This window comes from Tenacibaculum litoreum (genome assembly GCF_964513915.1).
GTDB lineage: Bacteria > Bacteroidota > Bacteroidia > Flavobacteriales > Flavobacteriaceae > Polaribacter > Polaribacter litoreum.
Genome location: NZ_CAZEQS010000003.1, coordinates 634,385 through 687,500, shown reverse-complemented (window position 1 = coordinate 687,500; position 53,116 = coordinate 634,385). Strand labels below are relative to the sequence as shown.

Below are 53,116 nucleotides of genomic sequence, written 5' to 3'. Positions count from 1 at the left end.
AATGTTTCTCAGCAGTGAGGGCATGGGTGCTAAGGTCCATGTCCGAGAGGGAAAGAACCCAGACCATCAGCTAAGGTCCCCAAATATATGTTAAGTTGAAAAAACGAGGTTTGACTGCCCAGACAGCTAGGATGTTGGCTTGGAAGCAGCCATTCATTTAAAGAGTGCGTAACAGCTCACTAGTCGAGCGGTCGAGCATGGATAATAATCGGGCATAAACATATTACCGAAGCTATGGACTTATTAAAGTGGTAGGGGAGCATTCTATATGTGCTGAAGGTGTGCTGTGAGGCATGCTGGAACGTATAGAAAAGAAAATGTAGGCATAAGTAACGATAAAGGGGGCGAGAAACCCCCTCACCGAAAGACTAAGGTTTCCTCAGCGATGCTAATCAGCTGAGGGTTAGTCGGGACCTAAGGCGAATCCGAAGGGAGTAGTCGATGGACAACAGGTTAATATTCCTGTACTTCTTATAATTGCGATGGGGTGACGGAGTAGTGAAAGCACCGCGAACTGACGGAATAGTTCGTTGAAACATTTAGGTATTAGACTGGTAGGCAAATCCGCCGGTTTAGCTGAAGTGTGATAGTACCACAAGTCTTCGGATGCGTGGATAGTGTGCCTAAAAACTTCCAAGAAAAACCTCTAAGCTTCAGATTATAAGAACCCGTACCGTAAACCGACACAGGTAGTTGGGATGAGAATTCTAAGGTGCTCGAGAGATTCATGGCTAAGGAACTAGGCAAAATAGACTCGTAACTTCGGGAGAAGAGTCGCCCTACTCCGGTAGGGCCGCAGTGAAAAGATCCAGGCGACTGTTTATCAAAAACACAGGGCTTTGCTAAATTGAAAGATGATGTATAAGGCCTGACACCTGCCCGGTGCTGGAAGGTTAAGTGGAGTTGTTAGCTTCGGCGAAGCAATCAAATGAAGCCCCAGTAAACGGCGGCCGTAACTATAACGGTCCTAAGGTAGCGAAATTCCTTGTCGGGTAAGTTCCGACCTGCACGAATGGTGCAACGATCTGGATACTGTCTCAGCCATGAGCTCGGTGAAATTGTAGTATCGGTGAAGATGCCGATTACCCGCAGCGGGACGAAAAGACCCCGTGAACCTTTACTATAGCTTCGTATTGACTTTGGATAAGTAATGTGTAGGATAGGTGGGAGACTTTGAAGCAGCGTCGCTAGGCGTTGTGGAGTCATCCTTGAAATACCACCCTTTGCTTATCTAGAGCCTAACTCAGCAATGAGAACAGTGCGTGGTGGGTAGTTTGACTGGGGTGGTCGCCTCCAAAAGAGTAACGGAGGCTTCTAAAGGTTCCCTCAGCACGCTTGGTAACCGTGCGTAGAGTGCAATGGCATAAGGGAGCTTGACTGAGAGACATACAGGTCGATCAGGTACGAAAGTAGAGCATAGTGATCCGGTGGTTCCGCATGGAAGGGCCATCGCTCAAAGGATAAAAGGTACTCCGGGGATAACAGGCTGATCTCCCCCAAGAGCTCACATCGACGGGGGGGTTTGGCACCTCGATGTCGGCTCGTCACATCCTGGGGCTGGAGAAGGTCCCAAGGGTTGGGCTGTTCGCCCATTAAAGTGGCACGCGAGCTGGGTTCAGAACGTCGTGAGACAGTTCGGTCTCTATCTGCTGTGGGCGTTAGAAATTTGAGTGGATCTGACTTTAGTACGAGAGGACCGAGTTGGACTGACCTCTAGTGTATCTGTTGTCTCGCCAGGGGCACTGCAGAGTAGCTACGTCGGGAAGGGATAAGCGCTGAAAGCATATAAGCGCGAAACCCACCACAAGATGAGATTTCTTTAAAGGGTCGTGGAAGATCACCACGTTGATAGGCTATAAGTGTAAGTGCAGTAATGTATGTAGCTGAGTAGTACTAATAACCCATAGGCTTATGTACGTATCCCGGTCCTAGTGGCCGGGAGCAAACTCTTTGATAATTTATGATATGATTTTACTAATATGTTAACTTATACAGTTGAAATATACTGAAACGATTTAAGGTGATTATCGCAATGGGGCTCACCTCTTACCATTCCGAACAGAGAAGTTAAGCCCATTAGCGCCGATGGTACTGCCACTGGTGGGAGAGTAGGTCGTTGCCTTTCTTTTAAACCTCAATCTTTTATTAGATTGAGGTTTTTTTTATACCTAATTTTTTAACCTCCTAAATTCTTACAGAGGAGGTAGATTATATTCTATAAAGCCTTAAGAAAGTAAATAAAAGAGGAATAAACTATTTTAAAACTCTTTATAGGGTAACATGATTTATATCTTTTAATAGTTGTTGTATGAGTCTTAAATAACTAAATAATTTAAGAAGTTTTAGGGTAAAGAAGATTTGTACATTGAATGAAAGAAGTAAATAAAAGAGGTGTTATCGATTTATAATCTAAAATATTATTATAAAGCTAGTTTTAATAGGAGGAGAAGAAATCTTATTAGCATTTTATATATTTTGTTTTAAAACTTTTATATACCTAGTAATCTTATTTAAAGGTAGATTTATTGATGGCATATATAACTGTAAATAAAAAAGACTAGCATACTTTATGCTAGTCTTTTTCTATTATATCTGAAATGATTTTATTTTTTATATTTCAATTTACCTGTTTCGATACCAATAGCTGTTTTAGCTAAAATGGTGAAAATAAGCGCTCCTAAAGCCCAAATACCTAAAGTAACTCCTATTTCTATACCTGTAGGGGTATATTCAGCAATTTTACCATAAGGACCAGGTATAAAACCAGGAACTATTAACCCGAAGCCTTTTTCAATCCATATTGCTATAAATAATATGAAACAAGCAAAGTATAAAACTTTTAAGTTGTTACGAAGCTTATGGAATGTTAAAATAACTGTTGCTAAAACATTTAGAGATATAGCAGTCCATATCCAAGGTAATAAAGCTGTTTTTCCGTCTAAACCGAAGAATAAATAATAAGCACTCTCACTATGGTGTGTTGGAGCGTAAAATTCCTTAAACAATTCAGAGACTAGCATTATAATATTTATTTGAGCGGCGACAGTAACTACCATTGCTATTTTCTTAATAGTCTTATCTTCAATTTTAAATGCTGTAAAGGTTCTAATGATTGCTAAAACTAAAATAATTAAAGCTGGACCAGCTGCGAATGCAGAGGCTAAAAACCGAGGTCCCAATAAAGCATTGTTCCAAAAAGGACGTGCTTGTAAACCTTGATAAAGAAATGCTGTAACTAAGTGAATACCTACCGCCCAAAAAACAGACAATATAGCTCCTGGTACATACACACTAGCCTTTGCTTCTTTTCCTTGATAATGTCTGAATAAGATATAAAACGGAATGGTGATGTTTAGAAACAAGTATCCGTTTAATACAATTACATCCCAGGTAAGCATAGAATTAGGAAAGTTAAAAACACCAAAACCGGGAATCATGTGCCATAATACAGAGGGCCCTCCCATATCGGCAACAACAAAAGCTAAACACATAATCAGTGCTGCAACTGCTAAACCTTCACCAATTAAAACGGCTTGTTTAAAGTCAATATCTTTTAATACATAGGTAGGCATTACTAACATAACGGCAGCGGCTGCAACTCCCACTAAAAAGGTGAAGTTAGATATATATAATCCCCAGCTTACTCTATCCGTCATTCCTGTAACGCTTAATCCATGTTCTAACTGAATTGAATAGCAGTACATTCCTATGAGGATGACTAGGGTTAAAAAAGCCATCCAAAGGTGATATTTTTTTGAACCTTTAGTAATAATATCTAAACTGTCTTTAACTAAACTTGTAAAAACTTTAAGTCTTCTCATTGTATATTTTTTAATCCATGAAGTACCAAAACTTTGGTTCGGTGCCTAAATCTTCTTTTAATCTGAATACTTTTTTGTTTTCTAATACCCATCGAATGGTACTATTAGGGTCGAGCAAGTTTCCGAAAATACGAGCTCCAGTAGGGCAAGCTTCCACACATGCAGGGTTTTTACCTGCTCTAGAGCGTTGAACACAAAAAGTACACTTTTCCATGACTCCCTTTTTTCGCATTCGATTTCCTAAATAATGTTGATTATGGTTAATTTCCTCTTCAGGTACTTCTGGTTTACTCCAGTTGAATCGACGACCATCGTAAGGGCATGCAGCCATACAATAACGACAACCTACACACCAATCGTAGTCAACAACTACTAATCCGTCTTTTTCTCGCCAAGTAGCTTGTACAGGACAAACTTCTACGCAGGGAGGGTTATCGCAATGAAAGCATTGGGTTCCCATATAAAAATGTCCTTCCGCAGGTACTTCGTGATAATAATTATCATCAGCCTCATTAAAATTAAACCCTTTACCATCTTTCATCTCATGAATTCGAATGTACTGCATTTGTGAATTTCTGTCTTGGTTGTTTTCTTCAACACAGGCACTCACGCAATCCATATATCCCTGACACTTTGAGATATTAAAAGCATAACCAAACAATACATCTTCTTCAGCATTTTTCGAAGACATATTAATTGTTTTTCCTGTACGCAACTGATAGGAACGAACCAATCTATTTACAGTAGCTTCTTTTTCCTCATCCGTCATTAATTTGTAGTTTCCTTTAAATTGTTCTTCCCAGTCTATCTGCGCTTTTTCTTTAGATTCGTCACTAGAAGTAATACTGGTACAAGAAGACATTGCTCCAGCTCCAATTAATAAACTAGCGGTTAGTTTTTTAAATGCAGATCTACGATCCATTTTTACATCAAAGACTTGATCGAAACCGTCTTTGTGTCTTTCTTCTCCTATTGAAGCATTTACTGCTTTTTCAAAAAAAGCTTTTTCACTTAACTCATCGTTTGTAGCATGTGAATTGCATCCTTCGGATGTTTTTCCACAACCACAAGAACTATTTTGCTGTTTATGCCTACTATTTAGGTTTAGCGTAAACCATTTTTTGTTATTGTTGCTCATGCCTAAATTTATTTACGTTCTTTTATTTTTTGAGTATTAAATCGTGCGGGCCATTTGGTATCGAAACTAGGAGAATGTGGATTATGACAGTTAACACAGGTCATAGAAGCTCTAGGAGACACCCAACTTTCAATTCGCTTTCCATGCGCACCACCTGTCCAATCTTTGTATTGTTTTTGATGACATTGGCTGCATAGCTTGTAACTCGTATTTAAATCTATTGAATGCCCTGTTATGCTTTTTAAATTATCCATATTATTACCATCATGACAGGTAATACAGTTCATGGTATTTAATGAAGCATGTTCTAATTTAACATTCCAATGAGCCTTTTTGATATCTTTAGTTTGCATTTTAGCTAAAGGTTGTGTGTGGCACTCAGTACATTTGTACGATTTGATTTTATCTTTTCTAGTAGGAATTAAAAATGTGATTTCATTTTCTGTCACTTCCATCATTTCCATTCCTTCTAAATACTTTTTAGAAGAGATAGAAACACCTTTATAGTTTTTACTTTCAGCTTCTATTTTATCTGTAATACTATGGTATTCATGTTCTTTATGTTTACAAGAAACAGTTATAATCACGAACAAAACAGCATAACAAACTAACTTTATATACGTATGATTTCTCATTTAGTTTTCAATTTTTCTGATAAAATTACCAATATCTTCAGTTACTTTATTATTAGGAACATGGCATTGTCTACAATTTACTCTTTCAGGATGTGTAACTCTAATCTCTTTAGGAGCACTTGGTCCTGCATGACAAGCCAAACAGTTTTCTCTTAGTTGTAATTGATGCGGAATTACAGGAGGACTTCCTGCTAAAGCATTATTTGTACCCACTACAGGAATAGTTCCTCTTTTAAAGTTTGTTTCCTTAAACAGTGATTGTGTTTTTTGAGGAACATGACACTGACGACAGTTAATTTTTTCTGGATGAGGAGTAACAGGCGTATATGCTTTGAACTTTTCTACATACCCACCATTTTCATGACACTTCAAACAATTATTTTCTCCCATGCTACGTTCGCCACTACTTACTTCATGAGGTATACTAGGAGGTGCTCCATGAAAAGCTCTATTATCATAATAGTTCTTCATAGTTCGTTGATGTATTTCGTCAACTGGCATTTTCGTATAATCTAAAGCATATTTTGATCTTTCAAAAACTCCAGCTTCAGAAGGAATTATAGGTGTTGGTTGGTTGTTTTCAATGGGTATATAAGCCTCTTCTTGACCTTGATAATAACTATAATTCCACACAGTAATAAAGGCGATGAATAGAATAATAAAAAGCGATATGATACCTAAACGTTTTTTCATAATATTAAGCTTTTTCTACGTTAACGGCACATTTTTTATAATCTGGCTCTTTTGATATTGGACAAAAAGAATCTAGTGTTATTTCGTTAATTAACATGTTTTCATCAAAGAAAGGAACAAACACTTGCATAGGTGCAGGTACACCGCGCTCATTAACAGAAGCTGGTAACTTTATTTGTCCACGACGAGTGGTTAGCTTTACCATATCTCCTGTTTTAATTTGCATCCGCTTAGCATCGTCTGGATTTAATTCAACATATGAATGTGGCATTGCTCTATGTAATACAGGAATACGTCTTGTCATAGAACCTGTATGCCAATGTTCAACAACACGACCTGTGTTTAACCAGTATGGATATTCAGCATCTGGTTCCTCAGCAGCGGGTTCGTAAGGACGTTGCCAAATGACCGCTTTACCATCTGGTTTTCCGTAAAAATGAAAATCTTCTCCATTGCTACAAGCAGGGTCATATTTAGCATTGAAACGCCATTTAGTCGGTTTTCCTTCAACATAAGGCCATTGCATTCCTGGGTTTTCTCTTAAAACTTCTAAAGGAGCCATGTTATGCTTTTTATTATCGTGGTGTTTACGATATTCAGCATAAATTTCTTCGATATGAGAATCTTCTTTATAATAGAATTGTTTTTCGTATCCTAACCTTTTTGCAACCTCCACTAATTGCCAAGTATCACTCATGGCTTCTCCTGGAGGTTGTACCATTTGCTCAAAGTATTGTGTTCTACGTTCAGAATTACCATACATACCTTCACGTTCTACCCACATGGCAGATGGTAAAATTACATCGGCAATATCTGTGGTTGGTGTAGGGTATATGTCAGATACCACAATGAAGCGACCTTCTTTTTCAGCACCATCTCTATAACGTTTTAACTTAGGCATGGTAACCATTGGGTTGGTTACCTGAATCCACATGAAACGAATATCTCCTCTGTCCAGGGCTCTAAACATTTCTACAGTATGATAGGTTGGTTTTGGGTCAATATTTTCTACTGGAACGTCCCAAATTTTAGCGGCAAATTCACGGTGTTTTTTGTTCATTACCACACCATGAGGCAGTTTATGGGTTAAGGTTCCAACTTCTCTAACAGTACCACAAGCAGATGGTTGTCCTGTTAATGAAAAAGGACTATTACCTGGAGTAGAAATTTTTCCTGTGAGTAAATGAATATTATAAATTAAGTTATTCATCCAAGTACCTCTACTGTGTTGGTTAGGTCCCATACACCAAAGCGACATTACCTTTTTGTTAGGATCACCGTAATAGGCAGCCATATATTTAATGTCTTTAGCAGATACTCCTGATATTTTCTCTACTTTTTCGGGAGTATAGTCTTCTAAAAACTTTTTGTATTCTTTAAAACTAATTTTTTCTGGTTTGTCTTTGAACTTATAGTTATCCTCTAAACCATAGCCCATATTAGTTAAGCCCTTATTAAAATTACAGTGCTTTTCAACGAAAGATGTATTTACCCAACCATTGTTTATAATTTCATAACAAATAGCGTTGGCAACTGCTAAATCAGTTTGAGGTAAAAACAGAATAGATTTATCTGCCGCCATACTGGTACGAGTTGTACGAGTTGCAAAGTCGATAATTTTTACACCTCTTTTTAAACGTTGATCTAGTAATCTTGAAAATAATACAGGATGCATTTCTGCCATATTATTTCCCCATAAAACAAAAACATCAGCATGATCAATATCTTCATAGCACCCCATTGGTTCATCAATTCCGAAAGAAGTTAAAAAACCAGTAACAGCACTCGCCATACATAAACGTGCATTGGCCTCAACATTATTAGTTCCTATACATCCTTTGAAAAGTTTTGAAGCTACATATCCGTCAGGAATGGTCCACTGACCTGAACCATAAATAGATACAGCATCTTTACCATAATCTTTAATGGTTTCTTTCATTTTTGAAGCAATTAAATCTAAAGCTTCTTTCATTGAGGTTTCTACATATCTACCATTCTTTTTAACTAGAGGTTTTGTCAAACGGTCTTTACCGTACATTGCCATTACTGAATGGTATCCCTTTACACAGCATAGACCTTTATTAACTGGAGATTTAGGATCACCTTTTACAGCAACAGCTTTACCGTTTTCAACACCTACCATTACGCCACACCCTACACCACAAAATCGGCAAGGTGCTTTTTTCCAATCTAAATTTCCTCCTTTAGGTAATTGTTCTTCTTGTTCGCCAGCAAACATAATTCCTGGAAACATAGTAGCTGCAGCTGTCATGGCAGATAATACTGCCATCTTTTTTATAAAACTTCGTCTGTTTGTTGTTGAAGTGTACATGGGCTAATTCTTTATGGGTGTATTAAATCCTGATACCATTGCTAATAATTTTAAACTGCTAATGGTTTCTAATTTTTGTTTTAAAATCTCTTCTTCTGCTTTGGTTTCTGTTTCGGTAACTACTACTAAAACATCTTTATTTTCAGCAGGTATTACTTCACATTCATTTAATGATGATAAAGCTTTGATAAGTTCTTCTTTTTTGCCATCGTGTGGATGGGCTAAATAACTTTTTATAGGCATAAAATAGTTGTTAATTTCCTTAACAAATTAATAAATATATGGATACGGAAAAAATGATATTTATCATAACTTGTAGTTTTTCAATACGTTATATTTTTAAAGTAATAACGAATAGCGCTGAAAGTGAAGTGATTAAAGACTTTGATGTCTTTTTTTTAAATAATGAAAGAACGTAATTTATAATTATTTTAAATAACTTATTGTTTATGATTAGCCTCATAACCTGTAAGTGAGTTAGCTTTTAATTTTGCAATCTAGTTGAAGTGAAATTTATGGTGTATAAAATTAAAAGTAGGATATGGATAGAAGTAGATAATACTACTTTTTTGGGTGAAGGAAGAGTTAGATTATTGAAATCTATCAAAGAAACAAAATCATTATCAAAATCGGCAAGAGAACTAGGTATATCTTATAAGAAAGCATGGAACTTAATTGATTCTGTTAATAAAAAAGCAGATAAACCTGTGGTCGTAAGAATATCTGGAGGTTCAGGAGGAGGTGGTACAACATTAACAGAACACGGTTTTGAACTTATTGAAATGTATGACACGATCAACACTAACTGCTGGAAGTATTTAGACAAACAGCTAAAGAAATACTCATTGGATTGATTATAAGTAAGAATACCTAGTGTTGGAAAGCATGATTAATATCATGTTTTAAATTTTACTGACCTACTACTTTCGCATCAAGAATTATTAATACATATGACATTAAAAGAAAAGATTACGCGTTTAAAGGCGAAAAAAAATGCAGTTATACTAGCTCATTATTATCAAGAAACAGCAATACAAGATGTAGCAGATTATGTAGGTGATAGTTTAGGGTTGTCGCAAAAAGCAGCTGAAACAGATGCAGACTTAATTGTATTTGCAGGAGTACACTTTATGGCAGAAACAGCTAAGATTTTGAATCCAACAAAAACTGTTGTTTTACCTGATTTAAATGCTGGTTGTTCTTTGGCAGAATCATGTCCACCTAGAGAGTTTGAAAAGTTTATAAAAAAACATCCGAATCATAAAGTAGTGACTTATGTAAATTGTAGTGCAGAAGTTAAAGCATTAACAGATATTGTATGTACTTCTTCAAATGCATTAAAAATAGTAGCATCTATACCTAAAGAAACTCCAATTATTTTTGCTCCTGATAGAAATCTAGGAAAGTATATTATCAAACAAACAGGAAGAGATATGTTACTGTGGGATGGAAGCTGTGTGGTACATGAAGCTTTTTCTATAGATAAGCTAATAGAATTACATAAAAAATATCCTGATTATAAAATAATAGCACATCCTGAATCTGAAGAACATATTTTAAAAACAGCAACGTATATTGGTTCTACTGCTGGAATGATTAAGTATGTAAAAGAACATTCCGATCAAAAGTTTATCGTAGCAACAGAAGCAGGAATTTTACATAAAATGCAGCAAGAAGTTCCAAACACAGAATTAATTCCTGCTCCAGCTAAAGAAGACAATACGTGTGCGTGTAGTGAATGTGCTTACATGAAAGTGAATACCATGCAAAAGTTATACGATTGTTTGTTAAATGAAAGCCCCAAAATTGAGGTGCCAAAAAATATTAGAGAAAAGGCATTAGTACCAATTCAACGTATGTTAGAACTTTCAAAATAAATGATAACAACCGATTATTTAGTGATAGGGTCTGGTGTGGCAGGACTTACTTTTGCGGTTAAGATGGGAGAAAAATTTCCTAATAAAACAGTAACCATCATAACTAAGGGAGATGAAGATGAATCAAATACCAAGTATGCACAAGGAGGTGTTGCAGTTGTTTTAAATAAAGAAGAAGATTCATTTCAAAAACATATTCAAGATACACTAATAGCTGGTGATGGTTTGTGTGATGAAGCTATTGTTAAAATGGTTGTTAATGAAGGACCGAAACGGTTTAATGAACTGATTACTTGGGGAGCTAATTTTGATACAAATACAACAGGTAGTTTTGATTTAGGTAAAGAAGGAGGTCATTCAGAATATCGTGTGGTACACCATAAAGATATTACAGGATATGAAATTGAAAGAGCTTTATTACAACGTATTCACCAATTAAAAAATACAAAACTCTTGCCGCATCATTTTTCTATCGATTTGATTACCGAACACCAGGTAACGTCAATTGAAATGAAGGAAACAAGATGTTATGGTGCTTACGTATTAGATGAGAAAACAGGAACAATTCTTACGGTTAGAGCGAATAATACGATTCTTGCTTCTGGAGGAATAGGAAAAGTGTACGGACATACCACAAACCCTATAATTGCCACTGGAGATGGTATAGCAATGGCATACAGAGCTAAAGCGCTAATAAAAGATATGGAGTTTGTTCAATTTCATCCAACAGTACTATATCATAATAAAGGTGGGGCTTCTTTTTTAATATCAGAAGCAGTTAGAGGTTTTGGAGCCTATTTAAGAGATAAAAAGGGGTATCGCTTTATGCTAGACTATGATACTAGAGCAGAATTGGCATCAAGAGATATCGTTTCTCAATCTATAGACAAAGAGCTGAAGAAATCAGGAGACTCTTGTGTGTTTTTAGATTGTACGCATCTAGATATGATAGCTTTTCAAAAACATTTTCCAACTATTTATGAAAAATGTAAGAGTTTAAGTATTGATGTCGCAAAAGATTGGATACCGGTAGTACCTGCTTCACATTATTTATGTGGAGGTATTGTGGTTGATACATATGGAAAAACAACCGTTCAAAATTTATTTTGTTGTGGAGAAACCTCAAGAACAGGGTTACATGGAGCTAATAGATTAGCTTCTAATTCTTTGTTAGAAGCATTGGTGTATGCTCATAATATTTTTAAATTTTTATCAGAGAATAATTCACCTTACTTACCTGTTGAGATACCAGAATGGAATGATGAGGGAGTGCTGATAAATAAAGAGACTGAAGTAATTGATAACTGCTTAAAAGAGTTACAAGCTTTAATGCGAGATTACGCAGGAATTGTTAGAAGTAATTCACGGTTAATCATAGCAAAAAACAAACTTGAAATACTTTATAATAAAGTAGAGAAGTTATATAAAGAATCTAAAGTAACGACTGCTTTGTGTGAGTTAAGAAATATGATTAATGTAGCATATTTAATTATTAATCAATCCATAGAAAGAAAGGAAAATAGAGGTGGTTTTTTTAATGTTGATAATGCTACTAATCAGGTTTGTAAATTAGTCTAATCTCATGACTTTTATCATTAATTAAACAGTACTTTCTTGTGATTTTTGTATAGATAAAATAATGAGTAAGATGTCAGAAAATTTAAAGATTGTAACTGCTGAAGAAGCAGTAGCTATTGTAAAATCAAATAATAAAATATTTTTCCAAGGAGCTGCAATGACTCCTAATTTATTGATAGATACTTTGTGTGAACGTTATCAAGATTTAACCGATGTGGAGATTATTCAAATTCACACCCATGGTAAAGCTAAGTATTTAGAAGAGCCTTACAGCGAATCGTTCAAACTGATAAGCTGTTTTGTTGGGGATAACGTAAGAAAAGGAGTAAATATGAATAACGGAGACTACATTCCTATTTTTTTAAGTGAAATACATTGGTTATTCCGTCGTAATATTTATCCATTAGATGTAGCATTTATTCAGGTTTCACCACCTGATAAACATGGGTACTGTTCTTTAGGAACTTCAATAGATATTACATTACCAGCTATTCAAACCGCTAAAACAGTAATAGCTCAAGTTAATCCTAACGTTCCAAGAACTCATGGAGATGGTATTATTCATATAAGCAACATCGATTATGCTGTAAAAGTCAACTCACCAATTCATGAATCTATTACAGGAACCCCTTCGGAAATAGAAACGAGAATAGGGGAAAACGTAGCAGGATTGATTGAAGATGGAGCGACTTTACAAATGGGAATTGGAAATATTCCTAATGCTGTGTTACATAACTTAACAAATCATCAACGTTTAGGAATACATACAGAAATGTTTTCAGACGGTGTATTGCCTTTAATAGAAAAAGGCGTGATTACCGGTGAAGAAAAAGAAATAAAAACAGGTAAAATTGTTACTTGTTTTGCTGTTGGTTCTCAAAAGTTGTATGATTTTATAGATGATAATCCGTTAGTGCATTTTAAAGAAGCAGGGTATACGAACGACACATCTATTATCAAACTCAATCCAAAAGTAACTGCCATAAATAGCGCTATTGAAATCGACTTAACGGGACAGGTTTGTGCTGATACTATCGGGAAATATCAATATTCAGGAGTAGGAGGGCAAATGGATTTTATTAGAGGAGCATCTTTATCAAAAGGAGGAAAAGCTATTATTGCAATGCCTTCGATAACAGCTAAAGGAGTTTCTAAAATTACTCCGTTTTTAAAAGAAGGAGCAGGGGTTACAACTACAAGAGCACATGTACATTACGTAGCAACCGAGTATGGAGTAGTTAATTTGTTTGGAAAAAGTTTGAAAGAACGAGCAAAAGCCTTAATCTCTATTGCACATCCTAATTTTAGAGAAGAACTAGAACGAGAAGCCTTTAATAGATTTATCAAGTTATAAAATAAAAAAGGAGTAGTTAATTAACTACTCCTTTTTTATTGATTAGGATATTTTCTTTTCTAGAATAATTGCTTTTGGATGCAAAATATTATTTTCGAGATGAATGTGTTTATGTAAATCTTGTTCAAACTCCTCTAACTTAGCATACAAAGCTCTAAAAGTATTGCAGGCTCCTTCTGGAGGAGTATAATTATTAGATAATCTTGATATTTCCTTAAAAATATTCCCAGCACTTTCATGTTCATGCTCCATCATTCGTATAGGGTTGTTTACAGTTCCAAAAGGAGGTGTTGTATTTTTTATTCCTTCTTTTTCTGCCTGTACTAATTGTTTTATGAAAGGAAATAGTACCTGTTCTTCTTTTTGCATATGTGATATAAGCTCATTAGCAACTTCATGAAATAACTGGTTTATTTCTACGACTTCAGCATAATAGTGTCCATGTACTTTAGCAACTTTATTAGCATACTGAGAAATGATAGGTAGGCTTTCTCTTACATAGGTATGATGTACATTTTCAATATAAATCATTAAAAAATCCAATTCCCATTTGTCATAATCTTCAATAACATCTTTAACCACATCCACTTCAGCCAATTCTTTTTCAAGAGTTGCTTGATCTACGTTGTTTTTAGCACAAGCTTTTTCAATTGTTATACCACCTCCACAGCAAAAGTCAATTCCGTATTTTTTAAATACATGCGCTGTTTTTATGTTTTCAGTTACATAATCAGCTACTGTTTTGTTATTTGATATTACCATGATTTTTATTTTTTAGATGTAAATAAAGTAGGCTTTATAGTTACCATAACCCATGCCCAATTATTTGTGTTGTTATCTGCATTACCTTTTAAAATTTCCATTCCTTCAGAAGGAAATAAATGAGAGTACCCAGCTTTAAAACTGATGTCTTTTGTAAACTTATATCCGTATACAAGATCCACTTCAGTTCCTAATTGATTAGAAACAGTATCATTAATATCTGCCGCAGCTGAAAAATTATGAACAAAAGCTGTTAAACCAGATTTAGAGTTCAATTTAAAATTAGCTTTCGCATATAAATCTAGTAAGCCAACACTGTTTATGTGATTACCCACATAGAAATAATCCATAAAACCGTTGAATTTATGGTTAGTTCCATAGAAAGGAGTAAAAGCATTGTTTTCATCAGCAGGAGTATTGTAGTCATTACCACTTTGTAACTCAACACCTAAACCAACTTTTGTTTTTTCTGAAGCTTTAAACATAGCCTCTAAACCAAGTAAATAAGCACTTAACTCTCTATCCAAAGCATCATTACCGAATTGATAATATAAATTAGCAGTAATATTAAATTTATCCTTTTTGGCAGTTAAATGAGTTCCTACAGTTTGACTGTATGTAAGCCCATTTGGAGATTGCATTCCATTATTTAAAAATAAGAAACTACCAGAAAAGTCATTCCAATCTTTATGCAACCACGCATATTGCATTGCTTTATACGTATTAGGGGTAGTTAAGTTTGTTCCTGTTAGGTTTTCTTTTGATTGATTAAAAGCCAAACCAATATCAAATTTAAAATCATCTTTTTGATATTTAAGCATAGCCATATCGTGACTACGAGCTTGTTGAGCCCAATCTACATTACCAAAAATCCTGCTATCATCGTATATAACTTCTTGACGCCCTAATTTTACAGAAAAATTAGAATCTAAAAATATTTCTCCCCATGCTTGATGAACACTTAAACCACTGTTGTCAGCATTATTAAGTTGCGGAACATCTCCCCAAACTCTTATATCTTGAAAGCTAACATAAAAGTTTAATTTTTCAGTCTTATAGGAAGTGTTCAATCGGGTTCTTTGCGAAACAAAAAGGGCTGGGTTAGTGTTATTAGGAAATAAAGTTTTAAATCCATGTCTATATTCAGCACGTGGACGAAGTTCAGCATCAATTTTTAATTGTGCAAAAATTGTAGTTGTAGCAAAAAAGAGTAATGCTATTATAATTTTTGATTTTTTCATGATTCATTTAAATTAACATTGTCCCAAATTTCTAGATAAATGCTAGGATAAAACATGATAAAAATCAGTTAGATAAAAAAAGGATGAAAATATCTTTTATAAATAGTAAAAATTAAAATGAGTATAGTTGATAATGAATTGTAGTTTTGTAAGTAAGATAGAAAAGAAACTACTAATAAGTTACATAAAAACGAACGTGTGAGATGAATGACAAAATTTTAACTTGGAAAGATGTAATCAATTTTGCGGTAAATGGTAATCCAACACCCGATAAAAGAGTAGAGAAAACAGCAGAAGAGTGGCAAAAACTTTTAACACCTGAACAATTTAAAGTTACCAGACAGAAAGGAACAGAAAGACCAAATTCAGGAGCATTGTGTAGTGTGTATGATGCTGGAAAATATAAATGTGTATGTTGTGGTACACCTTTGTTCGATTCAACGATTAAATTTAGTTCAGGTACTGGTTGGCCTAGTTTTACACAGCCTATAAAAGAAAATGCTATTCAATATGAAAAGGATACTACCTTTGGTATGGTTCGCGTAGAAGTTATGTGTAATACTTGCGACGCTCATTTAGGACATGTATTCCCTGATGGACCAGAACCTAGTGGACTACGTTATTGCATTAACTCGGCTTCAATGATTTTAGATACTGAATAAAGAAAGGAGAGAAATGACAAAAGATAAATTAGAAGTAATAACTGTTGGTGGCGGTTGCTTTTGGTGTGTAGAAGCTGTTTTAAATCAGATAAAAGGAGTAGAAGAAGTTGTATCAGGTTATATGGGAGGAACCGTACCTGGAACACCAACTTATAGAGAGATTTGTTCAGGTTTAACAGGTCATGCAGAAGTAGTACAAGCAAAATTTAATCCTGAAATAATAAGTTACGAAGAGTTGTTGGTTATGTTCATGACAAGTCACGACCCAACAACTTTAAATAGACAAGGAGCAGATGTAGGAACACAGTATCGTTCTGTTATTTTCTATCATAATGAAGAACAACAAATAATTGCAGAAAAAATAGTTGAAGAGTTAACACCTTACTATGAAAAAACTATTGTAACAGAAATAAGTCCAGCAACTACATTTCATAAAGCTGAAGTTAGTCATCAAAATTTTTATGAAAATAATAAAGATAAAATGTATTGTGTAGTAGTTATTTCGCCTAAATTGGCAAAATTGAAAAAACTGTACGCAAGTAAATTAAAAGAATAATAAAAGTGTTGAAATTCAATATACAAAATACCTTTACAAACGAATTACCGGCAGATCCAATTCAAGAGAATACTAGAAGACAGGTAACAGAAGCTTGTTTTTCGTATGTGGTTCCTAAAAAAACATCTAATCCAAAAATTTTGCATGTTTCAGAAGAAATGGCAAAAGAATTAGGACTTTCAAAAGAAGAAATAGCTTCAGAAGAATTTAAGAATGTTTTTACAGGTAATAAAGTATATCCGAATACACAACCGTATGCAATGTGTTATGGCGGACATCAGTTTGGACATTGGGCAGGACAATTAGGAGATGGTAGAGCCATTAATTTGTTTGAAACAGTTCATAATAATAAAAACTGGGCACTACAATTAAAAGGTGCTGGAGAAACACCGTATTCACGTACTGCAGATGGATTAGCTGTATTACGTTCATCTATTCGTGAGTATTTGTGTAGTGAAGCCATGTATCATTTGGGTGTGCCTACAACAAGAGCTTTGTCATTATCATTGTCGGGAGATGAAGTATTAAGAGATGTAATGTACGATGGAAATCCAGCGTATGAAAAAGGAGCAATTGTATGTAGAACTGCTGAATCTTTTTTACGTTTTGGTAGTTATCAAATATTTCCAGCTAGGGGAGATATAAAAACATTGAAAACACTAGTTGATTATACAATTAAGCATCATTATCCTCATTTAGGTGAACCTTCAAAAGAAACGTATGTTTCCTTTTTTAAAGAGGTGGCAGAGCGTAGTTTAGAAATGGTAATTCATTGGCAACGTGTTGGTTTTGTACATGGAGTAATGAACACCGATAATATGTCGGTTCTTGGTTTAACTATAGATTATGGTCCTTACGGATGGTTAGAAGGTTATGACCATGGGTGGACACCAAATACAACGGATAATACTCATAAACGTTACCGATATGGTTCGCAGCCAGAGGTTGTTTTATGGAATTTATACCAGCTAGCAAATGCTTTATATCCTTTAATTGAAGAAGCAGAACCTTTAGAAGCTGTTTTGGAAAATTATCAAGAAAAATTTCCTGAAAAATATATGCAAATGATGCGAGAAAAATTGGGGCTTTTTTCTTCACAAGAATCAGATGGAACATTAATTTCAGACCTTGAGGAAGTACTTCAAAGAACAGAAACAGATATGACCATTTTTTTCCGATTGTTGTCAAGTATTTCAAAAAATGATACCAAAGAGGAGGCAATCAAAAAAATAGAAAAAGCATTTTATGCGCCTTCAGAAGTTGTAGATGAAATAAAAAAATCTTGGGAAAACTGGTTTCAAAATTATTTGGAAAGATTACAAAACGAAACTGTTTTGGAAGAAGAGAGAAAGGACAAAATGAATGCTGTAAATCCGAAATATGTACTCAGAAACTATATGGCACAATTAGCCATTGATGATGCAAATAAAAATGATTTTGTATTGTTAAATGAGTTATATTTACTGCTCAAAAATCCCTACGATGAACAACCAAAACACGAAAAATGGTTTGTAAAACGACCAGAATGGGCTCGAAATAAAGTAGGATGCTCTATGTTATCTTGTAGTTCTTAAGATAAAAACAAATATAAACCTTTAGTTTAAGTTGATTTATATTATGTGTTGGTTTTTAGTGACTTGATTCTTTGTGTTGAAAATAATTCAAAACTCTTTTTTAAATAAAAATCAAAATAAATTTGGAAAATCCATTTTTATAATTGAATATTTGTGCTCGTAAAAGTTCAAACACTTATTGACGATGTTATCAAGAAAGGTGGAGGGATTAGACCCTATGAAACCTTAGCAACCCTTTGTGCAAACAAAGAAGGTGCTAAATTCTACCAGAGTGTAAAAACTCGTGGATAGATAACCCAAAGAAGTTTCTTTAATATCTACAAGAATCTTCTTATAATTTCTTAATAACATTTTTCTAGTAAGCAACATCTAAAAGTAGATGTGTTTTGGCTTTTGGTTTAATTTTTTATTAACTCAAAAACAAGAAAAATGAGTACACAAAAATTCGCAACAAACGCGTTGCACGCAGGACATGATGTAAAACAAAATGGAGGAACAAGAGCAGTTCCAATTTATCAAACTACGTCGTATGTTTTTAACGATGCAGAACATGCAGCAAATTTATTTTCGTTAAAAGAACTAGGATTTATTTACACCCGATTAAATAATCCCACCAATCAAATTTTGCAAGATCGCTTAGCTGCTTTAGAAGGTGGTATTGGAGCTGTAGTGTTTGCTTCGGGTACAGCAGCAATTTCAACAGGTTTATTAACCTTACTAAAAGCAGGAGATCATATCGTAGCTTCGAGTAGTTTGTACGGAGGAACCTACAATTTGTTAAACGTTACTTTACCAAGACTAGGAATTACGACTACGTTTGTAGATGCATCTAATCCAGATAGTTTTGCAGAAGCTGTACAAGAGAATACTAGAGCTTTCTTTGTAGAATCTTTAGGGAATCCAAAGTTAGATGTATTGGATTTAAAAGCCATATCTGCACATGCTAAAAAAGCAGAAGTGCCTTTTATTGTAGATAATACAGTGGCGACACCAGCATTATTAAACCCGATAGAACATGGAGCTAATATTGTAATTCACTCGTTAACAAAGTACATTGGTGGACAAGGAAATTCATTGGGAGGAGCCATTATTGATGCAGGAACCTTTAACTGGGCAAATGGGAAGTTTCCTGAATTTACAGAGCCTTCAGCAGGATATCACGGATTGGTATACCATGAAGCTTTAGGAGTAGCATCGTATACGTTTAAACTGATTTTAGAAGGATTGCGTGACTTTGGTGGTGCTTTAAGTCCAACAAATGCTTTTAACATTATTCAAGGATTAGAAACCTTAGAAGTACGAATTCAAAAGCATAGTGAAAATGCATTGAAACTAGCAAAGTGGTTGCAAAAGCAAGATGAAGTTGCTTGGGTAAATTATCCAGGTTTAGAAGGAAATACATACAAAACTTTAGCTGATGAATACTTACCAAAAGGTCAAAGCGGATTGGTAACTTTTGGAGTAAAAGGAGGCTATGAAGCAGCTAAAACTATTGCAGACAACACAAAACTCTTTTCATTATTAGCCAATATTGGAGATACCAAATCTTTAATTATTCATCCAGCGAGTACTACACACCAACAATTGAGTGATGAAGCTCAAGAAAGTACGGGGGTAACGAAAGACTTAATTCGTTTATCAGTTGGTTTGGAAAATATTGAAGATTTAAAAACCGATTTACAAGAAGCATTTGCTAAAATTTCTAAAGAAGTACTAGCATAATAAAACAAGCTACCAGTTCTGAATTTACTTCAGGATAACATTAAACAATATCGGTAATGAAAAGTGATTTACAGCATATACATATTCTTAGTTATACCACAATAAGCGGTACACAATTCGATACAATTCCGTTGAGTTACCAAGTTTTCGGAAAAGCATTGGGTACCGCTCCTGTGGTGCTTATTAATCATGCACTTACAGGAAATAGCAATGTTGCAGGAAGCCAAGGTTGGTGGCAAGATTTGGTAGGAGATAACAAGGTTATAGACACTAAAGAATATACCATTTTGTGCTTTAACATTCCTGGAAATGGTTATGATAATTTCTTAATAGATGATTACAAAAGTTTCGTAGCACGTGATATTGCAAACATTTTTCTACAAGGGCTAGAACAACTCAACATAACACAATTATTTGCGTTGATAGGAGGATCTTTAGGTGGTGGAATAGCATGGGAAATGGCTGTGTTGAATCCGAAAATTACCGAGCATTTAATTCCTGTGGCAACCGATTGGAAATCGACCGATTGGTTAATAGCGAATTGTCAAATACAAGAGCAATTTTTAATCAATTCTAGCAATCCTGTACACGATGCACGTATGCACGCAATGTTGTGTTATAGAACACCAGAGTCGTTTAAAAAACGTTTTCAGCGTTCAAAAAATGAAGAATCCACGCTTTTCAATGTAGAAAGCTGGTTGTTACATCATGGAAAAAAGTTACAAGAACGCTACCAATTAGCTTCTTACAAATTGATGAATCAGTTATTAAAAACTATTGATGTAACAAAAGGAAGAGAAGGACTGGATGTATTGGAAACCATCGAAGCAGACATCCATATTGTTGGCGTAGATTCTGATTTGTTTTTTACTGCGGAAGAAAACAGAGAAACACACAAACAACTGGCATCTGCTCATGCGAATGTAACCTATAATGAAATTAATTCAGATCATGGGCATGATGCTTTCTTAATAGAATACAAGCAATTAGAAAAAATTATTGAACCGATATTCAATCAAAAATCAACAAATAAAAGAATGAAAATTTTAAAGTTTGGCGGAAAATCTTTGTCGAATGAAGGGATACAAAATGTAGTATCTATCATAGAACAGAAAATTAATGAAGGAGAAAAGATAGCAGTGGTAGTATCTGCAAGAGGAAATGCTACAGATGAGTTGGAAGATCTTTTAGAAAGGGCTACTAAGAATGAAGCTTTTAAAGAACAATTAGAAGCGTTTCGATATGAACAAACAAAATTAACTCCGTTGGTAGATTTTTCTACAGAATTTAATCGCTTAGAAAAGTTGTTTGAAGGAGTGAGTTTGTTAGGTGACTATAGTCAAAAGATAAAGGATGAAATACTAGCACAAGGAGAGTTATTGTCTATAAAAACGGTGACCGATTTATTACAACAAAAAGGAATCAATGCACTAGCTACGGATTCAAGAGCGTTGTTAAAAACGGATGAAACAGCGGGAAAAGGACAGTCAATAGTTGAGGTATCTAAAGAAAATGTATTAAATCACTTTAGACAATACAACGGAACAACTGTGAATGTGGTAGCTGGATTTATAGCATCGAATTTAAAAAATGAAACTACTACTTTAGGTAGAAACGGAAGTAATTACACAGCCTCGTTGTTAGCGAACTATTTAGATGCTGAAGAGTTGCAAAACTACACGCATGTAGATGGAATCTTCACTGCCAATCCTGATTTGGTAGCAGACGCGAAGAAAATAGAGGAATTGTCATTTTCAGAGGCAAATGAATTGGCAAATTTCGGAGCGAATATCTTACATGCTAAAACCATTATTCCATTATTAGAGAAGAACATCAATCTTCGAATTTTAAATACGTTCAATCCTAATGATAATGGTACGTTGATTACAGCAAAATCAACTTTAAAAGGAATCAAATCCTTATCGGTTTTAGACAAGGTTGCTTTAATCAATTTTGAAGGAAGAGGCTTGTTAGGTAAAGTAGGAGTGGATGCACGTATCTTTAAAGCATTGAGCAATCACGGAATTAGTGTAAGTATCATTTCACAAGGTTCTTCTGAAAGAGGAATTGGTTTGGTGGTTGATAAATCGAATGCTACTGCAGCTGTAAAAGCCTTAGAACAAGAGTTTGAAAATGATATACAAACGAATGATGTCAATCAGATTTCGATTCAAGAAGAAGTATCGGTAATTTCAATTATAGGCCAAGATTTAAGTGAGTTTCATCACCCATACAATGCTTTAATTAAGAACCAAATAGTTCCATTATTGTTTAACAATACCATTACAGGTAAAAACGTGAGCTTGGTAGTGAAGAAAGAGCAACTACACAAGGCGTTGAATGTAATTCATGGTCAAGTATTTGGAGTCGCTAAAAAGATTAATATCGCTGTTTTTGGTAAAGGTTTGGTAGGAGGAACGTTAATAGAGCAGGTTTTAGAAAACACAAAATCAATTTTAGAAAGACGCAAAATTCAATTAAACATTTTTGCGATTGCTAATTCAAAAAAAGTGTTTTTAGAAAAAAATGGAGTTGGAACTAATTGGTCGAATGAGCTTGAAAAAGCAGTAGAAGATAAGCATACAGTTGATAGTGTAATTGACTATGCAAAAGAACATCATTTAGAAAATTTAATAGCAGTAGACAATACAGCTAGCTTAGATTTTATAGAGAATTACATTCCGTTGGTCGATGCTGGGTTTGACTTAGTCTCTTCTAACAAAATAGCCAATACAGTTTCGTATGACTTTTACAAAGAACTGCGCAAAACCTTAGATAAAAATAAGAAGAGTTATTTGTATGAAACTAACGTAGGAGCAGGATTGCCATTGATTGACACGATTAAATTATTACACGATTCAGGAGAGAATATCACAAGAATTAGAGGAGTTTTTTCAGGATCCTTAAGTTATTTGTTTAATAAGTTTTCTGCGGAAGATGTAGCATTTTCAACGGTGTTGCAAGAAGCAATTAACAGTGGGTTTACAGAACCAGATCCTCGTGAAGATTTATGTGGAAATGATGTTGCCAGAAAACTATTGATTTTAGCACGTGAGTTGGATTTAGAAAATGAATTTGAAGATATTCAGATAGAAAACTTGATTCCAGAGGAGTTTAGAGAAATATCTTCTGATGAGTTTTTAGGAAACTTAGAAAAACTAGACACTACATTTCAACAGCAAAAAGAAGCACAAGAAGAGAAACACGTACTAAGATATATTGGTGATTTGCATGGTGATTTACAACAATCGAAAGGAGAATTGGATGTAAAGTTAGTATCTGTACCAGAGAGTTCGCCTTTAGGAAGTTTAAAAGGTTCTGATGCTATTTTTGAAATTTATACAGAATCTTACGGAGAACAACCTATTGTGATTCAAGGAGCAGGAGCAGGATCAAAAGTTACTGCAAGAGGGGTATTTGGAGATATTTTACGATTAGCAAAGAACAATAACTAGAAAAGCGAACAAAGAAAATAGAGCAGAGCAAAAAGATACAAGAACTAAGACTCAAAAATCTTGATTCTTTTATCTAGAACGAAGCGGTCAAACATCTAAAAAAATAACATGAGCAAAAATTTTGAAACACAAGCCATACGAACGCAAACAGAACGTTCACAATTTTCAGAACATTCAACACCATTGTACTTAACATCAAGTTTTGTGTTTGATGATGCTGAAGATATGCGAGCATCTTTTGCGGAAGAAAAGGAGAAGAATTTATACAGTAGATTTTCAAATCCGAATACCACAGAATTTGTCAATAAAATAGTAACAATGGAAGGAGCAGAAGCAGGGTATGCTTTTGCAACAGGTATGGCAGCGGTGTTTTCAACTTTTGGAGCTTTGTTAAATGCGGGAGATCATATAGTTTCATGTCGTTCTGTTTTTGGATCAACTCATAGTTTATTTACGAAGTATCTACCAAAGTGGAATATAAAAACGAGCTACTTTAAAATTACAGAAGTAGATAAAATTGAAAGCCTAATTCAGTCAAATACCAAAATATTATATGCTGAAACACCAACCAACCCAGCAGTTGATATTTTAGATTTAGAGTTGTTAGGAAACATAGCAAAGAAGCATAATTTACTATTGGTGATAGATAATTGTTTTGCTACCCCATATTTACAGAATCCAATTAAATTTGGAGCAGATTTGGTAATTCACTCAGCAACAAAGCTAATAGATGGCCAAGGTCGCGTTTTAGGAGGAGTAGCGGTAGGGAAAGAGGACTTGATAAGAGAAATTTATCTGTTTTCAAGAAACACAGGTCCTGCAATGTCTCCATTTAATGCTTGGGTGTTGTCTAAGAGCTTAGAAACTTTATCAATACGTGTTGAGAAGCATTGCGAGAATGCACTAAAAGTAGCGCAGTTTTTAGAAGAGCATCCAAAAGTGAATTTAGTTAAATATCCATTTTTAAAATCACATCCACAGCATGAAATTGCTAAAAAGCAAATGCGATTAGGAGGAAACATTGTTGCTTTTGAAATAAAAGGAGGTATAGAAGCTGGACGTAATTTTTTAAACAATATAAAAATGTGCTCATTATCAGCAAATTTAGGAGATACTAGAACCATTGTAACACATCCAGCTTCTACAACTCACAGTAAATTAAGTGAAGACGACCGGTTAGAAGTAGGAATTACAGATGGCTTGGTACGATGTTCGGTAGGGTTAGAAAATGTAGCAGATGTAATTCACGATTTAAATCAAGCATTAAATAATTAAGAAGTAAAGCATATATTTGTAATATGCTTTCTAAGAAAACAAAATACGGAATTAAGGCGCTTACTTTTATTGCAAAACAAGAAAAGGGCACTATGGTACAAATAGCTACCATTTCAGAAAACGAAAATATTTCGCACAAGTTTTTAGAAAGCATATTACTTACCTTACGAAAATCAGGAATTTTAGGAGCCAAAAAAGGAAAGGGCGGAGGTTATTATTTGCTAAAACCAGCCAATGAAATTAAAATGACTGATGTTATTAGAACACTAGAAGGTCCCATTGCTATGGTATCCTGTGTTAGTTTGAATTATTATGAAAAGTGTGATGACTGTCCTGATGAAGAAGCATGTTCAGTACACAAATTAATGATTCAAGTAAGAGATAATACGCTACAAGTACTTCGTAATAATACACTTGCAGATTTAGTGTAGTATTAACAAATTGTAAAACTCAAATATTTTTTTGATTTCTCCTTGGAGAATTAAAAAGCATCTGTATATTTGTCAACTTAAAACCTAGTATTCCGATAGGGTAATGGTATTTTAAAAATGATTGTAGAACAAGTAGTAGAAAATAAAACAAATTACAAGGAAGATAAGCTTTCTGAAAAACCAATAAGAAGCATTGTAAAATCAATAAGTTGGAGAGTTGTTGGAACCATAGATACAATACTAATATCATGGATAATTACAGGGCAAGTAAAAACAGCTTTTTCAATTGGAGCTATAGAATTAGTAACAAAAATGCTATTGTATTTTTTTCACGAAAGAGTTTGGAACAGTATTAAATGGGGCAAAAAATGAGTATAGAAACAATGAATTTAGAAGTAGTAAACGCAGAGTTAAAAAACAAATCTCCAAAAGAGATTATTGTTTGGGCATTATTACAAGCTAATAAAGCTGTAGTAACAACAAACTTTCGTCCCTATGAAGGAGCAATTTTACATGCAGTATCATCAGTAAAAAACAGTATAGATGTTATTTGGTGTGATACAGGGTATAATACTCCACAAACCTATAAACATGCTGAAGAGTTAATTGAAAAATTACAGTTAAACATTCAGTTGTATGTTCCTAAACAAACGGTAGCACACAGAAATATCACTTTAGGGTTGCCAACAGTTGATGATCCTAAACATGCTGTATTTACTGAACAAGTGAAGTTAGAGCCTTTTAAAAGAGCAATGAATGAGTATAAGCCAGATGTTTGGTTTACCAATTTAAGAAAAGGACAAACAGCCTTTAGAGATAGTATTGATATAGTTTCAAAAAGTAAGGATGGAGTATTAAAAGTGAGTCCGTTTTACCATTGGTCAGATAAGGAATTAGATACTTATTTAGAAGAACATCAATTACCTAACGAGTTTAAGTACTTCGATCCCACAAAAGTAGAAAGCAACAGAGAATGTGGTTTACATATTTAAAGAACATGATTATGAATACAGAAACGATACAAGTAGGAGCTTTAGAAAGTGAAGCCATATATATATTAAGAGAAGTAGTCGCGCAATTTGAAAAACCAGTGTTACTGTTTTCGGGGGGCAAAGATAGCATAACGCTGGTGCGACTTGCTCAAAAAGCATTTTATCCAGCGAAAATTCCATTCCCTTTATTACATATTGATACAGGACATAATTTTCCTGAAACAATTGAATTCAGAGATAGATTAGTTAAAGAATTAGGAGTTGAGTTAATTGTTCGTCAAGTACAAGATAATATTGATGCTGGTAAAGTAAAAGAAGAAACAGGAAAGTACGCGAGCCGAAACATGTTACAAACCGAAACGTTATTAGATGCCATTGAAGAATTTGGTTTTGACGCATGTATCGGTGGAGCGCGTAGAGATGAAGAGAAAGCGAGAGCTAAAGAACGTATTTTTTCAGTACGAGATGATTTCGGTCAATGGGATGAAAAGAATCAGCGTCCAGAATTATTCGATATGCTGAATGGAAGAATCGATTTAGGTCAGAACGTACGTGTTTTCCCAATTTCTAACTGGACAGAGTTAGATGTATGGTCATATATACAACAAGAACAAATTGAAATTCCATCTATTTATTTTGCTCACAAAAGAGCCACTTTTATTAGAGATGGGTTAATCTGGTCTGCAAACGATGAAGTTGTGTATAGAGAAGATGAAGAAGAAGTACAAGAGCGTATGGTTCGTTTTAGAACAGTAGGAGACATGAGTTGTACGGCAGCAGTCTTGTCAGATGCGATAGATATTGATACCGTGGTGGATGAAATTAGAGAATCAACCATATCAGAAAGAGGAGCAAGAATAGACGATAAACGCTCTGAAGCAGCGATGGAAAAACGTAAACAACAAGGATATTTTTAAAAAGAAAACCTAGTATTTAGTATAGAGTAATGAGAGAAAAATACTCAAAGCTCAATACTAATCACTCAATACTAAAAGAACATGAACGTAGTAAAAATAGCAACAGCAGGAAGTGTAGATGATGGAAAGAGTACACTAATAGGGCGAATTTTATACGACACAAAATCATTAACCCAAGATAAATTAGAAGCGATAGAAGAAAAAAGTAAACAACGTGGGTTTGATTACTTAGACTTTTCTTTAGCCACCGACGGATTGGTAGCAGAACGTGAACAAGGAATTACTATTGATGTAGCTCATATTTATTTTTCAACACCAAAAACAAGTTTTATCATAGCTGATACCCCTGGTCATATTGAGTATACCAGAAATATGGTAACAGGAGCTTCGAATTCACAAGCTTCTATCATTTTGGTAGATGCTAGAAATGGAGTGGTAGAACAAACTTATCGTCATTTCTTTATCAATAATTTATTGAGAGTAAAAGATGTAATAGTAGCAGTAAATAAAATGGATTTGGTAGATTTTTCAGAAGAAAAATTCAATCAGATTAAAGGAGAAATAGAGTATCTAGCTAAGAAGAGTGACTATCAAAATCAAAATATCACATTCATACCTCTTTCAGCTTTAAAAGGAGATAATGTTGTGAAGTCTTCAGAAAACACCCCTTGGTATAAAGGAGAAACTTTACTGAATCACCTTGAAAACTTGGGGTCTGAAGATACGCAAGAAGTATCAAAAGCACGTTTCCCTGTGCAAACAGTTATTCGTCCAAAAACAGACGAATATCACGATTTCAGAGGATATGCAGGGAAATTGTATGGAGGTGATTTAGCAGTAGGAGATAGCGTAACGGTATTACCATCAGCAACAAAATCTACCATAAAAAGTATTCAGTTTTTTGATAAAGAATATGCAAGAGCAAAGAAAGGAAGCTCTGTAAACATCACCTTAGAAGATGATGTAAATGTAAGTAGAGGAGATATGTTGGTAAAAACAGGAGAAGAACCTTCTGTAGTAAAACAGTTAGAGGCTACTATTTGTTGGATGGATAAAACACCATTACAAGCTTCTCAAAAATATTACATCAAACATGGTGTAAATGATGTGCAAGCAAAAATAACAGAACTAACAGCGTTAATCCGTACCGATTTTTCTGGAAAAGAAGAAACTCCAACTCAATTATCACTAAACGAAATTGGAGAAGTGAGTTTAAAAGTAAGTAAACCATTGTTTGTTGATTCATATGAGGAAAATAAAGCAAACGGAGCGTTTATAATCATCAATCCTAAAACTAATACCACGTCAGGAGTTGGTTTTATCAAGTAAATAATAAAAAGTTATGGCAATAATCATTACAGATGAATGCATCAACTGTGGGGCTTGTGAACCAGAATGCCCAAATACAGCCATTTACGAAGGAGCAAGTGACTGGAAATATAGTGAAGGAACCTCATTACAAGGAAATGTAACCTTACTAGATGGGGCTTCGGTAAGTGCAGACGAAGACAATGAGCCAGTATCAGACGAGTACTATTTTATAGTGCCTGATAAATGTACTGAGTGTAAAGGATTTCATGAAGAACCACAATGTGCAGCAGTATGTCCAGTAGATTGTTGTGTACCAGATGATGCACATGTAGAAACAGAAGAACAATTGTTAGCAAAGCAAAAGTTCTTACATAACTAATAACAATGCTTTTACAAGCAAACAACTATTAAAAAACCACATGCAAAGTTTTAGATCAGAAATAGAAAACCCTTTGGTAGAAAAGGATATCCTAGAGTTAGAACGTAAAATACGTTTGTTTAACGAAGGAAAAATAGATGAAGAACGTTTTAGAAGCTTACGTTTAGCCAGAGGAATTTACGGGCAACGTCAGTTTGGGGTACAAATGATTCGTATAAAATTACCGTATGGTAAAGTTACAAGTGAACAATTACACAGAATAGCAGATGTTTCTGATGAATATTCAAGAGGGCGTTTACACATTACCACACGTCAAGATATTCAAATACACCACGTAAGTTTAGACAGAACCCCTGAGTTATGGGCACAGTTAGAGAAAGACGATATTACGTTGCGTGAAGCATGTGGTAATGCAGTACGTAATGTAACGGCCTCAGAAACTGCGGGAATCGATCCGAAAGAACCGTTTGATGTAACACCGTATGCACACGCCACTTTTCAGTTTTTCTTACGCAACCCAATCTGTCAGGAAATGGGAAGAAAGTTCAAAATGTCTTTCTCAGCTACAGAAGAAGATACTGCGTTGAGTTTTATTCACGATTTAGGGTTTATTGCTAAAACGAAAACAGTTGATGGTAAAGAAGTAAAAGGATTCAAGGTATTATTAGCTGGAGGATTGGGTTCACAACCGCGTCATGCCGATGTAATTTATGAGTTTTTAGAAGCAGAATTACTAATTCCTACTATTGAAGGTGTGTTACGTGTATTTGATCGTTATGGAGAACGTGCTAAAAGAGCCAAAGCTCGCTTAAAATTCTTAGTGAAAGATTTAGGTGTAGATGCTTTCTTAGAATTAGTAGCTGCAGAAAGGGCCGCATTAGCATATAAAACGTATCCGATAGATATTACCGATTTTGAACAAGACATTGTTTTTGAAACCAATGAGGTTCCGTCTGTAGTGATAGAAGATGAAGAGGCATATCAAAATTGGAAAGAAACTAATGTAATTCAGCAAAAGCAAAAAGGATTGTATGCGATAGGTATCAAAGTACATTTAGGAGATTTTTATACCGATAAAGCACGTTTGTTAGCAGATTTAATAAAAAAATATGGAGCGAATGAGTTACGTTTTACGCTACGTCAAAATATCTTGATTCGTCATGTAAGAGAAGAGTTTTTACCATTTTTCTATACAGAATTACAAAAATTAGGTTTTGCAGACGCAGGATATAATAGTTTGAATGATATCACTGCATGTCCGGGAACGGATACGTGTAACCTAGGTATTGCTAGTAGTACAGGAATTGCAGCAGAGTTAGAACGTATGTTAAAAGTAGAATATCCACAGTATGTAAATAACAAAGACATTACTATTAAAATTAGTGGATGTATGAATGCTTGTGGACAACACAACATGACACACATTGGTTTTCAAGGAATGTCAATAAAAGTAGGGAAGTTATTAGCACCTGCTTTACAAGTATTAGTTGGAGGAGGAGTTTTAGGTGGCGGAAATGGTCGTTTTGCAGATAAGTTGATTAAAATCCCAAGTAAAAGAGGACCAGAATCTTTACGAATTTTATTAAACGACTTCGAAAGCCATAAACAAGCAAATGAAGATTTCCTAAACTATTATGATAGACAAGGAAAAACATATTTCTATGAGCTGTTAAAAGAATTATCAGACACTACCAATTTAACAGAAGATGATTTTATTGATTGGGGACACGATAAAAACTATGTAAAAGCCATAGGAGTAGGAGAATGTGCAGGAGTGGTGATAGACTTAGTAGCAACCTTACTGTTTGAAAGTGAAGAAAAGCTAGAAAATGCTTCACAGGCCTTGAATAATCAACAATGGTCAGATAGTATTTACCACGCTTATGCAGCTATGGTAAACACAGCTAAAGCCTTGTTAACAGCAGAAGGAGCAAAAACCAATACACAAGCAGGAATCATTACCAATTTTGATGAATTGTTTGTAGCAAATAATAAAATAGAATTATCAAGTTCATTTGCAGAATTGATTTATCAGATTAATAAGAATGAACCTACGGAAGCTTTTGCAAAAAAGTATTTAGAAGAAGCAGCATCGTTTTATAAAACAATTGATGCTTACCGAAAAGTAGCCGTAGAAAGTTAAAAAAGGAGAGTCCAATGAAAAATCAACCGAAATTAACCGTAGTAGGTGCAGGACCAGGAGATGCTGATTTAATCACCTTAAAAGCCATTAAAGCATTAGAACAAGCCGATGTGGTATTGTACGATGCATTGGTGAATAACGAACTGTTAGGATATGTGAATCCGAATGCAGAATTAATTTTTGTAGGAAAAAGAAGAGGATGCTATCGATATCAACAAGAACAAATCAATGAGTTGATTGTTGCGAGAGGATTTTCTCACGGACATGTAGTGCGTTTAAAAGGAGGTGATCCATTCATTTTTGGTAGAGGAGCAGAAGAAATGGAATATGCCGCAAAACATGGATTAGAGGTTGCTGTAGTACCAGGGATTTCTTCATCGTTAGCGGTACCAGCTTATCAGAATATCCCGTTGACAAAAAGAGGAAGTTCAGAAAGTTTTTGGGTCATTACAGGAACTACAAAACAGCATCAATTATCAAATGATGTTGCCTTGGCAGCAAAATCAAGTGCAACGGTTGTTATTTTAATGGGAATGGGTAAGCTCTCTGAAATCATTCAGCTTTTTAAGGCAGAAGGGAAGAACGAATTACCGGTAGCTATTATTCAAAACGGAACAACTCCTGAAGAAAAAATAGGAATTGGTACCGTAGATACGATAGAAGAAGTAGTGACCAAAAATAACTTGAGTAATCCTGCTATTATTCTGTTAGGAGATGTGGTAAATCACAGACAGCAATTACTACAAGTACAACAAGAAGTAGCTTTAAAAGAGGTGGTATAATGGAAGAAAGAAATAACTTATATCCTATCTTTTTAAAAACAGCAAGCTTGGAAGTAATAATAGTTGGAGGAGGGTTTGTTGCAGAAGAAAAGCTACGATTTTTATTAAAATCGAGTCCAGACGCTAAGGTAACTATGGTAGCTCCTTTTTTTAGAGAAGAAACCATTGCGATTGCCCAAAAAGGCAATGTAGAAATGCTAACAGATAGCTATAATGATACCTATTTACAAGGAAAACATTTGGTGATTGCGACAACAGATGTTCCTGAGGTAAATATACAAGTGTATAAAGATTGTAGGAGCCAAAATAAATTGGTGAATGTAGCGGATAATCCACCATACTGTGATTTTTATATGGGGGGAATTGTTACTAAAGGAAATGTAAAAGTAGCCATTTCAACCAATGGGAAATCACCCACAACAGCTAAGAGGTTACGTCAGTTTTTTGAAGAAGTAATTCCAGAAGACATCAATCAATTAGTACAAAATTTAAATAGTTATAGAAAAACTATCAAAGGAAACTTTGAACAAAAAGTAGAAACATTAAATAAGCTAACTGAGAGTTTAGTAAAGTAACGTCATTGCGAATCTTTCGACTGTCGTTCAAGACAGGCTAAAATGAAGCAATCTGTTAGTCGATAAACAGATTACTTCGTATTCCATTTCATTGGAATTCTCGTAATGACAAAATAAAGAGAACATGATACAAACAGATATATTAATTATAGGAGCGGGTCCAACAGGACTATTCACTGTTTTTGAAGCAGGATTGTTAAAATTACGTTGTCATTTAATTGACGCCTTACCACAACCAGGAGGGCAGTGTTCAGAAATTTATCCAAAAAAACCTATTTACGATATTCCAGCATATCCAGAGATCTTAGCAGGAGATTTAACTAAGAACTTAATGGAACAAATCAAGCAGTTTGAACCAGGGTTTACCTTAGGTGAGCGTGCTGATACTATTGAAAAGCAAGATGACGGAACGTTTATCGTAACTACCAATAAAGGAACAAAACACCAAGCACCAGTTGTAGCTATTGCAGGAGGACTGGGAAGTTTTGAACCTCGTAAACCACCTATTCCAAATATTGCTGATTTTGAAGATAAGGGAGTAGAGTATATGATTAAAGAACCAGAATTGTATCGAGACAAAGATGTAGTAATTGCTGGAGGTGGAGATTCTGCTTTAGATTGGTCTATTTTCTTAACAGATGTAGCAAAATCGGTGACCTTAATTCATAGAAGAAACGAGTTTAGAGGAGCGTTAGACTCTGTAGAAAAAGTTCAAGAGTTAAAGAATTTAGGTAAGATTAATTTAATCACACCTGCTGAGGTTAAAGCAGTATTAGGAGAAAATCATGTAACAGGAGTTGTGGTAGAAGAAAAAGGGAAAGAACCTTATATGATAGATACCGATCATTTTATCCCATTATTTGGATTAGCGCCAAAGTTAGGTCCTATTGCAAACTGGGGATTAGAAATTGAGAAGAACGCTATTAAAGTAAACAATGCGCTAGATTACCAAACCAATGTTGAAGGTATCTATGCCATTGGAGATGTGAATACCTATCCAGGAAAGCTAAAATTGATTTTGTGTGGATTCCACGAAGCAACACTTATGTGTCAAAGTGCTTACCAACGTATACATCCAGATAAAAAATATGTAATGAAGTATACCACTGTAGGCGGTGTAGACGGTTTTGATGGAACAAGAAAAGAAGCACCAAAAGCGGTAGTAAAAGCAATTCAATAATTGGGGATTAGGATGAAAGTAGTTAGGAGTTGAGCGGATAAGTTTGTTGTAATTACAAGTTTTAAGTAAAAACTCCTTCACCAACCAAACTAAAATAGCCTACCTAACTACTGATTCCTTTAAGAAATTGTTACAAATGGATAATCAAGACATCAATATAAAAATAACAGACCGTGATGGTGTAATGCATGAGGTAGTTGCTCCGACAGATATGGCAATGAACTTAATGGAAGTAGTTCGATCATACGAATTAGCTCCTGAAGGAACTATTGGAATCTGTGGAGGAATGGCGATGTGTGCCTCTTGTCAATGTTATGTAAAATCGAACCATGAATTGCCAGAAATGAACGATGATGAAGATGCAATGTTAGCAGAAGCATTTCATGTAGAAGAAAATAGCCGATTAGGATGCCAGATTCAAATGACACCTGAATTAGAAGGACTTGAAGTTGAGTTAGCTCCTGAAAGTTAGTTATTTTTGTGAAAAATTAGTAAATGCAATTCAAACAATACGATTTATCATTAAAAGATGATGTAGAAAACTTTACAAAGCAATTATTTTATGCATTGTTTAATGATGTATGTCAAGAAAAAGCAAACCATTTAAAAGAAAAATTTGTAAAAATTTTAAATGGGTTAGCTATTGAAAATGCTTCGGAAGCATGGGCTGTATACCAACAAACATTTTGTGGAATACGAGAAAAGTTAGATTTAGATGCCAAAGCATTTGAAAAAACAGATCCAGCCTGTAAAAGCTTAGGAGAAGTGTATTTAGCGTATCCTGGGTTTCATGCGATTGCGGTATATCGTTTGAGTCATGAATTGTATAAAATGGAAATTCCGATTTTACCAAGAATGATGAGTGAATATGCACACGGATTAACGGGAACAGACATCCATCCAGGAGCAACCATTGGCGATTCGTTTTTTATAGATCATGCAACAGGAATTGTGATTGGAGAAACCACAATTATTAAAGAAAACGTAAAAATATATCAGGGAGTTACCTTAGGAGGAATTCAAGTAAAAAAAGAATTAGCTTCCACAAAAAGGCATCCAACCATTGAAAATAATGTAACCATTTATGCCAACGCAACTATCTTAGGAGGCGATGTAGTGATAGGAAGAGATAGTATAATTGGCGCTAATGTTTGCGTAACCACCTCTGTACCCGAAGGATCTATAGTAACCTATGAGTCAGAAAATAAAATAACCACTAGAAAATCCTATGTTAAATGATGTAGGTACGAAAATCAACCATGAAAACTAAAACAATTATAGATAGTATAGGGAATACGCCACTAATAGAAGTTTCAAACATTCTTCAAAAGGAAGGCGTAAAACTATTATTAAAACTAGAGGGAAATAACCCAGGCGGAAGTGTAAAAGATAGAGCAGCCTTTAATATGATTGCTGAAGCTATTAAAAGGAAAAATATCCGTCAAGGAGATTATTTAGTAGAAGCAACTAGTGGAAACACAGGAATTGCGTTAGCACTCATGGCAAAAATATTAGGAGTAAATATGGTATTGGTTATGCCAGAAAACTCTACAGAAGAACGTGTAAAAACAATGCGTGCTTACGGAGCTGAGGTTATTTTAACGGATGCAGAAAAAGGTATTGAAGGTTCTAGAGATGTCGCTTTAGAACTACGTTATAAAAAAGGGTATTTTATGCTAAATCAGTTTGAAAATACTGATAACTGGAAAGCACACTATAAAACTACAGGTCCAGAAATTTGGAACGATACAGAAGGAGCAATAACTCATTTTGTATCGGCGATGGGAACTACAGGAACCATTATGGGAGTTTCTACCTATTTAAAAGAACAAAACCCTGAAGTACAAATTATAGGAGCACAACCTAAAGATGGAGCTAGAATACCAGGAATTCGTAAGTGGTCGCCAGAATACCAACCAAAATTCTTTAATAAAAGTAAGGTGGATCAAGTGATAGAGCTAGATGAAAACGATGCTAAAAACATGACAAGAAAGTTAGCACAAGAAGAAGGTGTTTTTGCAGGAATGAGTAGCGGAGGAGCGGTACATGCAGCTTTGGAAATAGCCAAAACTATTGATAAAGGGGTTATTGTAGCTGTGATTTGTGATAGAGGAGATCGCTATTTGTCTTCAGATTTGTTTTAATAAATAGTTTATTTCATATAAAGAATATTCCCGCCTATGCGGGAATATTCAGTTAATTATAATCTTATTAGAAAACCTTTTTTATTCGGTATATATTCTTTTTTAAAACAAATACAAACCTTTTTGGTTAGCTATATTTCATAAACGGTGCTGTAGCCCGTTATTTCCATTTTCCTTTTCCCTTTCCTTTGCTTTTTCCTTTTCCTTTGTTTTTGCGTTTAGACTTATTCTTCTTGGAATTAGCATTATTCTTTAATTGGTGGAATTCCGCAGAACCAGGTTTTATTCCTGCTTGCTTTGCTATGTAACCCCAACCTTTATTTTTATCTCTTCTATAAATGGTAATTATATCATCTATCGGTCTTCTTGATAATTTAGATATCTCCAGAGCCAAATAGATTTCTCCTGCCTTCATACCTAAACTTACTCTCATGTATTTAATTTTCCTTTCTGAAACATTATAGGAAACGCTCAAACGATTCTTAAAAGTCCCAAAGTCTAGATTGGCATTGGTGTTAATGATATTCAAATCAGAATCTAATTGAGTATTTCCTGTGTTAAAGGAAATTTGAGCAGAGGCTGAATAAGTAAAAATTGATAGGAGGATAATAAATAAGTTTTTCATGTTTTGGGGTTTAATTAAACAAATCACTTGTGACAAAAAAAACATACCACTGTTTACATCTAGAACAACTGTAATACACCTTATTATAAAAGAACAAAAACTTCTTTTATCCGTGTGTTTAGATATAACAAATGGAATATTTTCGTAATACGTCGGCGAATATAAAGCAAAATAAAAACCGTACAAAATGTGTACGGTTATACTATTAATAAATGCGTAATTGTAACCGTAATTTGTGATAAAGGGGATTGTTATTTTTATAATAAAGATATTCCCGACTGAACGCGGGAATTTTAATAAATACTATTATCCTAAAAAAAACAACAGCAAAAAGTTTTACTTCTCTTCATCCCAATGGAATTTGTGTATAATTCGGTGAATGATAGGGCTTATTAATATTCCAAAAGAAGCTATAAATACTAATCCAGCGTAAAGCCCGTATATACCAGCAAAAATGTGTCCGTTATGAGAACTTGGCTTCTCAATAAGTCCTAAGCCCGATAACATGATTGATGAATGTAAAAAAGACTCACTTAAGGTTAAGTCTTCAAAAGTTGAAAACCCAAAAATTCCTATTAAAAGTGAAAAGACTATCAATACTAAAATACCTAAAAAGTGTTTTAATAGTCTGATATAAAACCTTTTTTTATTGATAGGTGCTTCTGTTCTTTTTTCGTACATGGTTTATTGTTTGGCACTACAAAGTACTATTTTTTATAGACAATATGCTTTTATAATTATTAATTAGTAGAGTCTAATTTAACAGTAGCATTTAACTTTTTGTATTCATTTGAAACTTTAATTGTAGCTAATGAAGTATTAGAATCTTTTATTTTTTCAAAAGAAATCGTATCAAAATTCTCTCCTTCTAAATCCAAATTGGTAATACCATTTAATTTTTTGCCCTTGAAGTCATTTAATTCAAATTCTATTACTGTTCCAAAGGGTATTTGACTAGATTCAGTGTGTACAATTCCTTTTAATTTTTTATTTAGAAAAGATAATTGACTGTAATAAATGATAATTAGTATAGAAGGTACGATGTAGAACATGTTAAAACTGAAACCTATTTTACCTATTGACATATAAATATCTGATGAGTAAGATATCAGAAAATTAATGTTTACGGTTTCACTGATAAAAGAAGCTGATAAGTACCAAATTAATATTAGTAAAATTAAGTTTTCTTTAGTGTATTTAGATATAATCGAAACTACGATACCAAATAAACTTAAACCAATACTTGTATAATTATAGTCATTACTAAGAGATGTGCTTAATAGTGTAATAATACAGGTTGCTATACAGTAATAGATAATAAAATTAAATAGTTTCATATGATTTTTTAGGTAATCGTAACAGTGTTTTACCACTGCATTGGTTATACTAGTCTAGTATAATGGTTAAGTTTACTTTGTTTTTCAGTTTAACACTTACGTTAGCAATTTCGAGTGAATTTTAAAGCAGTCGAATCCGCTGTAATTGCAATTATACATTGTAGTAAGTAGTTTTTATTCCTTTTTTATTAATACCCATTTTTCTCCTTTTTCATTTGTATATGATACAAGTCCAAATTCTTTATCCCATTCAAATTCGGTTAGTCCAAATTTCCCATTTAAATTAGAATAAGGGCAATTATCTTTGTCAAACGTGTAAATATTTTTCCATTCAGTTTTTAATTCAGATTGTTCTGTTTTCGGAAGAATATTATTAAAACTGCTAAATTCTAAATTTAATAAACGAATAACAGGGCTTGCATCTTTCTTTTTTTTATTTGCGTTGATTTGTATAAAATAGTCCTCAATTGTTTTCAGAGAGTCTTTTTTCATTTTGTAATCGATTCTTGCAAATTCTCTATCAAATCCTCCCGAAACAAAAGTTTTGCAATTTCTATTAGGTACTTTCAATACTTTATTAGTGATGAAAATAGTGTCCAAATCATTCTTTTGAGATTTAAAAATTAATTTGTCTCCAACATTGTAATTAGAGAACCAAGTTTTATCATTTTTGGTAAAATAAACATTCTCACAATCTTGGGCACAAGATTGTATTGATAAGCAAAAAAATATTATAATCAGGTATTTCATTCTTGGTTTGGGTCAAATTACTTACAACTCAGTATAAAAAAACTAAAACTTCTTTTATCCGTGTATATAAATGTGATAAGCTGGATTTTTAGCAATTTTATTCTTTTTTAAGCGCTAGCCAATATAAAACAAAATAAAAAACCGTACAAAAATGTACGGTTATACTATGGTGCTTAAAGTATGATAATTATTTATATTCTATAAAAAGACTCTCTATAGATTTTCTCACCTTGTGTGTGTTTTGAGAATGATCTTCGTCAGAGCGATAACCAACAGGAGCAACAACAGCAGCATTTAACCCTAATCTATCCAAGTCTAATATTTTGTTATAAGCTTCGGCGTCAAAACCCTCCATAGGACAAGCATCTATTTTAAGTTCTGAGCAAGCATTAAGCAAATTGCCCAAAGCAATGTAAACTTGGTTAGAAGTCCATTGGTTCTTTTCAACCAAAGTTCTGCTCGTAACGTCAGACTTAATAAAATCAGCATACCCTTTAAAATTAGAAATGTCTACCTGTTCAATTTCGGATTTTAAAGAGAAATAAGCATCTATATGGTCGTTGGTAACCTTTGAATAATTACAAAATACAAATAAGTGAGAAGCATCAGTAATTTGACTCTGTCCGTAAGAAACAGTTTTTAATTGTTCTTTTATCGCACTGTTTTCTATAATCAAAACGGTATACAATTGCAGACCATAAGAAGAAGGAGCTAATTGAATCGCTCTTTTTAAAAGTTCTATATGCTGTGCTGAAACTTTTTTAGAAGTATCAAATTTTTTAGTGGCGTATCGCCATTCAAGGTTGTCTATTAAAGTCATAACTAAAATTGTTTAAGAATACGACAAAAGTAGAAGGGGAGTAGCTACAACACCTTTACATATGTTGATTCAACAATTTTTAACGTACTTTTTCTTTCCTAAAGGAGTTTGGATTGAAAATCCAAGTAAAGGGAACCGTCAGCGAGCTTAGCTGGTCTTTCCTCAACGCAACGAAACCGTCAGCGAGCTTCGCTGGTCTTTCCTCAACGCAACGAAACCGTCAGCGAGCTTCGCTGGTCTTTCCTCAACGCAACGAAACCGTCAGCGAGCTTCGCTGGTCTTTCCTCAACGCAACGAAACCGTCAGCGAGCTTCGCTGGTCTTTCCTCAACGCAACGAAACCGTCAGCGAGCTTCGCTGGTCTTTCCTCAACGCAACGAAACCGTCAGCGAGCTTCGCTGGTCTTTCCTCAACGCAACGAAACCGTCAGCGAGCTTCGTTGGTCTTTCCTTAACACAACGAAACCATCAGCGAGCTTCGCTGTTCTTTCCTCAACACAACGGAACCATCAGCGTGCTACGCTGAACCTTCCTAAGAACAAATAAACTAAGTTTTGAATGTAAACAAACAATTTTCTATTAAAAAGTAAAAAACAATGTTCAAACTTTTAGTAAGAGACTCTTTATTAAATATTTAGTAACTTTAATGTAAGTTACTAAAAATGATTACATGAGAACTCTCTATACCTTAATTGGAGTAGCATATCTTCTGTTCGTAGTGGTGACGTCGTACATGATTTTAGTCGAGCCACTCATAAACGCATGTAAAAAAAGTAAGAAATAAAAATAATATGTTATTACAAGTGTTTTTTCTTTCATAGCAATTGCATCAAAAGGGTAACCATAGCAACAAATAAACAAAAGAACTATTATTTAGGTATTTAACATAAGGCTTTAAACGAGCAGAGAATGTGTTTGTACTCTAACACCATTTTCCATAGTTGTTAAAAGAATGGTAAATGATTTAATAATGAATACAAAAGTCTTAGTTAGATGAATCTTTGGCATACATATTGAAAAGCTCTAGGAAAATTATTTTATTATGAGAACAATTTCAGGGCAAATCACCAAATTATTTTTAATAACATTCTTAACTATTACTTCTATGGCAGTAGGACAAACATCTTTAAAAAAAGTAGATGCATCAATATATCCTAAACCGGAGAAAGGGTTTAAACAAATGGTTATAGAAGTTCCTCATTCAGCTAATGATAGTAACAAAAAAATAGAATTTGTTATTGGAAAATGGATGGAAGTAGATACTTGTAATAAACACGGACTTGTAGGAAATCTAGAGAAAAAGGATCTTAAAGGATGGGGATATTCGTATTATGATTTTACTACTGATGGTGGAGTTATATCTACTAGAAAGGCTTGTTTTGAAAGTAGTAAAGTCAGAAAGTTTGTTACCAGTCAACCAACAACAGTAAGATATAACGGGAAATTACCAATTGTAATTTATGTACCAGAAGTTTACGATGTTCAATTTAAGATATTTAAAGCAGAAGATGATGTATATCGTGCTAGTGAGGTAAAACAAAAATAAACTTAAAAGTACTGTGATTTATTACAGTTTTATATAAGAAAAGCAGCAAATACTATTTTGCTGCTTTTCTTTTTATAGAATTAATACACTACTTTTTTTCTTTAATAGGCACTGCATCAAAAGGATCTACCATAGCAACAAATAAAACACAAGGTCCATTATTTAAGCATTTAGCCCTATGTGGTTTCTTTGCAGGACCATAAGCATAAGAACCTGCTTTTAATACGGTAGCTTTTTCCCCTTCGTATTGTACTTCTAAATCCCCAGAAATTAAAATCATTCGTTCAGGAGAATTATGTGTATGATATATAACTTCAGTATTAGGTTCAATTCTAAAGAAAAAATCTAAATTAGGTTTAGATATATCACCGTGAAGTATTGTAAAAGAACAATTAGGAAAGAAATCAGGAGCAGGAAGCCATTTCAAACTCTTATCATTAACAGTTGTAGCAATAGAAGTTTCAGTATTTGAAACACCGTTGCTTTGAGCATTTAATCCGATAGCTAAAAAAGCTAGGATAAGGGTTAACAGGTTTAGTTTGTTTGTTTTCATCTTTTTGATTTTTAGGTACTTAATATAGTTAAAATAAACAGATTTTCAAATTATATTAACCTGTTTATTATGAGTATAATCACGTGGAATTTATTTACAGAAGTATTTTTTCCTTCTTTTAGGAAGTAGTTAAATAAATAAAAATAGAAACAAACAAAAATGTAGAAGTATAATCATTAGCGAGTTTTGCTAAGAATTAAGTTGATAGTTACTCTTTTGGCATTGGAATTTTATTTCTGAAATCAAAAGCTATTTCTGAAGCACCATTTTTTTGTAAATAATCTAATTTATCAACTGCTTCTTGTATTGTAGGATATTCACCTTCAGGTACCCACCACATTGCAGTATATACTTTTCCATACGAGTGAAACCATTCCTTTCTTCTTTTCAAGAAATCCGTATGAAAAGTTTTGTAAACAAATTTCTCTAAAGACTCAACAGTCTCCCAAACAGAAACATTAATAATTACCTGTTCGTCATTATAAGGATTGAAACTTGTTGCGTCATTATTCTCGTCTTTTAGCCTCCAAATAAAACCCTCACTGTTTTCAGCTAAATTGTTTACACGGTCTAAATTATCTACAAACTCTTTCATAATAGGATCTTCAATATTTACTCCTTTCATTCGAGCGACATTGATTTCTGCTATATGGTACTTTTTCATAGATGTGTTTTTTTTTATTTTGTCAACGTTTAGGCTATGGTTAGTACGGAAATTAAAAGTAGTAAACTTTTGATTAAGCACTTAGTCAAAACTTTTATTTTGTTTTAATTTTTCTTTTGATTAAAACCAAATCAAAAGATTTGGCGGACTTTAAAAAATACACTAAACTTTGGATTAAATACCAAAACCTGTATTAATTTTAGCCATTGTTAGGCAATGCGGTTTTATTTCCAAATATTTTATTTAAGATAGATTCAGTATTTTGAATTTGTTCTTTTTCTAATATCTCTTTTGTTTTCAAGTCAATTTTTTTCCAGCCATAAAAATAATCATAAATCCAAAAAGTGTTATTAGTAGAGTTTGTTTGTATGAAAACTTGAGCTGGTCTATCTTTAGAAGTGTGGAAACCATAAAATATAGAAACTCTAAACTCTAAATTAGGTTCAGGGTGTTCTGTTTTTTCAGGTAATTGAACCAAGTCAACTTGTTTCCAGTATTCTTTATAGCCTATAATTTGTTCTTCTAAATTTATGTCTTTACCATTTAGTTTTCTGTAATAACTTGTTAGAATAATAGCAGACATATCATCAGGGTGAAAGATTTCAATACTATTGAAGTATTTTGATAAGTCAGAACCTTTCCAAAGATTCCAATTATTTCTCATACCTATTCCAAGTCCAAAATGAGTTTCAGATATAAAATCACTTTCACTCTTTTTCTTAATTTCTAATTTGAGTGAATCAGAAACATAAAAATCAATTTGACTTAGAGCTTCTTCTAAATTTTTTGGTATATAATTTTCATCTAATATTCTATTAGACTTTGAAGTTTCAGAATCTTTGCAACCACTTAAAGTTATAATAATTAAGAGTAATATTAGAAATGTTATTTTTCTTTTCTTCTTCATTTTGCTTAACGTTGTTGTATAAGATTAGTTGCGTGTTTCAGCAACTAATTTAGCAAATAAATGTCCGCTAGGGTTATCGTAAGTAAGCTTGAACTAGCCATTAATTATACACGATGTTGTAGCACGTTTTTATATTTGTATTGTGACTCTATATTTATTTTTTTCAGAACATTCGGTTGTGCTGAAACTCTTTGATTTTCTTTTTTTATTAACACATTCTATAATTTCTGAAACTTTATTTTCAGTCAATTCAATTTTTGAGTCAATTTGATAAGTACATAATTCCTGTCCTAATCCAAGATTAATTTTAAATTCAGTTGTAATTTTTTTTTCAATTCTAAAATCAGTTTTAAATTGGTTAAATCCAACGTAATTTATTTCAATCTGATATTCTCCAGTTGGTAATTCCGTTTTAAAATTTCCGTCAAAGTCTGCTTGTATTTCTTTACTTAAAGTTTTGGTTTTAGATATGATTTTAATAGAAACTCCTGATATAGGATTATTAAGTTTGTCAAAAACCTGACCGCTTAATTCAGTTCTTTTTGAGTTCTTTTTTTTTGAAACCTTAAACTCGTTATTGTCATCTTCGTTTTGAAGTGAAAAAGTGTATTGAAATATGTATTCTTTGGTTTTGTCAACATTATTTAACTCCCATTTCTGGGAAAATGAACTAAACGAAATTGTAAAAAGGAATAGAATTATTATATATTTCATCGTTTTTCTCAAATGTGCTACAACTAGTTTATATACAGAATAAACTTAGCATTATACCTCTTTTTTAGTAGAATAAGCAGAGGTTTTTAGCAATTTTATTCTTCTTGTTTCAAGCATCCAATATAAAACAAAATTATGTTGCACCCTAGTAGCGAAAGCGGTCTTTTTCATTTAGTTATTTAATTATGAAAATAAAAATTGGGTAAATAAAAAATAATACTATAACTTTGCCCCGTTCATTAACGTATTGATGTTATCAAGAAAGGTGGAGGGAATAGACCCTTTGAAACCTTAGCAACCCTTTGTGCAAACAAAGAAGGTGCTACATTCTACTGCTTCGGCAGAGAGATAACGAAAAGAATTTTACTTCCTCTTTTCCTGATAACATTACACTAAATATCAGGAATGTCAAACATTTATCAAGAAATACAAAAACGAATCCTCGTGCTCGATGGCGCTATGGGAACCATGCTTCAGGAATATAAATTTACTGAAGAAGATTTTCGTGGAGAACGTTTTAAAGACTACCCAACTCCGTTACAAGGAAACAACGATTTGTTATCCATTACGCAACCCGAAGCTGTAAAAGAAGTACACAGAAAGTACTTTGCTGCAGGAGCAGACATTGTAGAAACCAATACTTTTTCAGGTACTACCATTGCCATGGCAGATTACCAAATGGAAGAGTTGGTATACGAGTTAAATTACCAATCTGCCAAAATTGCCAAAGAAGTAGCCGATGAATTCACTGAAAAAGAACCGCACAAACCTCGTTTTGTAGCAGGTTCTATCGGACCTACCAATCGTACGGCAAGCATGTCTCCAGACGTAAACGACCCAGGGTACAGAGCGGTAACTTTCGACGAGTTACGCACTGCTTATAAACAACAAGTAGAAGCTTTAATTGATGGCGGTTCAGATATTTTGTTGGTAGAAACCGTATTCGATACCTTAAATGCCAAAGCCGCTTTATTTGCCATTGAAGAGGTAAAAGCAGAACAAAATATAGAAATTCCTATCATGGTTTCAGGTACGATTACCGATGCTTCAGGTAGAACGTTGTCAGGACAAACAGCCGAGGCTTTTTTAATTTCTATCTCTCATATTCCGTTGCTATCAGTAGGATTCAACTGTGCTTTAGGTGCTAATTTATTACAACCTCACTTAGAAGCGATTGCTTCTAAAACTGAGTTTGCTATTTCTGCACATCCAAATGCAGGATTACCTAATGCCTTTGGAGAATATGACGAAACACCAGAAGAAACCGCTAATCAGATAGAAGAATATTTAAAGAAAAATTTAATCAACATTATAGGAGGGTGCTGTGGTACCACACCAAAACATATTTCAGCTATCGCAGCAATAGCAGCGAAGTACAAACCACGAAAAGCTGAATTTGTTGCAGCAGTACAAAATAGTTAGTAGATGAGTGAGGAAAGAAGATACATGAAATTATCGGGGTTAGAACCGTTAATTATAACACCCGAAAGTAATTTTATTAATGTAGGGGAGCGCACAAACGTAGCAGGATCGCGTAAATTTCTTCGATTGATTAAAGAAGAAAAGTTCGATGAAGCCTTGGCAATTGCACGTCATCAAGTAGATGGAGGAGCGCAAATCATCGATATTAATATGGATGATGGTTTAATTGAAGGAAAAGAAGCGATGGTACGCTTTTTAAACTTAATAGCTTCTGAGCCTGATATTGCCAGAGTTCCTATTATGATTGATAGTTCTAAATGGGAAATTATAGAAGCTGGATTACAGGTAGTACAAGGAAAATCGGTAGTAAATTCCATTTCTTTAAAAGAAGGAGAAGAAAAATTTATTTGGGAAGCTACGCAGATAAAACGATATGGAGCTGCTGTAATTATCATGGCTTTTGATGAAGTAGGACAAGCAGACACCTACGAACGTAGAATCGAAATTGCAGAACGTTCTTATAGGTTGTTGGTGGACACTGTAGGTTTCCCGCCAGAAGATATCATTTTCGATTTAAACATTTTTCCTGTAGCTACGGGAATGGAAGAGCACAGAAAAAATGCGTTGGATTTTATTGAAGCTACCCGATGGGTACGCGAAAACTTACCGCATGTAAGTGTGAGTGGTGGAGTAAGTAACGTGTCGTTTTCTTTTAGAGGAAATAATGTCGTACGTGAAGCGATGCATTCGGTATTCTTATATTATGCCATTAAAGCAGGAATGAACATGGGAATTGTGAATCCGACGATGTTAGAAGTCTACGATGATATTCCGAAGGATTTATTAGAACATATTGAAGATGTTGTTTTAGATAGGAGAGACGATGCTACTGAACGCTTATTAGAATTTGCCGAAACGGTAAAAGGAACTAAAAAAGAAAGCAGTGAGCAAGTTTTAGAATGGAGAAGTTTACCACTACAAGAACGTATTACACATTCTTTAGTAAAAGGAATAGACGCTTTTATAGAAGAAGACGCTGAAGAAGCTCGTTTGAGTGTTGCAAAACCACTACATGTAATTGAAGGACATTTAATGACGGGGATGAACGTAGTAGGAGACTTGTTTGGCGAAGGAAAAATGTTTTTACCGCAAGTTGTTAAATCTGCCCGAGTAATGAAGAAAGCCGTGGCGTATTTGAATCCGTTTATTGAAGCAGAGAAAAGTGAGGAACAAAAAGCCATCGGAAAAATATTAATGGCAACCGTAAAAGGAGATGTGCATGATATTGGTAAAAACATCGTATCTGTAGTGTTAGGTTGTAACAATTATGAAATTGTCGATTTAGGTGTGATGGTTCCACCAGAAAAAATCATAGAAACCGCTAAAAAGGAGAACGTAGATGCGATTGGTTTAAGTGGATTGATAACACCTTCTTTGGATGAAATGGTGTATTTAGCCAAAGAAATGGAACGTCAAAACTTGGAGATTCCTTTATTAATAGGAGGAGCAACAACTTCTAAGGCACATACTGCTGTAAAGATTGATACGCAGTATAAAAACGCAGTAGTACACGTAAACGATGCGTCAAGAGCAGTGACTGTAGTAGGAGATTTATTGAATAAAGAAACCTCAAACGAGTATGTTGCCAAGTTGAAGAAAGATTACGAAGAGTTTCGTGATAAGTTTTTAAAACGAGGAAAACAAAAGCACTACATACCAATTGAGGAAGCTAGAGAGCGAAAATTCAAAATAGATTGGGACACTACTAATATTATTAAACCAAAAGAATTAGGAGTACAAAAACTAGAACAAGTAAGTTTAAAAGACTTGGTACCTTATTTTGATTGGAGTCCGTTTTTCCGCTCATGGGATTTACATGGAAAGTTTCCTGATATTTTAGAAGATGAAGTAGTAGGAGTAGAGGCAACTAGTTTGTTTGCAGATGCACAAAAAATGTTGCAACAAATTATAGAAAAGCAAGCGTTAAAACCCAAAGCTATTTTTGGTTTGTTTGAGGCAAACTCTATTAACGACGATGATATTTCAGTTCAAAAGAAAGGAAAAGAAGTCGCAGTATTTAGAACCTTGCGTCAGCAATTAAAAAAGCGTGAAGGAAAACCAAGTTTTGCTTTGGCAGATTTTATTGCTCCAAAGGAAACTGAAAGAACGGATTATATGGGAGCTTTCTGTACCGCCATTTTTGGAGCTGATGAATTAGCACTACAATACAAAGAAAATCACGATGATTACAATGCTATTATGGCACAAGCTATTGCCGATCGTTTTGCAGAAGCTTTTGCTGAATACTTACACCACAGAGTAAGAACAAAACATTGGGGCTATGCTTCTGAAGAAAACTTAACGAATGATGAGTTGATAAAGGAAGCATACAAAGGTATTCGTCCTGCACCCGGGTATCCTGCATGTCCTGATCATCTAGAAAAAGAGACAATTTGGGAGCTTTTACAGGTAGAAGAAAACATAGGAGTAAGTTTAACAGAAAGTCTAGCTATGTGGCCAGCAGCAGCTGTTTCAGGGTACTATTTTGCCAATAGTGAAGCTAAGTATTTTGGTTTAGGTAAAATAACAGACGATCAAGTAAGAGATTTTGCAGAGCGAAAAAATATACCCTTAGAAAAAGCCAGAAAATGGTTGCATCCAAACATATCAGACAATTAATAATAACTTTAAAATAAATAAACAAAAGAGCGTATTTAATTAACAATAAGTTTTAAGTTAGGTAAACTAAAAGCTACAAAACAGTAGTAATATTGCCGTATAAAAAATCAATAAAATTAGACAAATGAAAAAGTATAATTTAGAGATTCGATTTGCAATACAGCTACTGGTAATGGCAGCAATATCGTTAATTGCAGCTTCATTGGTATAGTTAAATACGCCTTTATAAGATAGACTTATGAAGGTAATAGAACATTTAGAAAAAGCTAACGGAACATCGTTGTTTTCGTTTGAAATACTTCCGCCTTTAAAGGGAGATACAATAGAATCAATATTCAAAAATATTGATCCGTTAATGGAGTTCAATCCTCCGTTTATAGACGTAACCTACCATCGTGAGGAATATGTGTATAAAGAGTTAGGAGATGGACTATTAAAAAAACAGGTTGTAAAAAAACGCCCAGGTACTGTAGGTATTTGTGCGGCGATTCAAAATAAATACCAAGTAGATGCTATTCCGCATATTTTATGTGGAGGGTTTACGAAAGAAGACACTGAAAACTTCTTAATTGACCTCGATTTTTTAGGAATTGATAACGTTGTTGCATTACGTGGTGATGCAGTAAAAAGCGAAACTTATTTTAAGCCTGAAAATGATGGACATGCATACGCAAGCGAACTAGTCACCCAAATAGAGAACTTAAATAAAGGAAGGTATTTAGATGATGATTTACAGAACTCGTCAAAAACCGATTTCTGTATTGGAGTAGCTGGATATCCTGAAAAGCACATGGAAGCGCCAAGTTTAGATTCTGATATTCATTTTTTAAAGAAGAAAATTAAAAACGGTGCAAACTATGTGGTAACTCAAATGTTTTTCGACAATCAAAAGTATTTTGAGTTTGTAGAAAAATGTAGAGAAGAGGGAATTACGGTTCCTATTATTCCAGGATTAAAACCTATTTCAACCAAAAAGCAATTGAATTTAATTCCGCACCGTTTTAAAGTTGATTTACCAGATACTTTGGTAAAAGAGGTTGTAAACTGCAAGAGTAATGCAGAGGTACGACAAGTAGGAGTAGAGTGGTGTATTGCTCAAAGTAAGGAGTTACAACAAAAAGGAGTGCCTATTTTACATTATTACTCAATGGGAAGATCAACCAATATTCAACAAATAGCAGAAGAAGTTTTTTAATCGCAGGGCGATAGCCAAAGGTTTAATTCTTTGAGGAGGTTGATCACTAACCGTCATTTTGAACCGAGTGAAACGGAAGGAGAAATCTTAAACAAATGAGTAACTTAATTTAATAAGATTCCTCCTCAGTTGCTTTGCAACATACTTTCAATCAAAATATATCTTGATTTCAGTAGCGTTCGGAATGACGTAAGTAATATAAAAGCAAAATAACTTGTTCACGTCATTGCGAACAGAGTGAAGCAATCTGTAAATCGACAAACAGATTACTTCGTCGTATCCTCCTCGTAATGACTTCTTGTCATCCTGAACGGAAGAGAGGAATCTCATCTATCTAATAGAGCAAGAAATAATGAATCATTACCGTTAACACTAATTAACATAACTAGTTGATACAGCAAAGTTGAAAGTAATATATTTACATGTTAAATAAAGAAAACATGGAAGAAAAATTAGCTAAAGCAATAGCATTAAGAAGCGATAAAAAGTATTCTGAAGCTGAAATAATATTAAAAGAGTTAATTAAAGATTTCCCTAATGAAGCCCAGATTTACTATCATTACGCTTGGCTTTGTGATAATATGGAACGAGAAACCGAAGCTAGACCAAAATATGAAAAAGCACTTGAATTAGGGTTGGTAGGAGAAGATTTAGTTGGTTGTTATCTAGGGCTTGGAAGTACTTACAGATGTATAGGAGAATATGAAAAGTCAATAGCTCTTTTGGATAAAGCAATTAAAGAATATCCATCAAATAATGAGTATAAAGTTTTTAAAGCTATGGCTTTATATAATGTGAATGAGCATAAGGAAGCAATGAATTTATTATTGAATGTTATTGCTAGTACAAGTTCAGATAAAGGAGTTCAAGAATATAAAAAAGCGATTGAGTATTATTCTGATAAACTAGATAAAACTTTTATATAGAAATGAAATTACCATTATATCAAATAGATGCCTTTACAGATAAAGTATTTGGAGGAAATCCAGCCTGTGTTGTACCATTGCAAGATTGGTTGCCAGATGATGTTCTTTTAAAAATAGCAAAAGAAAATGCGGTGGCAGAAACAGCTTTTTTTGTTGATAAAGGAGAGAAAATTCATTTAAGATGGTTTACTCCAGAAATTGAAATGGATTTATGCGGGCATGCAACACTTGCCACAGCTCACTGTTTACACTCAATTTTAAACTATCCTCATAACAAAATAGTATTCGAAACGTTGAGTGGTGATTTAACTATTACGATTGAAAAGGACTTTTATTCGATGGATTTGCCCTCTCGAATGCCTGTTGCTTCTGAGTTACCTGAAATTATTCAGAGGTCTTTAAATATAGCGCCTAAAGAGGTTTTAAAGTCGAGAGATTATGTATTAGTTTATGATTCAGAAGAGGAAATAAAGAATGTGAAAGTAGACAGACAAACTTTTGATCAAATAAATCTAGATCCAGGAGGGGTAGTAGTTACTGCTATAGGAGATAACTGTGATTTTGTATCAAGATATTTCACTCCACAATCCTCTATTTTAGAAGACCCTGTTACTGGTTCTTCTCATTGTTCATTGGTGCCATTTTGGAGCTCTCGATTGGATAAAGATAATCTTGATGCAATACAAGTTTCTGAAAGAGTAGGAGTATTAAAGTGCCAAAATAAAAAGGATAGGGTCATAATTAGTGGTAAAGCCAAGACTTATTCAGAAGGAAGTTTGTGGATAGAATAACTAGTATTTAAGGAGTTGTCATTTCGAACGAGGTACGAGGAGGAATCTCATTAAGTTAAGTTACTCATTTACTTAAGATTTCTCACCCTTCGTTTCACTCGGTTCGAAATGACAATAAGCAATCTGTTTGTCGATTTACAGATTGCTTCACTCTGTTCGCAATGACGTGCTTATCTTCTTAGTAAGTAATTATTAATTGCTTTTAGCCTTTATAAAATCAGAAATTAAATAACTGATATACTTTCCTACTTGTCCGTTAGCTATTTCATCTTTAACAACTGCTGGAGCCCCCTCACAAATATGTAAATAAGAAGCATTTTGTAGTTTTCCAAAGTAATGTGTAAATCTACGTGCTTGTTGTGGGGTAAATCCGCTAGGTGTCATAGCACTACTTGGAAAGTGTTGCACACAATCCAAATCGATTTCAATTCCGAAAGGAGTGTTTTCTATAAAACTTTCAGCACGTTGTAATTCACCTTCAAAAGAAGTAGACTGATACACTTCTAATTCTTCAAAAGTATTGTACTCTAAGTTTAAACTATCGTGAATCATTTCAAAAATATACTGAGGTGTATAGTTCTCATGCAACCCGAACATAAAGTAATTTTGAATAAAACCTTCTTGTAAGGCGTACGAAAATCCGTTACCACTATGACGTTCTTCTAAACGACGTAAATCAGTATGCGCATCTAGGTTAATTACATTTACAGGTTGATTTTTCCCTTCAGAAAGTCCTTTAATATTTCCGTAAGCATTGTTGTGTCCACCACCGATGATAATAGGAATTTTATCACTTTCAACAATTGTTTTGATAAGCTTAGAAAGCTCTTTGTCTATTGCTTTTACTAATAAATCACCTTTTTCTCTATCAGAAGCATCAAAACTATATACATCATCCAAACAATCTAAATAGCCTAACACTAGGATATCGTTTCCATCAATAAATTGGTTTTGTTGGGTATTTAAAAACGATTTTAAAGCGGGAATAAAAGCAGTGTGTGCACCACCATTTCCTCCATTCATACGAACACCAATATCTTCTGGAACTCCTAGAATAACAAAAGTAGCAGTTGAGTTTTCAAGTGCTGATTGTAATTCTTTTTTGGAGTCGATTACAGCAACGCACTCTCCTAATTTTGTTTCTCCTTCACGAGGAGCTACAAATTCTTGTATGTCTTTTTCGTTGAATATTGTTAGCATATTAAACCTCTTTTCCGTTGATGAATACTGAATCAATTAAGTTACTTCCGAATGAATACGGTAAAAAACCATATGAAGGAATTTCTTTCGTTAGGATTAAATTCGCTTTTTTTCCTTTGGTAATACTTCCAACCTCATCAGATAAATTCATTGCATAGGCTCCGTTAATGGTTGCTGCATTAATCGCTTCTTCTGGGGTCATTTTCATTTTAATACAAGCCGTTGCTACTACAAAGTTCATGTTTCCTGATGGAGTAGACCCTGGATTGTAATCTGTAGCTAAGGCTAGCGGTAATCCTGCATTCATAATATCACGAGCAGGGGTGTACGGAATACTTAAAAAATATGAACAAGAAGGTAAGGCAACAGGCATGGTTTGTGTTCCTTTCAAGGCTTCAATGTCTTCTGTATTCATTACCTCTAAGTGATCTACCGACAAGGCATTGTGTTTTATACTTACTTGAACCCCACCAATAGTTGTAAACTGATTTACGTGTACTTTTGGCGTTAATCCGTATTGTTGCGCAGCAGTTAAAATTCTGTCAGTATCTTCTACCGAGAAATATCCCGTTTCACAGAAAGCATCTACGAAATCCGCTAGATTTTCTTCGGCTACTTTAGGTAACATTTCCTCAATAATTAAATTGATGTATCCTTCTTTGTTGTTTTTATATTCGGTAGGGAAGGCATGTGCTCCTAAAAAAGTAGCTTTGATAGGAATGTTATAATTCTCGCGTAGCTTTTTAATAACACGTAACATTTTTAACTCAGCGTCTACGGTTAAACCATATCCTGATTTTATTTCAACTGCTCCAGTACCTAAAGCTATCACTTCCTCTAATCGTTTTGCCGATTGTTGGTATAGCTCTTCTTCTGGAGTTTCTTGTAACTTCTTAGCCGAATTTACAATACCACCACCACGATTGGCAATTTCTTCATAACTCAATCCGTTAATTCTATCCACAAACTCTTGTTCACGATTGCCAGCATATACAATATGTGTATGCGAATCGCACCAAGTAGGTAACATCATTTTACCAGTACAATCCACAGTTTTATCAGCAGAAGCAGGGACTTTTTTCATGCTACCGTAGTCGGTAATAATACCGTTTTCAACCAATAAAAAAGCATTTTTTATAGTAGGTAAAATGTTCATCGAAGCTCCTGATACTTTTTGGGTACTTGTTTCTCTAATTTGGATTAATTCTTTGATGTTTATGAATAAAGTTGTCATGTTAAATACTTAAATTTGTTAGACAAACTTACGGTAAAAACTACAATTTATGGTACATTTTTTAGGAGTGATTTGTGTTTTAATTCTCTTTTTTATCTCGTTAATTCACGTTTATTGGGCTTTTGGAGGAACTTTATGGGTAAATGCTGTAATACCAACCAAAACAGCCAATGAAAAAGCAATGAATCCACCTAAATTACTAACGTTTGTAGTGGCTATGGTTATC

Annotated in this window: 49 protein-coding genes, 2 rRNA genes and 2 riboswitches (2 of these 53 cut by a window edge); of the genes, 32 read left to right on the top strand and 19 right to left on the bottom strand. The window is 34.1% G+C overall.

Features of this window, described 5'->3' with window-relative positions:
- Positions 1-1,917 (top strand): 23S ribosomal RNA (locus tag ACKTTR_RS09280); it begins 955 nt to the left of the window's first position.
- Positions 1,918-2,016: 99 nt separating this feature from the next.
- A 5S ribosomal RNA gene (gene rrf / locus ACKTTR_RS09275) occupies positions 2,017-2,125 on the top strand.
- A gap of 478 nt (positions 2,126-2,603) precedes the next feature.
- Here the strand turns inward: rrf and dsrP are convergent.
- The 6 genes from dsrP to ACKTTR_RS09245 are packed head-to-tail and all read right to left on the bottom strand — an operon-like array spanning position 2,604 to position 8,862.
- Positions 2,604-3,821 carry a sulfate reduction electron transfer complex DsrMKJOP subunit DsrP gene (dsrP, locus tag ACKTTR_RS09270; protein ID WP_408027577.1) on the bottom strand — a complete coding sequence of 406 codons (1,218 nt, stop codon included), beginning with the start codon at positions 3,819-3,821 and terminating at the stop codon, positions 2,604-2,606.
- Between the two features lie 10 nt (positions 3,822-3,831).
- Positions 3,832-4,959, bottom strand: coding sequence for a 4Fe-4S dicluster domain-containing protein (locus ACKTTR_RS09265; protein WP_408027576.1), 1,128 nt, complete (start codon positions 4,957-4,959; stop codon positions 3,832-3,834).
- An 8-nt stretch (positions 4,960-4,967) separates the two neighbouring features.
- A complete protein-coding gene (locus ACKTTR_RS09260; RefSeq protein ID WP_408027575.1) occupies positions 4,968-5,594 on the bottom strand; it encodes a multiheme c-type cytochrome in 627 nt (208 codons plus the stop codon).
- Positions 5,595-6,287, bottom strand: a complete 693-nt coding sequence (locus tag ACKTTR_RS09255; RefSeq protein WP_408027574.1) for a nitrate reductase cytochrome c-type subunit — start codon at positions 6,285-6,287, stop codon at positions 5,595-5,597.
- Between the two features lie 4 nt (positions 6,288-6,291).
- On the bottom strand, positions 6,292-8,577 hold the full coding sequence (locus ACKTTR_RS09250) for a molybdopterin-dependent oxidoreductase (protein WP_408027573.1): 2,286 nt from the start codon (positions 8,575-8,577) through the stop codon (positions 6,292-6,294).
- A gap of 45 nt (positions 8,578-8,622) precedes the next feature.
- Positions 8,623-8,862, bottom strand: coding sequence for a hypothetical protein (locus tag ACKTTR_RS09245; RefSeq protein ID WP_408027572.1), 240 nt, complete (start codon positions 8,860-8,862; stop codon positions 8,623-8,625).
- A 272-nt stretch (positions 8,863-9,134) separates the two neighbouring features.
- On the opposite strand from ACKTTR_RS09245, the gene ACKTTR_RS09240 reads away from it, so the two are divergent.
- From ACKTTR_RS09240 to ACKTTR_RS09225, 4 genes are all read left to right on the top strand, one after another.
- Positions 9,135-9,473 (top strand): winged helix-turn-helix domain-containing protein, encoded by a 339-nt coding sequence (locus ACKTTR_RS09240; RefSeq protein WP_408027571.1) that lies wholly within the window; start codon positions 9,135-9,137, stop codon positions 9,471-9,473.
- 96 nt (positions 9,474-9,569) lie between these two features.
- A complete protein-coding gene (gene nadA, locus ACKTTR_RS09235; RefSeq protein ID WP_408027570.1) occupies positions 9,570-10,496 on the top strand; it encodes a quinolinate synthase NadA in 927 nt (308 codons plus the stop codon).
- Positions 10,497-12,074 carry an L-aspartate oxidase gene (gene nadB / locus ACKTTR_RS09230; RefSeq protein WP_408027569.1) on the top strand — a complete coding sequence of 526 codons (1,578 nt, stop codon included), beginning with the start codon at positions 10,497-10,499 and terminating at the stop codon, positions 12,072-12,074. It begins immediately after the preceding gene.
- Between the two features lie 70 nt (positions 12,075-12,144).
- Positions 12,145-13,428, top strand: a complete 1,284-nt coding sequence (locus ACKTTR_RS09225; protein ID WP_408027568.1) for an acetyl-CoA hydrolase/transferase family protein — start codon at positions 12,145-12,147, stop codon at positions 13,426-13,428.
- Positions 13,429-13,470: 42 nt separating this feature from the next.
- Here the strand turns inward: ACKTTR_RS09225 and ric are convergent, their stop codons facing one another.
- Together ric and ACKTTR_RS09215 are read right to left on the bottom strand one after the other, a co-directional pair.
- On the bottom strand, positions 13,471-14,190 hold the full coding sequence (gene ric / locus ACKTTR_RS09220) for an iron-sulfur cluster repair di-iron protein (RefSeq protein WP_408027567.1): 720 nt from the start codon (positions 14,188-14,190) through the stop codon (positions 13,471-13,473).
- 5 nt (positions 14,191-14,195) lie between these two features.
- On the bottom strand, positions 14,196-15,431 hold the full coding sequence (locus tag ACKTTR_RS09215) for an alginate export family protein (RefSeq protein ID WP_408027566.1): 1,236 nt from the start codon (positions 15,429-15,431) through the stop codon (positions 14,196-14,198).
- 215 nt (positions 15,432-15,646) lie between these two features.
- Between ACKTTR_RS09215 and msrB the strand changes: the two genes are divergently transcribed.
- The 19 genes from msrB to cysM all read left to right on the top strand — a co-directional run bounded on the left by msrB (position 15,647) and on the right by cysM (position 35,529).
- On the top strand, positions 15,647-16,093 hold the full coding sequence (gene msrB, locus ACKTTR_RS09210) for a peptide-methionine (R)-S-oxide reductase MsrB (protein ID WP_408028001.1): 447 nt from the start codon (positions 15,647-15,649) through the stop codon (positions 16,091-16,093).
- A 13-nt stretch (positions 16,094-16,106) separates the two neighbouring features.
- Positions 16,107-16,649 (top strand): peptide-methionine (S)-S-oxide reductase MsrA, encoded by a 543-nt coding sequence (gene msrA / locus ACKTTR_RS09205; protein WP_408027565.1) that lies wholly within the window; start codon positions 16,107-16,109, stop codon positions 16,647-16,649.
- Between the two features lie 8 nt (positions 16,650-16,657).
- On the top strand, positions 16,658-18,223 hold the full coding sequence (locus ACKTTR_RS09200; protein ID WP_408027564.1) for a protein adenylyltransferase SelO: 1,566 nt from the start codon (positions 16,658-16,660) through the stop codon (positions 18,221-18,223).
- A 184-nt stretch (positions 18,224-18,407) separates the two neighbouring features.
- Positions 18,408-18,521: riboswitch (SAM riboswitch) on the top strand.
- A gap of 131 nt (positions 18,522-18,652) precedes the next feature.
- A complete protein-coding gene (locus ACKTTR_RS09195) occupies positions 18,653-19,945 on the top strand; it encodes an O-acetylhomoserine aminocarboxypropyltransferase/cysteine synthase family protein (RefSeq protein ID WP_408027563.1) in 1,293 nt (430 codons plus the stop codon).
- Between the two features lie 56 nt (positions 19,946-20,001).
- Complete coding sequence (thrA, locus tag ACKTTR_RS09190; RefSeq protein ID WP_408027562.1) at positions 20,002-23,400, top strand: bifunctional aspartate kinase/homoserine dehydrogenase I; 3,399 nt, start codon at positions 20,002-20,004, stop codon at positions 23,398-23,400.
- 108 nt (positions 23,401-23,508) lie between these two features.
- Positions 23,509-24,675 carry an O-succinylhomoserine sulfhydrylase gene (locus tag ACKTTR_RS09185; RefSeq protein ID WP_408027561.1) on the top strand — a complete coding sequence of 389 codons (1,167 nt, stop codon included), beginning with the start codon at positions 23,509-23,511 and terminating at the stop codon, positions 24,673-24,675.
- Between the two features lie 23 nt (positions 24,676-24,698).
- Positions 24,699-25,106 (top strand): RrF2 family transcriptional regulator, encoded by a 408-nt coding sequence (locus ACKTTR_RS09180; RefSeq protein WP_408027560.1) that lies wholly within the window; start codon positions 24,699-24,701, stop codon positions 25,104-25,106.
- Positions 25,107-25,223: 117 nt separating this feature from the next.
- Positions 25,224-25,478 (top strand): DUF2061 domain-containing protein, encoded by a 255-nt coding sequence (locus tag ACKTTR_RS09175; protein WP_408027559.1) that lies wholly within the window; start codon positions 25,224-25,226, stop codon positions 25,476-25,478.
- An 11-nt stretch (positions 25,479-25,489) separates the two neighbouring features.
- Positions 25,490-26,098: a phosphoadenosine phosphosulfate reductase domain-containing protein gene (locus ACKTTR_RS09170; RefSeq protein WP_408028000.1), complete on the top strand. Its 609-nt coding sequence runs from the start codon at positions 25,490-25,492 to the stop codon at positions 26,096-26,098.
- Positions 26,099-26,109: 11 nt separating this feature from the next.
- Positions 26,110-27,015 carry a sulfate adenylyltransferase subunit CysD gene (gene cysD, locus ACKTTR_RS09165; RefSeq protein ID WP_408027558.1) on the top strand — a complete coding sequence of 302 codons (906 nt, stop codon included), beginning with the start codon at positions 26,110-26,112 and terminating at the stop codon, positions 27,013-27,015.
- A gap of 81 nt (positions 27,016-27,096) precedes the next feature.
- On the top strand, positions 27,097-28,344 hold the full coding sequence (locus ACKTTR_RS09160) for a sulfate adenylyltransferase subunit 1 (RefSeq protein ID WP_408027557.1): 1,248 nt from the start codon (positions 27,097-27,099) through the stop codon (positions 28,342-28,344).
- A 13-nt stretch (positions 28,345-28,357) separates the two neighbouring features.
- Positions 28,358-28,705, top strand: coding sequence for a 4Fe-4S dicluster domain-containing protein (locus ACKTTR_RS09155; RefSeq protein ID WP_408027556.1), 348 nt, complete (start codon positions 28,358-28,360; stop codon positions 28,703-28,705).
- A gap of 40 nt (positions 28,706-28,745) precedes the next feature.
- Positions 28,746-30,848 carry a HEPN domain-containing protein gene (locus ACKTTR_RS09150; protein ID WP_408027555.1) on the top strand — a complete coding sequence of 701 codons (2,103 nt, stop codon included), beginning with the start codon at positions 28,746-28,748 and terminating at the stop codon, positions 30,846-30,848.
- 14 nt (positions 30,849-30,862) lie between these two features.
- Positions 30,863-31,630: a uroporphyrinogen-III C-methyltransferase gene (gene cobA, locus ACKTTR_RS09145; RefSeq protein WP_408027554.1), complete on the top strand. Its 768-nt coding sequence runs from the start codon at positions 30,863-30,865 to the stop codon at positions 31,628-31,630.
- The gene (locus ACKTTR_RS09140) at positions 31,630-32,205 is read left to right on the top strand and encodes a precorrin-2 dehydrogenase/sirohydrochlorin ferrochelatase family protein (protein ID WP_408027553.1); all 576 of its coding nucleotides are present in this window, start codon (positions 31,630-31,632) and stop codon (positions 32,203-32,205) included. The genes cobA and ACKTTR_RS09140 overlap by 1 nt, the downstream gene beginning before the upstream one ends.
- 124 nt (positions 32,206-32,329) lie before the next feature.
- Positions 32,330-33,385, top strand: coding sequence for an NAD(P)/FAD-dependent oxidoreductase (locus tag ACKTTR_RS09135; RefSeq protein WP_408027552.1), 1,056 nt, complete (start codon positions 32,330-32,332; stop codon positions 33,383-33,385).
- A 136-nt stretch (positions 33,386-33,521) separates the two neighbouring features.
- Positions 33,522-33,857, top strand: coding sequence for a 2Fe-2S iron-sulfur cluster-binding family protein (locus ACKTTR_RS09130; RefSeq protein ID WP_408027551.1), 336 nt, complete (start codon positions 33,522-33,524; stop codon positions 33,855-33,857).
- Between the two features lie 23 nt (positions 33,858-33,880).
- On the top strand, positions 33,881-34,624 hold the full coding sequence (gene epsC, locus ACKTTR_RS09125) for a serine O-acetyltransferase EpsC (protein WP_408027550.1): 744 nt from the start codon (positions 33,881-33,883) through the stop codon (positions 34,622-34,624).
- Between the two features lie 20 nt (positions 34,625-34,644).
- Entirely contained in the window at positions 34,645-35,529 is an 885-nt protein-coding gene (gene cysM, locus ACKTTR_RS09120) for a cysteine synthase CysM (RefSeq protein ID WP_408027549.1), read from the top strand.
- A gap of 160 nt (positions 35,530-35,689) precedes the next feature.
- On the opposite strand, the gene ACKTTR_RS09115 is transcribed toward cysM, so the two are convergent.
- The 5 genes from ACKTTR_RS09115 to ACKTTR_RS09095 all read right to left on the bottom strand — a co-directional run bounded on the left by ACKTTR_RS09115 (position 35,690) and on the right by ACKTTR_RS09095 (position 39,061).
- Positions 35,690-36,154, bottom strand: a complete 465-nt coding sequence (locus ACKTTR_RS09115) for a hypothetical protein (RefSeq protein WP_408027548.1) — start codon at positions 36,152-36,154, stop codon at positions 35,690-35,692.
- Between the two features lie 336 nt (positions 36,155-36,490).
- Positions 36,491-36,835 carry a hypothetical protein gene (locus ACKTTR_RS09110; protein WP_408027547.1) on the bottom strand — a complete coding sequence of 115 codons (345 nt, stop codon included), beginning with the start codon at positions 36,833-36,835 and terminating at the stop codon, positions 36,491-36,493.
- A 59-nt stretch (positions 36,836-36,894) separates the two neighbouring features.
- Positions 36,895-37,491 (bottom strand): hypothetical protein, encoded by a 597-nt coding sequence (locus ACKTTR_RS09105; RefSeq protein ID WP_408027546.1) that lies wholly within the window; start codon positions 37,489-37,491, stop codon positions 36,895-36,897.
- Positions 37,492-37,665: 174 nt separating this feature from the next.
- Positions 37,666-38,241, bottom strand: a complete 576-nt coding sequence (locus ACKTTR_RS09100) for a hypothetical protein (protein WP_408027545.1) — start codon at positions 38,239-38,241, stop codon at positions 37,666-37,668.
- 187 nt (positions 38,242-38,428) lie between these two features.
- On the bottom strand, positions 38,429-39,061 hold the full coding sequence (locus ACKTTR_RS09095) for an NAD(P)H-dependent oxidoreductase (protein WP_408027544.1): 633 nt from the start codon (positions 39,059-39,061) through the stop codon (positions 38,429-38,431).
- A gap of 1,040 nt (positions 39,062-40,101) precedes the next feature.
- Between ACKTTR_RS09095 and ACKTTR_RS09090 the strand changes: the two genes are divergently transcribed.
- Entirely contained in the window at positions 40,102-40,605 is a 504-nt protein-coding gene (locus ACKTTR_RS09090) for an ecotin family protein (RefSeq protein WP_408027543.1), read from the top strand.
- Between the two features lie 88 nt (positions 40,606-40,693).
- On the opposite strand, the gene ACKTTR_RS09085 is transcribed toward ACKTTR_RS09090, so the two are convergent.
- The 4 genes from ACKTTR_RS09085 to ACKTTR_RS09070 all read right to left on the bottom strand — a co-directional run bounded on the left by ACKTTR_RS09085 (position 40,694) and on the right by ACKTTR_RS09070 (position 43,443).
- On the bottom strand, positions 40,694-41,158 hold the full coding sequence (locus ACKTTR_RS09085) for a cupin domain-containing protein (RefSeq protein ID WP_408027542.1): 465 nt from the start codon (positions 41,156-41,158) through the stop codon (positions 40,694-40,696).
- A 208-nt stretch (positions 41,159-41,366) separates the two neighbouring features.
- Entirely contained in the window at positions 41,367-41,822 is a 456-nt protein-coding gene (locus tag ACKTTR_RS09080) for a DUF3291 domain-containing protein (protein ID WP_408027541.1), read from the bottom strand.
- Between the two features lie 199 nt (positions 41,823-42,021).
- Complete coding sequence (locus ACKTTR_RS09075) at positions 42,022-42,729, bottom strand: DUF6794 domain-containing protein (protein ID WP_408027540.1); 708 nt, start codon at positions 42,727-42,729, stop codon at positions 42,022-42,024.
- A 129-nt stretch (positions 42,730-42,858) separates the two neighbouring features.
- The gene (locus ACKTTR_RS09070) at positions 42,859-43,443 is read right to left on the bottom strand and encodes a carboxypeptidase-like regulatory domain-containing protein (protein WP_408027539.1); all 585 of its coding nucleotides are present in this window, start codon (positions 43,441-43,443) and stop codon (positions 42,859-42,861) included.
- Positions 43,444-43,693: 250 nt separating this feature from the next.
- Positions 43,694-43,798: riboswitch (SAM riboswitch) on the top strand.
- A gap of 50 nt (positions 43,799-43,848) precedes the next feature.
- Here ACKTTR_RS09070 and ACKTTR_RS09065 point away from each other — a divergent pair.
- The 5 genes from ACKTTR_RS09065 to ACKTTR_RS09045 all read left to right on the top strand — a co-directional run bounded on the left by ACKTTR_RS09065 (position 43,849) and on the right by ACKTTR_RS09045 (position 50,456).
- The gene (locus ACKTTR_RS09065; RefSeq protein ID WP_408027538.1) at positions 43,849-44,865 is read left to right on the top strand and encodes a homocysteine S-methyltransferase family protein; all 1,017 of its coding nucleotides are present in this window, start codon (positions 43,849-43,851) and stop codon (positions 44,863-44,865) included.
- Between the two features lie 3 nt (positions 44,866-44,868).
- Entirely contained in the window at positions 44,869-47,544 is a 2,676-nt protein-coding gene (metH, locus tag ACKTTR_RS09060) for a methionine synthase (protein WP_408027537.1), read from the top strand.
- 238 nt (positions 47,545-47,782) lie between these two features.
- Positions 47,783-48,739, top strand: coding sequence for a methylenetetrahydrofolate reductase [NAD(P)H] (gene metF / locus ACKTTR_RS09055; protein WP_408027536.1), 957 nt, complete (start codon positions 47,783-47,785; stop codon positions 48,737-48,739).
- Positions 48,740-49,179: 440 nt separating this feature from the next.
- Complete coding sequence (locus ACKTTR_RS09050; protein WP_408027535.1) at positions 49,180-49,665, top strand: tetratricopeptide repeat protein; 486 nt, start codon at positions 49,180-49,182, stop codon at positions 49,663-49,665.
- 2 nt (positions 49,666-49,667) lie between these two features.
- On the top strand, positions 49,668-50,456 hold the full coding sequence (locus tag ACKTTR_RS09045) for a PhzF family phenazine biosynthesis protein (protein WP_408027534.1): 789 nt from the start codon (positions 49,668-49,670) through the stop codon (positions 50,454-50,456).
- Positions 50,457-50,648: 192 nt separating this feature from the next.
- On the opposite strand, the gene ACKTTR_RS09040 is transcribed toward ACKTTR_RS09045, so the two are convergent.
- Both ACKTTR_RS09040 and hutI read right to left on the bottom strand, forming a co-directional pair.
- Positions 50,649-51,656 carry a formimidoylglutamase gene (locus tag ACKTTR_RS09040; protein WP_408027533.1) on the bottom strand — a complete coding sequence of 336 codons (1,008 nt, stop codon included), beginning with the start codon at positions 51,654-51,656 and terminating at the stop codon, positions 50,649-50,651.
- Position 51,657: 1 nt separating this feature from the next.
- A complete protein-coding gene (gene hutI, locus ACKTTR_RS09035) occupies positions 51,658-52,890 on the bottom strand; it encodes an imidazolonepropionase (RefSeq protein ID WP_408027532.1) in 1,233 nt (410 codons plus the stop codon).
- Positions 52,891-52,939: 49 nt separating this feature from the next.
- Between hutI and ACKTTR_RS09030 the strand changes: the two genes are divergently transcribed.
- Positions 52,940-53,116, top strand: the 5' end (the start) of a protein-coding gene (locus ACKTTR_RS09030) for a DUF3995 domain-containing protein (RefSeq protein ID WP_408027531.1). 252 nt of this gene lie beyond the right edge of the window; the window shows 177 of its 429 coding nt (coding positions 1-177); it begins with the start codon at positions 52,940-52,942; its stop codon lies off the right edge, out of view.

Coding starts and splice junctions, on each gene's coding strand:
- dsrP (WP_408027577.1), bottom strand. CDS start 3,821: ATGAGAAGACTTAAAGTTTTTACAAGTTTAGTTAAAGACAGTTTAGAT.
- ACKTTR_RS09265 (WP_408027576.1), bottom strand. CDS start 4,959: ATGAGCAACAATAACAAAAAATGGTTTACGCTAAACCTAAATAGTAGG.
- ACKTTR_RS09260 (WP_408027575.1), bottom strand. CDS start 5,594: ATGAGAAATCATACGTATATAAAGTTAGTTTGTTATGCTGTTTTGTTC.
- ACKTTR_RS09255 (WP_408027574.1), bottom strand. CDS start 6,287: ATGAAAAAACGTTTAGGTATCATATCGCTTTTTATTATTCTATTCATC.
- ACKTTR_RS09250 (WP_408027573.1), bottom strand. CDS start 8,577: ATGGCAGTATTATCTGCCATGACAGCTGCAGCTACTATGTTTCCAGGA.
- ACKTTR_RS09245 (WP_408027572.1), bottom strand. CDS start 8,862: ATGCCTATAAAAAGTTATTTAGCCCATCCACACGATGGCAAAAAAGAA.
- ACKTTR_RS09240 (WP_408027571.1), top strand. CDS start 9,135: ATGGTGTATAAAATTAAAAGTAGGATATGGATAGAAGTAGATAATACT.
- nadA (WP_408027570.1), top strand. CDS start 9,570: ATGACATTAAAAGAAAAGATTACGCGTTTAAAGGCGAAAAAAAATGCA.
- nadB (WP_408027569.1), top strand. CDS start 10,497: ATGATAACAACCGATTATTTAGTGATAGGGTCTGGTGTGGCAGGACTT.
- ACKTTR_RS09225 (WP_408027568.1), top strand. CDS start 12,145: ATGTCAGAAAATTTAAAGATTGTAACTGCTGAAGAAGCAGTAGCTATT.
- ric (WP_408027567.1), bottom strand. CDS start 14,190: ATGGTAATATCAAATAACAAAACAGTAGCTGATTATGTAACTGAAAAC.
- ACKTTR_RS09215 (WP_408027566.1), bottom strand. CDS start 15,431: ATGAAAAAATCAAAAATTATAATAGCATTACTCTTTTTTGCTACAACT.
- msrA (WP_408027565.1), top strand. CDS start 16,107: ATGACAAAAGATAAATTAGAAGTAATAACTGTTGGTGGCGGTTGCTTT.
- ACKTTR_RS09195 (WP_408027563.1), top strand. CDS start 18,653: ATGAGTACACAAAAATTCGCAACAAACGCGTTGCACGCAGGACATGAT.
- thrA (WP_408027562.1), top strand. CDS start 20,002: ATGAAAAGTGATTTACAGCATATACATATTCTTAGTTATACCACAATA.
- ACKTTR_RS09185 (WP_408027561.1), top strand. CDS start 23,509: ATGAGCAAAAATTTTGAAACACAAGCCATACGAACGCAAACAGAACGT.
- ACKTTR_RS09180 (WP_408027560.1), top strand. CDS start 24,699: ATGCTTTCTAAGAAAACAAAATACGGAATTAAGGCGCTTACTTTTATT.
- ACKTTR_RS09175 (WP_408027559.1), top strand. CDS start 25,224: ATGATTGTAGAACAAGTAGTAGAAAATAAAACAAATTACAAGGAAGAT.
- ACKTTR_RS09170 (WP_408028000.1), top strand. CDS start 25,490: ATGAATTTAGAAGTAGTAAACGCAGAGTTAAAAAACAAATCTCCAAAA.
- cysD (WP_408027558.1), top strand. CDS start 26,110: ATGAATACAGAAACGATACAAGTAGGAGCTTTAGAAAGTGAAGCCATA.
- ACKTTR_RS09160 (WP_408027557.1), top strand. CDS start 27,097: ATGAACGTAGTAAAAATAGCAACAGCAGGAAGTGTAGATGATGGAAAG.
- ACKTTR_RS09155 (WP_408027556.1), top strand. CDS start 28,358: ATGGCAATAATCATTACAGATGAATGCATCAACTGTGGGGCTTGTGAA.
- ACKTTR_RS09150 (WP_408027555.1), top strand. CDS start 28,746: ATGCAAAGTTTTAGATCAGAAATAGAAAACCCTTTGGTAGAAAAGGAT.
- cobA (WP_408027554.1), top strand. CDS start 30,863: ATGAAAAATCAACCGAAATTAACCGTAGTAGGTGCAGGACCAGGAGAT.
- ACKTTR_RS09140 (WP_408027553.1), top strand. CDS start 31,630: ATGGAAGAAAGAAATAACTTATATCCTATCTTTTTAAAAACAGCAAGC.
- ACKTTR_RS09135 (WP_408027552.1), top strand. CDS start 32,330: ATGATACAAACAGATATATTAATTATAGGAGCGGGTCCAACAGGACTA.
- ACKTTR_RS09130 (WP_408027551.1), top strand. CDS start 33,522: ATGGATAATCAAGACATCAATATAAAAATAACAGACCGTGATGGTGTA.
- epsC (WP_408027550.1), top strand. CDS start 33,881: ATGCAATTCAAACAATACGATTTATCATTAAAAGATGATGTAGAAAAC.
- cysM (WP_408027549.1), top strand. CDS start 34,645: ATGAAAACTAAAACAATTATAGATAGTATAGGGAATACGCCACTAATA.
- ACKTTR_RS09115 (WP_408027548.1), bottom strand. CDS start 36,154: ATGAAAAACTTATTTATTATCCTCCTATCAATTTTTACTTATTCAGCC.
- ACKTTR_RS09110 (WP_408027547.1), bottom strand. CDS start 36,835: ATGTACGAAAAAAGAACAGAAGCACCTATCAATAAAAAAAGGTTTTAT.
- ACKTTR_RS09105 (WP_408027546.1), bottom strand. CDS start 37,491: ATGAAACTATTTAATTTTATTATCTATTACTGTATAGCAACCTGTATT.
- ACKTTR_RS09100 (WP_408027545.1), bottom strand. CDS start 38,241: ATGAAATACCTGATTATAATATTTTTTTGCTTATCAATACAATCTTGT.
- ACKTTR_RS09095 (WP_408027544.1), bottom strand. CDS start 39,061: ATGACTTTAATAGACAACCTTGAATGGCGATACGCCACTAAAAAATTT.
- ACKTTR_RS09090 (WP_408027543.1), top strand. CDS start 40,102: ATGAGAACAATTTCAGGGCAAATCACCAAATTATTTTTAATAACATTC.
- ACKTTR_RS09085 (WP_408027542.1), bottom strand. CDS start 41,158: ATGAAAACAAACAAACTAAACCTGTTAACCCTTATCCTAGCTTTTTTA.
- ACKTTR_RS09080 (WP_408027541.1), bottom strand. CDS start 41,822: ATGAAAAAGTACCATATAGCAGAAATCAATGTCGCTCGAATGAAAGGA.
- ACKTTR_RS09075 (WP_408027540.1), bottom strand. CDS start 42,729: ATGAAGAAGAAAAGAAAAATAACATTTCTAATATTACTCTTAATTATT.
- ACKTTR_RS09070 (WP_408027539.1), bottom strand. CDS start 43,443: ATGAAATATATAATAATTCTATTCCTTTTTACAATTTCGTTTAGTTCA.
- ACKTTR_RS09065 (WP_408027538.1), top strand. CDS start 43,849: ATGTCAAACATTTATCAAGAAATACAAAAACGAATCCTCGTGCTCGAT.
- metH (WP_408027537.1), top strand. CDS start 44,869: ATGAGTGAGGAAAGAAGATACATGAAATTATCGGGGTTAGAACCGTTA.
- metF (WP_408027536.1), top strand. CDS start 47,783: ATGAAGGTAATAGAACATTTAGAAAAAGCTAACGGAACATCGTTGTTT.
- ACKTTR_RS09050 (WP_408027535.1), top strand. CDS start 49,180: ATGGAAGAAAAATTAGCTAAAGCAATAGCATTAAGAAGCGATAAAAAG.
- ACKTTR_RS09045 (WP_408027534.1), top strand. CDS start 49,668: ATGAAATTACCATTATATCAAATAGATGCCTTTACAGATAAAGTATTT.
- ACKTTR_RS09040 (WP_408027533.1), bottom strand. CDS start 51,656: ATGCTAACAATATTCAACGAAAAAGACATACAAGAATTTGTAGCTCCT.
- hutI (WP_408027532.1), bottom strand. CDS start 52,890: ATGACAACTTTATTCATAAACATCAAAGAATTAATCCAAATTAGAGAA.